The organism is Hymenobacter psychrotolerans DSM 18569, assembly GCF_900142395.1.
Taxonomy (GTDB): Bacteria; Bacteroidota; Bacteroidia; order Cytophagales; family Hymenobacteraceae; genus Hymenobacter; species Hymenobacter psychrotolerans.
Genome location: NZ_FRAS01000014.1, coordinates 54955 through 110634 on the forward strand (window position 1 = coordinate 54955; position 55680 = coordinate 110634).

At 61.4% G+C, this 55680-nt stretch carries 55 protein-coding genes and 1 tRNA gene (2 of these 56 cut by a window edge); 31 read left to right on the forward strand and 25 right to left on the reverse strand.

Annotated elements, in window-relative coordinates; genetic code table 11:
- On the reverse strand, positions 1 to 210 hold the 5' end (the start) of the coding sequence (locus tag BUE15_RS13370; protein ID WP_073285887.1) for an NAD-dependent epimerase/dehydratase family protein. It extends 780 nt beyond the left edge of the window; 210 of the gene's 990 nt are visible here — the first part of the coding sequence; it begins with the start codon at positions 208 to 210; its stop codon lies off the left edge, out of view.
- Positions 211 to 354: 144 nt separating this feature from the next.
- On the opposite strand from BUE15_RS13370, the gene BUE15_RS13375 reads away from it, so the two are divergent.
- Together BUE15_RS13375 and kbl are read left to right on the forward strand one after the other, a co-directional pair.
- The gene (locus BUE15_RS13375) at positions 355 to 1422 is read left to right on the forward strand and encodes a patatin-like phospholipase family protein (RefSeq protein ID WP_073285890.1); all 1068 of its coding nucleotides are present in this window, start codon (positions 355 to 357) and stop codon (positions 1420 to 1422) included.
- A gap of 145 nt (positions 1423 to 1567) precedes the next feature.
- Positions 1568 to 2815: a glycine C-acetyltransferase gene (gene kbl, locus BUE15_RS13380; protein ID WP_073285892.1), complete on the forward strand. Its 1248-nt coding sequence runs from the start codon at positions 1568 to 1570 to the stop codon at positions 2813 to 2815.
- Between the two features lie 99 nt (positions 2816 to 2914).
- Here the strand turns inward: kbl and BUE15_RS13385 are convergent, their stop codons facing one another.
- The 3 genes from BUE15_RS13385 to folP form a co-directional block, all read right to left on the reverse strand.
- A complete protein-coding gene (locus BUE15_RS13385; protein ID WP_073285894.1) occupies positions 2915 to 3973 on the reverse strand; it encodes an aldose epimerase family protein in 1059 nt (352 codons plus the stop codon).
- A gap of 71 nt (positions 3974 to 4044) precedes the next feature.
- A complete protein-coding gene (gene cdaA / locus BUE15_RS13390) occupies positions 4045 to 4890 on the reverse strand; it encodes a diadenylate cyclase CdaA (protein WP_073285896.1) in 846 nt (281 codons plus the stop codon).
- Positions 4887 to 5768, reverse strand: coding sequence for a dihydropteroate synthase (gene folP, locus BUE15_RS13395; RefSeq protein ID WP_073285898.1), 882 nt, complete (start codon positions 5766 to 5768; stop codon positions 4887 to 4889). Before folP ends, cdaA begins: the two co-directional genes overlap by 4 nt.
- A 144-nt stretch (positions 5769 to 5912) precedes the next feature.
- Here folP and BUE15_RS13400 point away from each other — a divergent pair, with 144 nt between their 5' ends.
- The 6 genes from BUE15_RS13400 (at position 5913) to BUE15_RS13430 (ending at position 12257) form a co-directional block, all read left to right on the forward strand.
- On the forward strand, positions 5913 to 6491 hold the full coding sequence (locus tag BUE15_RS13400) for a DUF1599 domain-containing protein (protein ID WP_073285901.1): 579 nt from the start codon (positions 5913 to 5915) through the stop codon (positions 6489 to 6491).
- A 158-nt stretch (positions 6492 to 6649) separates the two neighbouring features.
- Positions 6650 to 7756, forward strand: a complete 1107-nt coding sequence (locus BUE15_RS13405; protein WP_073285904.1) for a BT_3928 family protein — start codon at positions 6650 to 6652, stop codon at positions 7754 to 7756.
- Positions 7757 to 7897: 141 nt separating this feature from the next.
- The gene (locus tag BUE15_RS13410) at positions 7898 to 8953 is read left to right on the forward strand and encodes an ABC transporter permease (RefSeq protein WP_073285907.1); all 1056 of its coding nucleotides are present in this window, start codon (positions 7898 to 7900) and stop codon (positions 8951 to 8953) included.
- Between the two features lie 6 nt (positions 8954 to 8959).
- Positions 8960 to 9502, forward strand: coding sequence for a shikimate kinase (locus BUE15_RS13415; RefSeq protein WP_073285910.1), 543 nt, complete (start codon positions 8960 to 8962; stop codon positions 9500 to 9502).
- A 69-nt stretch (positions 9503 to 9571) separates the two neighbouring features.
- Positions 9572 to 10249 (forward strand): sterol desaturase family protein, encoded by a 678-nt coding sequence (locus BUE15_RS13420; protein WP_084549039.1) that lies wholly within the window; start codon positions 9572 to 9574, stop codon positions 10247 to 10249.
- A gap of 655 nt (positions 10250 to 10904) precedes the next feature.
- The gene (locus BUE15_RS13430; RefSeq protein ID WP_139252286.1) at positions 10905 to 12257 is read left to right on the forward strand and encodes a hypothetical protein; all 1353 of its coding nucleotides are present in this window, start codon (positions 10905 to 10907) and stop codon (positions 12255 to 12257) included.
- On the opposite strand, the gene BUE15_RS13435 is transcribed toward BUE15_RS13430, so the two are convergent.
- A complete protein-coding gene (locus BUE15_RS13435) occupies positions 12254 to 12706 on the reverse strand; it encodes an IS1 family transposase (RefSeq protein ID WP_073285918.1) in 453 nt (150 codons plus the stop codon). The two genes, BUE15_RS13430 and BUE15_RS13435, sit on opposite strands and share 4 nt — an antisense overlap.
- Before the next feature lie 7 nt (positions 12707 to 12713).
- Positions 12714 to 12977, reverse strand: a complete 264-nt coding sequence (locus tag BUE15_RS13440) for a transposase-like zinc-binding domain-containing protein (RefSeq protein WP_139252287.1) — start codon at positions 12975 to 12977, stop codon at positions 12714 to 12716.
- Positions 12978 to 13142: 165 nt separating this feature from the next.
- Between BUE15_RS13440 and BUE15_RS13445 the strand changes: the two genes are divergently transcribed.
- Entirely contained in the window at positions 13143 to 13676 is a 534-nt protein-coding gene (locus BUE15_RS13445) for a T9SS type A sorting domain-containing protein (RefSeq protein ID WP_073285923.1), read from the forward strand.
- Positions 13677 to 13764: 88 nt separating this feature from the next.
- On the opposite strand, the gene BUE15_RS21990 is transcribed toward BUE15_RS13445, so the two are convergent.
- Positions 13765 to 13938 (reverse strand): hypothetical protein, encoded by a 174-nt coding sequence (locus BUE15_RS21990; RefSeq protein ID WP_170865266.1) that lies wholly within the window; start codon positions 13936 to 13938, stop codon positions 13765 to 13767.
- Positions 13939 to 14202: 264 nt separating this feature from the next.
- Here BUE15_RS21990 and BUE15_RS13450 point away from each other — a divergent pair, with 264 nt between their 5' ends.
- Positions 14203 to 15012, forward strand: coding sequence for a universal stress protein (locus BUE15_RS13450; protein ID WP_073285926.1), 810 nt, complete (start codon positions 14203 to 14205; stop codon positions 15010 to 15012).
- Positions 15013 to 15772: 760 nt separating this feature from the next.
- Positions 15773 to 16726 (forward strand): FUSC family protein, encoded by a 954-nt coding sequence (locus tag BUE15_RS13455; protein ID WP_170865267.1) that lies wholly within the window; start codon positions 15773 to 15775, stop codon positions 16724 to 16726.
- Positions 16727 to 16815: 89 nt separating this feature from the next.
- Here the strand turns inward: BUE15_RS13455 and BUE15_RS13460 are convergent, their stop codons facing one another.
- From BUE15_RS13460 to pheS, 4 genes are all read right to left on the reverse strand, one after another.
- Complete coding sequence (locus tag BUE15_RS13460) at positions 16816 to 17643, reverse strand: glutathione peroxidase (RefSeq protein WP_244535950.1); 828 nt, start codon at positions 17641 to 17643, stop codon at positions 16816 to 16818.
- Between the two features lie 49 nt (positions 17644 to 17692).
- Positions 17693 to 17766, reverse strand: a tRNA-Asn gene (locus BUE15_RS13465).
- Positions 17767 to 17861: 95 nt separating this feature from the next.
- Positions 17862 to 18338 carry a Rieske 2Fe-2S domain-containing protein gene (locus tag BUE15_RS13470; RefSeq protein ID WP_084549042.1) on the reverse strand — a complete coding sequence of 159 codons (477 nt, stop codon included), beginning with the start codon at positions 18336 to 18338 and terminating at the stop codon, positions 17862 to 17864.
- 77 nt (positions 18339 to 18415) lie between these two features.
- Positions 18416 to 19453 carry a phenylalanine--tRNA ligase subunit alpha gene (gene pheS / locus BUE15_RS13475; RefSeq protein WP_073285934.1) on the reverse strand — a complete coding sequence of 346 codons (1038 nt, stop codon included), beginning with the start codon at positions 19451 to 19453 and terminating at the stop codon, positions 18416 to 18418.
- A 270-nt stretch (positions 19454 to 19723) separates the two neighbouring features.
- On the opposite strand from pheS, the gene BUE15_RS13480 reads away from it, so the two are divergent.
- The 4 genes from BUE15_RS13480 to BUE15_RS13495 all read left to right on the forward strand — a co-directional run bounded on the left by BUE15_RS13480 (position 19724) and on the right by BUE15_RS13495 (position 21804).
- On the forward strand, positions 19724 to 20188 hold the full coding sequence (locus BUE15_RS13480; RefSeq protein ID WP_073285937.1) for a hypothetical protein: 465 nt from the start codon (positions 19724 to 19726) through the stop codon (positions 20186 to 20188).
- A gap of 61 nt (positions 20189 to 20249) precedes the next feature.
- Complete coding sequence (locus tag BUE15_RS13485; RefSeq protein ID WP_073285940.1) at positions 20250 to 20612, forward strand: hypothetical protein; 363 nt, start codon at positions 20250 to 20252, stop codon at positions 20610 to 20612.
- A 155-nt stretch (positions 20613 to 20767) separates the two neighbouring features.
- The gene (locus BUE15_RS13490) at positions 20768 to 21040 is read left to right on the forward strand and encodes a hypothetical protein (RefSeq protein ID WP_073285943.1); all 273 of its coding nucleotides are present in this window, start codon (positions 20768 to 20770) and stop codon (positions 21038 to 21040) included.
- Between the two features lie 131 nt (positions 21041 to 21171).
- On the forward strand, positions 21172 to 21804 hold the full coding sequence (locus BUE15_RS13495; RefSeq protein WP_073285946.1) for a hypothetical protein: 633 nt from the start codon (positions 21172 to 21174) through the stop codon (positions 21802 to 21804).
- Between the two features lie 91 nt (positions 21805 to 21895).
- Here the strand turns inward: BUE15_RS13495 and BUE15_RS13500 are convergent, their stop codons facing one another.
- From BUE15_RS13500 to BUE15_RS13515, 4 genes are all read right to left on the reverse strand, one after another.
- Complete coding sequence (locus BUE15_RS13500; RefSeq protein ID WP_073285949.1) at positions 21896 to 23185, reverse strand: M16 family metallopeptidase; 1290 nt, start codon at positions 23183 to 23185, stop codon at positions 21896 to 21898.
- 57 nt (positions 23186 to 23242) lie between these two features.
- Positions 23243 to 24745 carry an ArnT family glycosyltransferase gene (locus tag BUE15_RS13505; RefSeq protein WP_073285951.1) on the reverse strand — a complete coding sequence of 501 codons (1503 nt, stop codon included), beginning with the start codon at positions 24743 to 24745 and terminating at the stop codon, positions 23243 to 23245.
- A 108-nt stretch (positions 24746 to 24853) separates the two neighbouring features.
- Complete coding sequence (locus BUE15_RS13510; RefSeq protein WP_139252288.1) at positions 24854 to 25525, reverse strand: hypothetical protein; 672 nt, start codon at positions 25523 to 25525, stop codon at positions 24854 to 24856.
- 435 nt (positions 25526 to 25960) lie between these two features.
- Complete coding sequence (locus BUE15_RS13515; RefSeq protein WP_073285957.1) at positions 25961 to 26608, reverse strand: porin family protein; 648 nt, start codon at positions 26606 to 26608, stop codon at positions 25961 to 25963.
- A gap of 151 nt (positions 26609 to 26759) precedes the next feature.
- Between BUE15_RS13515 and BUE15_RS13520 the strand changes: the two genes are divergently transcribed.
- From BUE15_RS13520 to ytxJ, 4 genes are all read left to right on the forward strand, one after another.
- Positions 26760 to 28823, forward strand: coding sequence for an alpha-ketoacid dehydrogenase subunit alpha/beta (locus tag BUE15_RS13520; RefSeq protein ID WP_073285960.1), 2064 nt, complete (start codon positions 26760 to 26762; stop codon positions 28821 to 28823).
- 139 nt (positions 28824 to 28962) lie between these two features.
- Positions 28963 to 29256, forward strand: a complete 294-nt coding sequence (locus BUE15_RS13525; protein ID WP_073285962.1) for a hypothetical protein — start codon at positions 28963 to 28965, stop codon at positions 29254 to 29256.
- 83 nt (positions 29257 to 29339) lie between these two features.
- The gene (locus tag BUE15_RS13530) at positions 29340 to 29660 is read left to right on the forward strand and encodes a hypothetical protein (RefSeq protein WP_073285965.1); all 321 of its coding nucleotides are present in this window, start codon (positions 29340 to 29342) and stop codon (positions 29658 to 29660) included.
- 13 nt (positions 29661 to 29673) lie between these two features.
- Entirely contained in the window at positions 29674 to 30015 is a 342-nt protein-coding gene (gene ytxJ / locus BUE15_RS13535) for a bacillithiol system redox-active protein YtxJ (RefSeq protein WP_073285968.1), read from the forward strand.
- A gap of 71 nt (positions 30016 to 30086) precedes the next feature.
- Here the strand turns inward: ytxJ and BUE15_RS13540 are convergent, their stop codons facing one another.
- Positions 30087 to 30494, reverse strand: a complete 408-nt coding sequence (locus tag BUE15_RS13540) for an OsmC family protein (RefSeq protein WP_073285971.1) — start codon at positions 30492 to 30494, stop codon at positions 30087 to 30089.
- A gap of 127 nt (positions 30495 to 30621) precedes the next feature.
- On the opposite strand from BUE15_RS13540, the gene BUE15_RS13545 reads away from it, so the two are divergent.
- Both BUE15_RS13545 and lipA read left to right on the forward strand, forming a co-directional pair.
- On the forward strand, positions 30622 to 31407 hold the full coding sequence (locus BUE15_RS13545) for a hypothetical protein (protein WP_139252289.1): 786 nt from the start codon (positions 30622 to 30624) through the stop codon (positions 31405 to 31407).
- 156 nt (positions 31408 to 31563) lie between these two features.
- Positions 31564 to 32457, forward strand: a complete 894-nt coding sequence (gene lipA / locus BUE15_RS13550; RefSeq protein ID WP_073286082.1) for a lipoyl synthase — start codon at positions 31564 to 31566, stop codon at positions 32455 to 32457.
- Positions 32458 to 32541: 84 nt separating this feature from the next.
- Here lipA and BUE15_RS13555 read toward each other — a convergent pair whose 3' ends face one another.
- Positions 32542 to 33147: a DUF4136 domain-containing protein gene (locus tag BUE15_RS13555; protein ID WP_073285974.1), complete on the reverse strand. Its 606-nt coding sequence runs from the start codon at positions 33145 to 33147 to the stop codon at positions 32542 to 32544.
- 209 nt (positions 33148 to 33356) lie between these two features.
- On the opposite strand from BUE15_RS13555, the gene BUE15_RS13560 reads away from it, so the two are divergent.
- Positions 33357 to 33659 carry a hypothetical protein gene (locus BUE15_RS13560; protein WP_139252290.1) on the forward strand — a complete coding sequence of 101 codons (303 nt, stop codon included), beginning with the start codon at positions 33357 to 33359 and terminating at the stop codon, positions 33657 to 33659.
- A gap of 82 nt (positions 33660 to 33741) precedes the next feature.
- On the opposite strand, the gene gcvP is transcribed toward BUE15_RS13560, so the two are convergent.
- Positions 33742 to 36657: an aminomethyl-transferring glycine dehydrogenase gene (gene gcvP / locus BUE15_RS13565; protein ID WP_073285980.1), complete on the reverse strand. Its 2916-nt coding sequence runs from the start codon at positions 36655 to 36657 to the stop codon at positions 33742 to 33744.
- 203 nt (positions 36658 to 36860) lie between these two features.
- On the opposite strand from gcvP, the gene BUE15_RS13570 reads away from it, so the two are divergent.
- Positions 36861 to 38075: an NAD(P)-dependent oxidoreductase gene (locus BUE15_RS13570; protein ID WP_073285983.1), complete on the forward strand. Its 1215-nt coding sequence runs from the start codon at positions 36861 to 36863 to the stop codon at positions 38073 to 38075.
- A 98-nt stretch (positions 38076 to 38173) separates the two neighbouring features.
- Here BUE15_RS13570 and BUE15_RS13575 read toward each other — a convergent pair whose 3' ends face one another.
- The 3 genes from BUE15_RS13575 to BUE15_RS13585 form a co-directional block, all read right to left on the reverse strand.
- On the reverse strand, positions 38174 to 39001 hold the full coding sequence (locus tag BUE15_RS13575; protein WP_073285986.1) for a DUF1206 domain-containing protein: 828 nt from the start codon (positions 38999 to 39001) through the stop codon (positions 38174 to 38176).
- 69 nt (positions 39002 to 39070) lie between these two features.
- A complete protein-coding gene (locus tag BUE15_RS13580; RefSeq protein WP_139252291.1) occupies positions 39071 to 39655 on the reverse strand; it encodes a DNA-binding protein in 585 nt (194 codons plus the stop codon).
- 149 nt (positions 39656 to 39804) lie between these two features.
- Complete coding sequence (locus BUE15_RS13585) at positions 39805 to 40023, reverse strand: CsbD family protein (protein ID WP_073285991.1); 219 nt, start codon at positions 40021 to 40023, stop codon at positions 39805 to 39807.
- Between the two features lie 220 nt (positions 40024 to 40243).
- Between BUE15_RS13585 and BUE15_RS13590 the strand changes: the two genes are divergently transcribed.
- The 3 genes from BUE15_RS13590 to BUE15_RS13600 all read left to right on the forward strand — a co-directional run bounded on the left by BUE15_RS13590 (position 40244) and on the right by BUE15_RS13600 (position 43447).
- Entirely contained in the window at positions 40244 to 41809 is a 1566-nt protein-coding gene (locus tag BUE15_RS13590; protein ID WP_073285994.1) for a hypothetical protein, read from the forward strand.
- Between the two features lie 40 nt (positions 41810 to 41849).
- On the forward strand, positions 41850 to 42251 hold the full coding sequence (locus BUE15_RS13595; RefSeq protein ID WP_073285996.1) for a hypothetical protein: 402 nt from the start codon (positions 41850 to 41852) through the stop codon (positions 42249 to 42251).
- Between the two features lie 176 nt (positions 42252 to 42427).
- A complete protein-coding gene (locus BUE15_RS13600) occupies positions 42428 to 43447 on the forward strand; it encodes a hypothetical protein (RefSeq protein ID WP_084549045.1) in 1020 nt (339 codons plus the stop codon).
- Positions 43448 to 43474: 27 nt separating this feature from the next.
- Here the strand turns inward: BUE15_RS13600 and BUE15_RS13605 are convergent, their stop codons facing one another.
- Positions 43475 to 44002, reverse strand: a complete 528-nt coding sequence (locus tag BUE15_RS13605) for an RlpA-like double-psi beta-barrel domain-containing protein (protein WP_139252292.1) — start codon at positions 44000 to 44002, stop codon at positions 43475 to 43477.
- Between the two features lie 448 nt (positions 44003 to 44450).
- Here BUE15_RS13605 and BUE15_RS13610 point away from each other — a divergent pair, with 448 nt between their 5' ends.
- From BUE15_RS13610 to odhB, 3 genes are all read left to right on the forward strand, one after another.
- Complete coding sequence (locus BUE15_RS13610; RefSeq protein ID WP_084549047.1) at positions 44451 to 45629, forward strand: SMP-30/gluconolactonase/LRE family protein; 1179 nt, start codon at positions 44451 to 44453, stop codon at positions 45627 to 45629.
- Positions 45630 to 45919: 290 nt separating this feature from the next.
- On the forward strand, positions 45920 to 48769 hold the full coding sequence (locus BUE15_RS13615; RefSeq protein ID WP_073285999.1) for a 2-oxoglutarate dehydrogenase E1 component: 2850 nt from the start codon (positions 45920 to 45922) through the stop codon (positions 48767 to 48769).
- 114 nt (positions 48770 to 48883) lie between these two features.
- Positions 48884 to 50536 (forward strand): 2-oxoglutarate dehydrogenase complex dihydrolipoyllysine-residue succinyltransferase, encoded by a 1653-nt coding sequence (gene odhB / locus BUE15_RS13620; protein WP_073286002.1) that lies wholly within the window; start codon positions 48884 to 48886, stop codon positions 50534 to 50536.
- A gap of 99 nt (positions 50537 to 50635) precedes the next feature.
- Here the strand turns inward: odhB and BUE15_RS13625 are convergent, their stop codons facing one another.
- Both BUE15_RS13625 and BUE15_RS13630 read right to left on the reverse strand, forming a co-directional pair.
- Positions 50636 to 51025, reverse strand: a complete 390-nt coding sequence (locus tag BUE15_RS13625; protein WP_073286004.1) for a group III truncated hemoglobin — start codon at positions 51023 to 51025, stop codon at positions 50636 to 50638.
- A gap of 149 nt (positions 51026 to 51174) precedes the next feature.
- A complete protein-coding gene (locus tag BUE15_RS13630) occupies positions 51175 to 52098 on the reverse strand; it encodes an EamA family transporter (protein ID WP_073286007.1) in 924 nt (307 codons plus the stop codon).
- Positions 52099 to 52667: 569 nt separating this feature from the next.
- Between BUE15_RS13630 and BUE15_RS13635 the strand changes: the two genes are divergently transcribed.
- Positions 52668 to 53168, forward strand: a complete 501-nt coding sequence (locus tag BUE15_RS13635; RefSeq protein ID WP_262987463.1) for a Crp/Fnr family transcriptional regulator — start codon at positions 52668 to 52670, stop codon at positions 53166 to 53168.
- 85 nt (positions 53169 to 53253) lie between these two features.
- On the opposite strand, the gene BUE15_RS13640 is transcribed toward BUE15_RS13635, so the two are convergent.
- Positions 53254 to 53661 carry a hypothetical protein gene (locus tag BUE15_RS13640; protein ID WP_073286013.1) on the reverse strand — a complete coding sequence of 136 codons (408 nt, stop codon included), beginning with the start codon at positions 53659 to 53661 and terminating at the stop codon, positions 53254 to 53256.
- Between the two features lie 462 nt (positions 53662 to 54123).
- Here BUE15_RS13640 and BUE15_RS13645 point away from each other — a divergent pair, with 462 nt between their 5' ends.
- A protein-coding gene (locus tag BUE15_RS13645) for a M1 family metallopeptidase (protein ID WP_073286016.1) crosses the window boundary here: on the forward strand, positions 54124 to 55680 show its 5' portion. The gene runs 105 nt beyond the window's last position; 1557 of the gene's 1662 nt are visible here — the first part of the coding sequence; it begins with the start codon at positions 54124 to 54126; the stop codon falls past the right edge of the window.

Sequence of the window (55680 nt, forward strand, 5' to 3'; positions counted from 1 at the left end):
CCGGGGCTTATCCAGCACATCCAGCAGCTCGAAGGGGCCGGCTTCCAGGGTTTCGGCGTCTTTGGGGGCGCGCACGTCGGCGGCTACTACATTGGAGGCGCCGTAGATCCGGCGCAGCTCGTGGGTAAGCTCCAGGCCAAGCTGGCCGCCGGCGCCGATAATGAGAACGGTGTCGCCGGGGGTGGCGGGAGAAGCGCTGGAAGTTGCCATGGGCACAGAAAAAAGGGAAGTAGGTGGTGGGGCCCGCAAAGATACGGGAGCCGCCGCGTTTGGTGACGCTGCTGTTTCTGGCGCCGGGCTCTGCAACCCCGGCGCGGCCTGGTAGTATCTTGGCGCTACCATACCAGTTGCCTTATGCGCGCGCTACTCTCTCTGTTTCTATTGTTTCTGCTGGCGGTGCCGGGTGCCGCGCAGGCGGTGCCGGCCCCGCCGCCCCGCTACCGCAACCTCGTGATGGAAGGCGGCGGCATCCGGGGTATTGCCTACGGCGGCGCGCTGCTGGAGCTGGAGCAGCGGGGCATGCTGGCCGGTATCCGGCGGGTGGGCGGCACGTCGGCCGGGGCTATTCAGGCGGCGCTGCTGGCCGTGGGCTACTCGCCGCAGGAGATTATTGAGGTGATGAACAACACACCGGTGCAGCGCCTCAACGACGGCCGGCTCATCTTTTTCGGGGGCAGCACGCGGCTCATCAAACAGTACGGCTGGTACCGCGGCGACCAGTTCACGAAGTATCTGAGCGAGCTGCTAGACCGCAAAACCCACAACCCCGACCTCACGCTGGGCCAGCTCCACGCGCTGGTCCGGCAGGACTCGCTGCACTTCCGCGACCTGTACACCACCGGCACCAACCTCACGCGCCAGTGCGTGCAGGTGTTCAGCCACGAAACCCACCCCGACATGCGCGTGGCCGATGCCGTGCGCATCAGCATGAGCATCCCGCTGTATTTCCGGGCCGTGCTGCTCGATACGCAGGGCCACGTGGTGCGGCAGCCGCCCAAAGGGCAGGCCGTGGAAGTGCTGGTAGATGGCGGCCTGCTGGCTAATTTCCCCATCGATTTGTTCGACAACGCGCGCTACCTGACTGCCATGGCATCCGACACGCTGCCGGCGGCCGGCCCGGTCACTAACCCCGAAACGCTGGGCCTGCGCCTCGACCGGCCCGAGCAGCTGCCCTACGACACGCAGCCCGGTGGCCGCCGGCAGCTGGCGCCCTACGCCATCCAGGATTTCGGCTCGTATATGGGCGCGCTCTACAATGTGGCCATCGAAAACCTGAACCCCGCCCGGCCCGAGGACTGGGCCCGCACCATCAGCATCAGTACGGCCGGCTTCAACCCCAAAATCAAGCGCATGTCGGCGGAGCAGAAACAGCAGCTCATGGACAGCGGGCAGGCGGGGGTGCAGGCGTTTTTTGCGCGTTGATCCGGCTAGCTGCCCGATATTGGCCGTTTTAACCTGCGCCGCGGCTGAAACCGTAGTAGGCTGAGGCCGTGCGCTGACTCACTCAGCGCCTCACGGCAGATAGTATCTTTGCCCGACTTATTCCCATTCACTCATCAAGTAGCCCATGTACACCACCCTCCAGCCCGACCTTACCCAGCAGCTTCAGGAAATCAAGGATGCCGGCCTCTACAAGAAGGAGCGCGTTATTACAAGCCCCCAGGGGGCCGAAATCGAGACGCAGGAAGCCGGCGAGGTGCTGAACTTCTGCGCCAACAACTACCTGGGCCTGTCGTCGCACCCGGAGGTGGTGAAGGCGGCCAAGGAGGCTATTGATACGCACGGCTACGGCATGTCGTCGGTGCGCTTCATCTGTGGCACCCAGGACATTCATAAGCAGCTCGAAGCCAAGCTGGCCGAGTTCTTGGGCACCGAAGACACCATTCTGTACGCCGCCGCCTTCGACGCCAACGGCGGGGTGTTCGAGCCGCTCTTCAACGAGCAGGACGCCATTATTTCGGATGCCCTGAACCACGCCTCCATCATTGATGGCGTGCGCCTGTGCAAGGCCCAGCGCTACCGCTACACCCACAACGACATGGCCGACCTGGAGCAGCAGCTGCAGGATGCCGTGGCCAAGGGCACGCGCCACCGCATCATCGTCACGGACGGCTCGTTCAGCATGGACGGCACCATCGCGCAGCTCGACAAAATCTGCGACCTGGCCGACAAGTACGAGGCGCTGGTGATGATTGACGAGTGCCACTCGATGGGCTTCCTGGGCAAAACCGGCCGCGGCACCCACGAGTACCGCAACGTGCTCGGCCGCGTGGATATCATCACGGGCACGCTGGGCAAGGCGCTGGGCGGCGCCATGGGCGGCTTCACCTCGGGCCGCAAGGAAATCATCGACATGCTGCGCCAGCGCAGCCGCCCCTACCTGTTCTCGAACACGCTGGCCCCGGCCATTGTGGGCGCGAGCCTGCGGGTGCTGGAGCTGCTCACGGAAAGCACCGAGCTGCGCGACCGGCTGGAGGAAAACACGAAATACTTCCGTGAGAAGATGACGGCCGCCGGCTTCGACATCAAGCCCGGCGAGCACCCCATTGTGCCCGTGATGCTCTATGACGCCAAGCTGAGCCAGGATTTCGCGGCCAAAATGCTGGAAAAAGGCATCTATGTGGTGGGCTTCTACTTCCCGGTAGTGCCCAAAGGCCAGGCCCGCATCCGGGTGCAGCTCTCAGCGGCCCACACCCGCGCCCATCTCGACAAGGCCATTGCGGCCTTCATTGAGGTCGGCAAGGAGATGGGGACGCTCAAAGACCCCTCGGCCCAGCAGCCGGAAGCCGGCCAGATTGTGACCAACACGCCCTAAGGCAGCCGAATTTCGAGTAGCTCAGATACCGCAAGGCCCGGCCGGATGCAGTTCCGGCCGGGCCTTGCTATGCCTGGTGGCACGGGCTGGCGGCCGGCTTCAGGGCCGCACGCCAAAGCGGTACTCGGTGGTGGAGTGGAACGTGTCGCCGGGCCGGAGGATGGTGCCGGGGAAGCGGGGCTGGTTGGGCGAGTCGGGGAAGTGCTGGGTTTCGAGGCAGAAGCCATAGTGCGGGCCATACACAGTGCCGCCCTTGCCTTGCAGGCTGCCATCCAGAAAGTTGCCGGAATAGAACTGCACGCCCGGCTGGTCGGTGAGCACCTCCAGCGTGCGCCCCGATACAGGCTCGTAGACCGACGCCGCCAGCTGCGGGCGGGGGCGCTGCTGGTCGGCCAGCACCCAGTTGTGGTCGTAGCCGCCCGGCACCTGCGCTATGCGGGCCCCAATGGCGTGCGGCTGGCGGAAATCGAAGGGCGTATCCTGTACGGGCCGTAGCTCGCCGGTCGGAATCAGCGTGTCGTCTACCACGGTGTAGCGGTCGGCGTGCAGCGTCAGCTCGTGGCCCAGCGCGTTGGGAGCGTGGCCGTGGTTCAGGTTGAAGTAGCTGTGGTTGGTGAGGTTGAGGGGCGTGGCCTGGTCGGTGGTGGCGGTATAGTCGAGGCGCAGCGCATTGTCCGGCGTGAGCGTGTACACGACCTGCACGGTCAGGTTGCCGGGGTATCCTTCCTCGCCATCCGGACTGAGGTAGGTCAGCGTCAGGGTCTGGCCGTCGGGGCCGGTACCGGGTTCCGCGGCCCATATCACCTTGTCGAAGCCGCGCTGGCCGCCGTGCAGGCTGTTGGGCCCGTTATTGCGGGCCAGCGTATACGTCCGTCCATCCAGCGAGAAGCGCCCCTGTCCGATGCGGTTGCCGTAGCGCCCAATCAGGGCCCCGAAATACGGGCCGGCTTTAAGGTACTGCGGGCTGGTATAGCCTTCCACACTGTCGAAGCCCAGCACCACGTCGCCGGGCTGGCCGTTTCTGTCGGGGGTGAGCAGGCTAGTAAGCGTGCCGCCGTAGGTGCAGATGGTGGCCCGCAGGCCGTGGGCGTTGGTGAGCGTATACAGCCGCACCTCGGTGCCATCGGGAGCGTGGCCGAACGTAGTGGAGAGAGACATAGAACGCAGTACGTAGAGAGCGGGCCACGCGGCCAGCCACCTACCTGACGACAAAAGCAGCCTGCCCGTTGCTACGCCGCTACTTCCGCCGCCGATGAGGCCGAAGCCGGCGCGGCTGGCCTAGGGGCGGCATCAAACAGAAACTCGTTGAGGCGGGCGCGCAGGTCAGAGGCGGCCAGGTTGCGGTATACTTCGCCGCCGCGCACCAGCGAAATCTGGCCGGTTTCCTCGCTTACCACCAGCACCACAGCATCGGTCACCTCGCTCAGCCCGATGGCGGCGCGGTGGCGCAGCCCCAGGGCGGCAGGCACGTCGGGGTTTTCACTTACGGGCAGAATGCAGCGCGCCGCCTTGATGCGGCCCCGGCTGATAATAACGGCCCCATCGTGCAGCGGCGAAGTCTTGTTGAAAATGCTCAGCAGCAGCCGCTTGCTTACGGCTGCGTCAATCAGGTCGCCGGTGTCGCCGAAGGGCTTGAGGTCGGAGGCCAGGCTGAAGGCGATGAGCGCGCCGGTCTGCTTGCCGGCCAGGCTCTTGGCGGCCTCCACGAAAGGTGTTACGCTGAGCCGCTCGGCCGCCCCGTTGTCGCGGCGCCACGGAAACACGCGCATCCGCTCAAAAGCGGTGGCCTTGCCGATGTTGAGCAGAAACCGCCGGATTTCCTGCTGAAACAGGATGATGCCGGCCAGCACGCCCACGCTCATAAACTGCCCCAGAATGCTGGTCAGCAGCTCCATGCCGGCGGCCTTCACTACCAGATAAAACAGGTAGATGGACATGAAGCCCAGAAAAATCTTCAGCGCCACGCTTCCCGTCAGCAGCTTGTAGAGCTGATAAAACAGCACCGTGACCAGCAGAACGTCCACGACGTCTATCCAGCCGATGCGCAGGAAGCCGATGGAGAAGGAGCCAATCACGACGAGAGCTGCGGGTAAGTGGTAGAAACGAGCTGTACGGTTTGCACGGCTTCCGCTACATCGTGTACGCGCAGCAGCCGGGCCCCGTTGAGCAGCGCCAGCGCATTGACGGCAATAGTACCCGTGAGGGCTGCATCGGGGGCCAGGCCGAGCGGCTTATACACAAGGGCTTTTCGGGAGAGGCCCGCCAAAATGGGCAGGCCCAGCACCCGCAGCTCGGGCAGCCGGCGCAGCAGCTCGTGGCTCTGGGCCGGCGTTTTGGCAAACCCGAAGCCGGGGTCCAGCACGACATCCGTAACGCCGGCGGCCCGCAGCACGGCCAGCTTGTCGCGGAAGTAGCGCACCATTTCCAGCACAATGTCGCCTTCGTAGTGCGTTTGCTGGGCCATGGTCTGGGGCGTGCCGCGCATGTGCATCAGAATGTAGGGCACACCCAGGCGCCCCGCCGTGGGCAGCATGTCCGCGTCCAGCTCGCCGCCGCTGATGTCGTTGAGGATGTCGGCGCCGGCAGCTACGGCGTCGGCAGCTACGCCGGCCCGGAACGTATCGACGGAGAGAATGGCTTCCGGAAAGGCACGGCGCACGGCCTCTACGGCGGGCAGCAGGCGGCGCTTTTCCTCGTCTTCCGAAATGTCCTCGGCGCCGGGGCGGGAGGAGTAGCCGCCCAGGTCGAGCACGGCGGCCCCGGCCTGCAGCATGGCCTCGGCGCGGCGCAGCAGCTCATCAGGGGAGCCGATGCGGTTGCCTTCAAAAAACGAGTCGGGGGTCAGATTCAGGATGCCCATCACCTGCGGGCGGCGCAGATCGAGCACTCGTCCGTTGGGGCAGCGCAGGGTTTGCGCCGCCGGGAAACATGTATCTTGCAGGGCCTGGAGCATGGATTTGGGTGTCTGAGCTGTCGTCCTGAGCGGCGCGAAGAATCTTCTCCTGCCTGGACTGGTTGGGCTACCGTGACAAGGTCCTTCGCGCCGCTCAGCACGACAGGCAATACGGGCGAATTGCAACAAAATAGGCTGAAAAACTTGGAGAATCAAACCCAGCACGACTACGACCGGATAATAGCGCAGTGCCGCCGCCTGTTTCTGGCGAAGGCCCACGACTACGGCACGGCCTGGCGAATTATGCGCCTGCCCAGCATCACCGACCAGATTTACATCAAGGCCCAGCGCATCCGCAGCATTCAGGAAAAGGGCACGCAGCTGGTAGCCGACGACGTAGACGGCGAGTTCGTGGCCATCATCAACTACTGCGTTATTGCCCTGATGCAGCTGCGCCTGCCGGCCGAGGCCCCGCTGGACCTGGCCCCGGAGGAAGTAGCCACTGCCTACGACGAGGAAACGGCCGAAAACCGCCGCCTGCTGTTCGCCAAAAACCACGACTACGGCGAAGCCTGGCGGCAGATGCGCATCGAAAGCATCACCGACATTATTCTGATGAAGCTGCACCGCACCAAGCAGATTGAGGACCTGGCCGGCGCCACCCGCGTGTCGGAAGGGGTGGAGGCCAACTACCGCGACATGCTCAACTACGCCGTGTTTGTGCTCATCAAGCGCGGCTGGGCCAGCTCCGTGGCCGAGGCACCAGCCGGAAGCAGCCACTAGCCCCGAAGCTGCGTATTTGGGGCACTGCCGGAAACTCACCCTGTTCTGCACTGTTTCCTGCCCGGTTTAGAGTTTCTTTGTTTTCCTTATTCGGCAACCGCCTGCTACAGAGCTGCGCCCGAGCCACCCGTTCGTTACCCCGTCACCTCACACCGTCCATGAAACTATTCACGAAAGTCTGCTGGCTGCTGCTGGGGGCGCTGTTTATCTTCTCCGGCCTGATTAAGCTGAACGACCCGGTGGGCACGGCCCTGAAGCTGGAAGAGTATTTCGAAGTATTTGCCGTGGATTTCGGCCGCTTTTTCCTGATTTTCAAGGACTACGCCCGCACCATCAGCATTTTCCTCAGCTCGCTGGAAGTCGTGCTGGGCGTGGCGCTGCTGCTGCGCTGGATGCTGCGCCAGACCATGTGGGTGCTGCTGGGGCTGCTCATCTTCTTCGCCTTCCTGACCTTCTACTCGGCTGCCTTCAACAAGGTGACGGACTGCGGCTGCTTCGGCGACTTTATCAAGCTCACGCCCTGGCAGTCGTTTGGCAAGGATATGTTGCTGCTGGGCATGTGGCTGGTGGTGTTCCTCAACTACCGCTACCTGCGCTACAGCTTCGCCAAAGGCCAGCTGGGCGTGGTGTACATCACGCTGGCCTGGGCCGTGGCCATTGGCATTGGGGTGCGGGCGCTGGGCCACTTGCCCTACTTCGATTTCCTGCCCTACAAAGTCGGCAACGACATTGGCAAGCTGATGAAGCCGCTGGAGCAGGCCCGCTACCAGTACGTGATGGAGCGCAACGGCGAAACCAAAATCTTCGATCAGTATCCCACCGACTCGACGTGGAAGTACAAGAGCATGGAGGTGCTGAATCCCGAAACGTCCAAGCCGGTTATCACCGATTTTGAGGTGTCGGACGTGGAGGGCAACTCGTTTACGAAGGAGTTGCTGACCGGTAACAAGCTGGTGCTCATCGTGCAGAATACCAACAAGACCGACCGGGAACGGTTCAAGGCCATCAACGCCCTGCTGGAAGAGGCGACCAAGTCGCGCCGCAAGATTCAGTCCGTCACCATCACCAGCACCAGCCCCGCCAAGTTCGATACGTTCCGCCACGACGTGAACCTGGCCACGCCCTACTACTTCGCCGACGCCACCGTGCTGAAGTCCATGATTCGCTCGAACCCCGGTCTGATGGTGCTGCAGGACGGTAAAGTGCTGGCCAAATACCACTACCACGACATTCCGGCCCTGTTCAACGTCGAGAAGCTGTTTTAATTTTTAGTGACGGGGAGACAACGTGAATAAGTGAATGGTAAAAAGTGACAGGTAAATGGTAACGGGTCTTGTTGCCACTTATCGGTCACGCGTAGCCTGTCGCTGTTCACCTCATCTCCCCGTTACTAGCTACTTCTGCCAATGCTCACTTTTATCCTACGGCGGCTTGGGCACGGCCTGCTGATTCTGGCAGGGGTGGCCCTCACAGTGTTTTTCCTGTTTCAGGTGCTGCCCGGCGACCCGGTGGCACTGCTGGCCGGCCAGCGCTCCGACGCGGCTACCCGCGCCGCCATTGCCGCCGACCTCGGCCTCGACCAGCCCATGCCCGCGCAGCTGCTTGGCTACCTCAACGACGTGTCGCCGCTGGGCGTGCACCCGCGAGACTCCGCCGGCACGGCTAAGTACGGCGGCCTCACGCTGCTCCCGCTCGGCGGCAACGCCGTGGTGCTGAAAACGCCTTACCTGCGCCGCTCTTTCCAGAGCAATAAGGAGGTATTGACCATTCTGCTCGACCATTTCACGGGCACGCTGTGGCTGGCGCTGGCGGCCATGCTGCTGGCGGCGGTGCTCGGTATTACGTTCGGGATAGTAGCGGCGCTCAAGCCGCACTCCTGGCTCGACCGGGCGCTGATTACCACGTCGGTGCTGGGCATTTCGGTGCCTTCGTTCGTGGCCGGCATCCTGATTGCTATTACGTTCGGGTTCTACTGGAGCCACTGGACGGGCCTTAATCTGACGGGGCAACTGTTTGAGAATGACGCCTTCACGGGGCGTCACCTGGTACTGCGCAACCTGCTGCTGCCGGCCTTTGCGCTGGGCATCCGGCCGCTGGCCGTCATCACGCAGCTTACCCGCTCGTCCATGCTCGATGTGCTAAGCCAGGACTACATCCGGACGGCGCGCGCCAAGGGGCTTTCCAGCTACCGCACCGTGGTGGGCCACGCCCTCAAAAACGCGCTGAACCCCGTCGTGACGGCCGTATCGGGCTGGCTGGCTTCCCTGATGGCGGGGGCGTTTTTCATCGAGTACATCTTCAACTGGAAGGGCTTGGGTACGGTCACGCTGCGGGCCGTCGAGAACCTCGATTTTCCGGTTGTGATGGGCGCTACCATCTTTATTGCGGCGCTGTTTGTGGTCGTCAATATTGCCGTAGACGTGCTTTATGCCGTGCTCGACCCGCGCGTCCGGCTTTCCTGATTGCACATGAGCCCTGTTCCTCCTTTTCGCCAGCTGCACCTGGTTGGGATGCCCGGCGCAGGCAAAACCACGCTGGGCCGGGCATTGGCCGTGGCCTACCAGGTGCCGTTTCTGGATCTTGACGAAGAAATCACGCGGCGCGAGCAGCGGAGCATAGCCGCTATTTTCGCGGCCGAAGGCGAAGCCTATTTCCGGGGACGGGAAGCGGCTGTACTCCGCGAGGTGCTGCAGCGGCCGGGCGCCTTCGTGCTGGCTACGGGCGGCGGCACACCCTGCTTTCACCACAACCTGGAGGCGCTGCAGCAAACCGGCTTGGTGCTGTATCTGGAAGTGCCCGTGCCCGAGTTAGTGCGGCGGGTGCTGGCTTCGGCTGCTACCCGGCCGCTGCTGGCGGCTGCGCCTACTGCCGAGGCCTTGCGGGAGCGGCTGGATGAAACCTTGCGGGCTAGAACGCAGTTTTACGCCCGTGCATCGTTGTGCTGCACGGCGCCGGCCTGCACCGTAGAAGACGTGCAGCGCCTGCTCGGCGCCTATTACACCACGGGCTGATTTACCTCCGGCACCGCTTCTTTACGCAATGCTGCGTACTTTTGGGCCTTGAATCAGATACTTGCTTCCATGAACCAGACTGCTTCTGCTACCCCCGCTCCCGACGTGAAACCCCGGCCAACTACCGCCTCAAACCCCGTGAAACCAAAGCACAAAGGGTCGGCGCAACTGTTTGAGAATCCGATGCTGGAGCGGCTTACGCACACACATATTGCGGCCCCGCTCAGCATCTTTTTTGCCGTAGCCGCCGTGAGCCTGTACTACAGCCTGAGCCAAGGCCTGCTCAATGGCCTGTCGGCTTTCGGGCTGTTTCTGGCCGGCTGGTTTCTCTTTACGCTGGCCGAATACCTGATGCATCGCTACGTGTATCACATCAAGGCCGATACGCCGCGCAAAGCCAAGTTTCAGTACACCATGCACGGCGTGCACCACGAGTACCCGAAAGACAAGACCCGCCTGGCCATGCCGCCCATCCTGACGGTGTTTGTCACGTCGCTGCTGTTCTTCATCTTCCGGTTTACGTTCGGTAATGCGGGCTTCGGGCTGCTGGCGGGCTTCGTGTTCGGCTACGCGCTGTACCTGTTTGTGCACTACGCCATCCACGTCTACGCGCCCCCGAAAAACTTCCTGAAAGTGTGGTGGCACCACCACGCCCAGCACCACTACCGCCAGGACGAAATTGCCTTCGGCGTGAGCACTACCCTATGGGACCACATTGTAGGGACCATGCCCGACAAAAAGCAATAGAGGCACTCTCTGTATAGCTACAAAAAAAGCCTGCCGGTTTCGGCAGGCTTTTTTTGTAATCAGCGAATAGTACATTCAGAAAAAGGAATTTTAATTATTACAGTGGAATATTCAATTTAAGCATGAAAATACTTTGTTTCAGCTGCTTATGCCTTGTGTTGAGTTGATAGCCACTTAGACTATTCGTAGCTTTCGGACTTATAAGCAGCTAAGCTGGCTTGGACTTTTCATTCACGAAATCGTTAGAGCGTCACGTCCCCTTTATGAAAAAAAACTACAGTATCCTTGCTGGCCTTCTGGCTAGTGTAGGCACACTGCCGGCCACCGCCCAGCATGAGTTTACAAACGCGAATATGGGAGCGTATACCCAGGATTTTAACACATTAAGCGGGAGCTCCTTTTCTAACAACAACACCATTAAGGGGGTATATGCTCAGGCGGAGTTCGGTACTACGCCCTTTACTCCAACCGTAATTGCCTCTAACGACGGCTCAAACATAGCAGCCAACTACTACTACCACTTTGGGGATGTAGGTAGTACAGACCGTTCCTTTGGCGGAATAGCATCTACCACTACGATGGAACCGGGCATGTGGGGCTGCGGCTGAAGAACAGCAGCACCTCCATCATCCGTAGCCTGGACATTGTGTATGCTATGGAGCACTGGTACAACTCGGGGAAAGTAGATAGAGCGCGTGTTGACGTATCGTATCAGAAGCGGGCTGCCGGTTCTACAATTACTAGCCTGCTCAGCGGCTCAGGCACTTGGACGGCAATTCCGAATCTGGGCGTCGATGCGCCCTCTACTGCAACAGTTATTGCCAGCCGCGACGGAAACTCCATTTCTAATCGTCGGGTGAAGCAGGCTACGCTCAGTGACATCAATCTGGCCCCCGGCGAAGAAATTATGATTCGATGGAGCTACCTGCTGAACAACACCACCAACGGTAACGGCCTTTCTATCGACGACGTCACTATTTCGGCCTTCACAAACGTCTTCTACTCCAAAACAGCAGGTAATATTGAGCTTGCTACGAATTGGAGTTCAACTCCGGATGGTACTGGGGCACTGCCAGGCAACTTCAGCTTCTCGCTGCCTAACGCAACGTATTACGTTCAGGGGAATACAATAACTTCAGGTAGCAATGCATCCAGTCGCATCAACGGTACCAACGCTGGAGTTTGGACGGTAAATGGTGCAAACTCGCGTGTGGTAATTGGCCTGCCTGGCGCCACGACTCCTACCCGCTTGTACCTGTTCAATGATGACAATATCGTCGGCAAAGTAGATGTAAGCAGCAATGCGGCCCTAGCAATCCAGCAGCCTAATTATTCTTTCACACTTGGGCAGCTTGACAATACCAGCACAGTTGAATACTATACCTCGTCGAGTGCGATGAATATAGCGCCGTTGGCATACGGGAACCTCAAGCTGACTGCTGCCGGAAATAAGGTGCTTACAGGCAATACCCTGGTAAACGGAACGCTTACTTTCGCCACAGGACCTGACTTGTTCCTGGGTGATTATAACCTGACTATCCAGCGCGGTGGCGGCATATCTGGCACCACTTCGTCTTCCTACATTGTAACGAATGGCATAGGCCGCCTGAGCCAGACTGTATCCAACAGCGGTGCTGACGTGCTGTTCCCGATTGGCTCCTCAGCCACCAGCTACACTCCGGCCCTGCTACAGCAGCCTAACAGCACCACTGCCCGCAACGAGGACGTGTTTTCTGTGCGTGTGATTGATGGCCTCTTCCGCCGCTACGATGCCGATGGGAATGGAGTAGCCGGTACGGAAGTATTGGCCGCCAACGTGAAGAAAACCTGGCTGGTAGACGAAGAGGTGACCGGCAACTCGGATGTGAAGATGACCCTGCAGTGGAATACTGCGGACGAAGTAAGCACGGGAGATGACCAAACCCGGTTTGATCGTACAAAAGCCTATATCGGGCACTTCATCAACCGACCTAACCTGCCGCCCACTTACGATAAGGCGGTGGTCTAAGTCAGAGTGAGGTTGTGATTGTCAATGACAATTTTAATTCGGGCTGCGTGCATCGTCAGGGATTTACTGAACGAGCAGGTTTTGCGCACGAGGACCGCACAGCGTTGACGCAAGGAGCAATTGAGGGCTTCCACGATGCTGGTCTGACCCTCTGCTTTGGGGCATGGGCGGTGCGGGCCAGTGGGCAGGGCTTCCGCGTAGGCCGGAAACAGGTCGGTGAAATACCAGCAGTGCCGCCGGTAGCGGCGCGGTAGCGCGGCCCACAAGCGGCGGGCCGTGGCCGCATCGCGGCGGCCCAGCACCCAGGCCACCACGCGCCGGCTGGCGCGCTCGACGGCCAACCAGAGCCATACCTTGCGCCGTTTGCGGCCCACAAACGTCCACATCTCATCAAGTTCGAGGGCCTCCCACTGCCGGCGCTGGGCCTTTTTCGGCCGCCGCCGGGGCAAGGGTGGGCTAGGTTGCTGCGCTTTTTTTTGCCAGTTTGGCCACGGTCATGCGCGAGACGCCCGTCACGCGCACGATGCTGCGCTGAGAGTTGCGCTCGGCCAGCAGCTTTTCCACCTGGGCGTAGCGCGCCGCCCGCGCGGGGCCAGCCGGCTGCAGCGTGCCTTGGAAACCGCAGGCTTTGCACTGGTATTTGGCCCGCCCGCCGGTGCTGCCGTTTTTGCGCACTTGCTCGCTCGAGCAACGCCCGCACAGTTGAGTCGTGACTATCATAAGCCCAATACGTCAATCACTTGTGTTTAGACCACCGCCTACGATAAAACGGCCCCACTTGCAGCATATCAGGGCTTTCCTAACACCAGTTTCAGAGTAAACCGCTCTGGTATCACCAGCTTCTCGCCCTTCGCTGTTTCCTCACGGGCTGATGCGCCTCTGCCTGTGACGCTGGTTGCCTTTGGAGCGGTGCGGGATGGCGCCGTGGTGCGCTGCGACTGGAAGACGGCTTCCGAGCAGAACAACCGCCGGTTTGTGGTGGAGCGTAGCGCCAACGGCCAGGATTTCACGGCCCTCGGCACTGTAGCCGGCAGCGGCACTACTTCTACCGCCCGCAGCTATTCTTATACCGATGTAGCGCCGCTGGCCGGCACGGCTTACTACCGCCTGCGCCAGGAAGACACCGACGGTACGGCTGCCTACTCGCCGGTAGTGGCCGTGCAGGGCTGCGCTGGCTGCGGCGTTGGGCGCCTGGCGCTGGCTGTAGCACCTAACCCGGGCACCGGCCTGTTCCGCCTCCTCGACCAGCACAACGCGCCGCTTGCCATTACGGGCACGGTGAGTAACCTGATGGGGCAGACCGTACGCGAACTGCACGCGGAAGCCACCCTTGACCTGAGCACTCAGCCTGCCGGGGTGTACCTGCTGCGCGTCAGCACGGCCCAGGGCCCCCAGGTGCTGCGGGTTGTGAAGGAATAGTAGCCCACTACCCACCGAACAAAAAAGGCCGCTCCCAGGAGCGGCCTTTTTTGTTCGGTGGGTAGTGTAGCAAAGACTCGGGTAGCGGCTAGCGCCGGATGCGGCTGATAACGAGCCAGAGCAGGAACACTACCAGAAACACGCCGATGATGCCCGTCCAGGCTCCGGCTTTGAAAATGGTGCCAATGGCGTCGCAGCCGCTCAGCGAGAAAGTCAGCAGCACCAGCAGGGCCGCGAGAAACGGAAAACGTAGGCTATTCATGGCGGGCGGAGAGAAGTGAACAAACAGCCGCCCTACGCAGCGGGCGGCTTTGCATAGGCATACTAGGCTACTCGCAAAAAGGTTAGCCGGCCCCGGCCCAGGCAAAACGGCCGCCCTGCCAGCGCCCCGACGTACGCTCCGTACCGACGGACGGCAGCGCCTGTCTGCTATGCGTCATGCCGGAAGATGATTTTGCTCATTCCGCTGCCACCCCCGATTCTGTAGATTGCCTGCCTTTTCCAGCCTTCCTTCCTTCTCTGTCCTATGGCCACGTCGCTGCTCATTCTCACCGACTTTTTTCAGGCTGCAAACCGCGCCCTCGACTACGCCACCAACCTGGCCGAGCCGCTTAAAGCGCGCCTCGTACTGCTGCACGTGCGCCGCAACTCCGTTATCGACCCGGAAATGTTCACCGGCGAACTGTCGAATCTGAGCAAGGAGGCCATTGCGCTGGCCCTGCACAGTGTGGCCGGCAATCTGTCGGTGCCGGTAGTGGCGGAGGTTGGGCACGGGCGGGTGGCGTCGGCCGTTGCCGATGCCGTAAGCCGGCACCATCCGGCCCTGATTGTGCTGGGCCGCCCCAACTACGATGGCACCCCCGACGAGTTGGTGCAGACTACTTCGCTTGATATTCTGCGCACCACACCGTACCCTATGCTGGTGGTGCCGCACGCCGTAGCCTCTACGGCACCGCCGCGCCGGATATTGCTGGCCGTTGATGGCGAGCCATTTACGCTGGGAGAATACACCGGTGCCGCCCGCCAGCTGCTCACCGACCTGGGCGCCGAGCTGACGGTGCTGCACGTGGCCAACGATACCGCCGAAACCGAGGCGCTTGATACTGTGCTGCGTACCGGCCTCGCCACCGATTTGCAGGCTATGGTGCGCGTCCGCACCGTGGCAGCCAGCACGCCGGCGGAGGGCATTCTGGCAACCGCGCAGCCCACCGACTTCGACTTGGTGGTTGTTATAGCCCGGCAGCATAGCTTCTTGGGCAAGCTTTTCCATCGGAGCGTAACGGCGCAGGTGCTGGTGCATAGCACGGTTCCGGTGCTGGTCCTGACGGCTAAGTAGCAGCGGCAACTAACACACTAGGCAGCCGCTGCCAGCCAGGCAGGAGGGGGGGCTGGTGTAGGAGTGGTTTGTTGTCAGTTGGAAATGTGCCTGATTGCTGGTGCCCCCTGTCTGGCCGAAATGCCCGCATCCAGGCGCTTTATGAGAGGGTAGACTATGGTAAAGTGGCCTTCGTGATGATTTCGCTGGATCAGCAGCCCGCAAAAGCCACGGCGCTATTTCGCCGCTATAGCCTGCCGCTCTACTTGCCGGCTGGCGCGCGGCTACTCCTCTCGATTCTCGGGCCATTCCGGCCACCATCATTCTGGCCCCGACGGACAGGTTGCTGCCCGCCACGAGGGCATAGCCGACTATAACACCCCCGAATTTCGGGCGGCCCTCAAAAATCTGGCTGCCGGCGCCGCCGCCAACTAAAACAGCAGTGTCTAGCGGTATCTGCCACGCCCGGGCTACCCCGGTCGTAGCGGCGCCGTTATATTCCGCCGCCATTTGCGTATCCCGAAACCACCTGTTCGTGCGAAATTCCCTGCGTTTTGGGTAGGGCCGTGGAGTGAGCCGCACGCGGCAGTATCCTTGGGTGGCTAACCCAGCGTAAGCAGGCGTACTGGTGGCCACTTACATAACGCCTATGAAAGCCCGCATGAGCCGTTACATGCCCCGGACACGGCGCGCTATGCGGAGTCTGGTACAACTCCATGATGCGCCCTGGCGCTGGAAGGTGGGCCTGCAGGCTGGGCTGGCGGTTGGTTTGCTAGTCGGCTTGTTTACACTCGCTGGCCATCAAAACCTGGGGCTACAGGCGGCATTGGGCAGTTTTACGGCGTTGTACGGCGCCGGCTTCAGCCGCCCCGACCGGGCCCGGCTGTTACCGTTGGTAGCAGCCGGCCTGCTGCTGGCAGCGGCGCTGGGGGTGGTCTGTGCCGGCAATGAATGGCTGACCAGTGCCTGCCTGATACTGGTTAGTGGGCTGGCTAGTGTACTGGTGCTGGGCTTTCGGCTGGGGCCGCCCGGCCCACTGATGTTTGTGCTGGTAGCAGCCGTAAGCGGGCATATAGCCGCGCCGGCCGCATTAGGAGGCGCTGCCCAGCCCGGCTTGCGGCTGCTGGCTCTGCTGGCTTCCGGTGCCGCGCTGGCCTACCTGGTAGTAGTAGCACCACTAGCGCTACCAGGCAGGAGCCGTAGCCCGGCAGTAGGCTTGGGCGTGTTGTTTCCCCGCTTCCTCCTCGACGCCGGAGCCCGGGCCGTTGCGCTGCGGGTGGTAGCAGCCGTGCTACTTGACAGTCTGATAAGCCAGCCGCTGGGTGCGCACCGTACCTATTGGGTTATCATAGCCACTATGGCCGTGTTGCAATCCAGCCAGTCGCGGCGCCTGACCAGTATCCGGGCAGTGCATCGGGTGGCTGGCACCCTGCTGGGAATAGGAGTATTCGAGGTACTGCTTCTGGCTCGTCCGGCCGGTATCTGGCTGGTAGGGCTGCTCATGTTGCTGCAGGGCATCACGGAAATGGTGGTAGCGCGCAACTATGCTTTGGCGCTGCTTTTCATCACGCCTATGGCCCTGATGAACTCTACCGCCGGCCACGCAACCGAAACGCTGGTACAAGTCACCGTGCAGGGCCGTATCCTCGACTCTCTACTGGGAGCGGGCATTGCTATGGGGGTGTTCTGGCTCGGTGAAGGCGTGCTGTACCTGCGCGCCGCCAAGAATAGATAGCAGTGCGTCAGGCTATTTTGGGTGGCGCACCCGGCGGCTCCTGTCGGCCGCTTCTCCGGGGCAGGAGCCCGACACACGGCCCCAATGGCTTAGCGTCGCGCGAGCTGGTTGGTTACGGCTTCGCTGAGCGGTGAAACGGCTGGCCCGAAATAGTGCGTCAGGCGCCCATCTTCACTAATGAGATACTTCGAGAAGTTCCAGTCCGGGGCCTGCTCGTTCCAGCCGTTGCGGCGCGCATCGCTCAGCCACTGGTACACCGGATGCTGCTGCGGCTGCTTTACTACCACGCTTTTCTTCATCAGCGGAAACGAAACCCCGAAGTTCACTTGGCAAAACTGCTCAATGGTCTTGTCGTCGGCCTTTTCCTGCTCGGCAAAGTCGTTGGCAGGAAATCCTAGTACCACCAGCTGATCGGCATATTGCTCCGAAAGCTGCTGCAGTTCCTCATACTGGTTGGTATAGCCGCAGTTGGAGGCCGTATTGACCAGCAGCACCTTTTTTCCCTTCAACGCCTCGAAGGAAAACGCCTGTCCATTGTTAAGTTGGCTATCGAGCTGATAGAACGGCACCGGCGCTGCGGCCGGCTTGGGGCTTTCCAGCACTTTGCCCCGGCTGCCCGACTTGGACAACCGCATAATCAGCGGATACAACAGTTTCAGGAGTTTCTGGCGGAAAGAAGCCATAAGCTTAGAACGAGAAAAAACGGCAAATAGAACAAGCCACCGCGGCTGCCAGAATAAAATCCGGGCGACATACTCACGAGTGAACTCAAGATACAGCCAGCAGGCAAAAAGGTTCTGCAACCAATGATGCGCGTACCCAGGGGCTGATATGAAATAGAAGAGTACCACCACTGCGGCGCAATTCGGTTGCAAAGGCGTGTATGGTAGCAACCAGGCGGGCAGGGAAGCCGGCAAAGAAAAAGCCCGGTATAAAACTGATGTGCAGTTTCGTACCGGGCTCGTGCGCTCCCTCCTGGGCTCGAACCAGGGACCCTCTGATTAACAGTCAGATGCTCTAACCGGCTGAGCTAAGGAAGCGGTTATGGCGGCGTATTTTGCCGTTGCTGGTGCAATATTAGAGCAAAGTTTCGGAAGCTCCAAATATGTATTCCGAAAAAACTACGTCGCTTTTTTTAATTCGTGATTGTCAGGATGTTCCCGGAGAGAGAAGTGCTGTATTGGCGCAAACTTCTGTTGGCAGGGCCCTGTTGCACGCGGCCCTGCAGGTCGAATTGGGAGCCACAGCACGGGTCTTTCAGGAACAGCCGCGACGCGTCAATCCGCACCCGGGCGCAGGTATCGTTGGCGCGGTAAGGGCAGTTGCGCTCGAAAGCATAGTAGGTGCTGGCGTTCTGGCGCACTACAATCAGCCCCCTGACGCCGCCCGGAGCATAGGCCGCGCCGTTGTCTGAGCGCAGCGTCACGTATTCCTGGTTGGTCAGGTACACGGGGGTGTTGAAGGCGACAATAGGAATTTGCGGCTCCACGGCGCCTGGCTCCGAGCCGCAGCCGGAAAAAGCCATCTGCACGCCAAACAACAGCACGCTACCTATAGCGCGGCCGAAAGCTGGCAGGGCTGCTGCAGGAGTTATAGTGGCTGCTTTGTGCATGGAGCGGGCAAGTTGGCGGATATAGGTCAGGCTGCTTTAACGTTGCGGCGCAGGCTTGTGGTATGAACTGCTACCTGCTATTGTACGCTCTCGAACTGCCGCAGAAAACGCATGTCGTTTTCCGTGAACAGGCGCAGGTCCTTGATCTGGTATTTGAGCATGGCAATCCGCTCGATGCCCATGCCCCAGGCGTAGCCGGAGTACCGCTCGGGGTCGATGCCGGATTGCTCCAGCACGGCCGGGTCTACCATACCGCAGCCCCCGATTTCTACCCAGCCACTGCCTTTGCAGATGTTGCAGCCCTTGCCTTTGCAGATGAGGCAGGTAATGTCGATTTCGGCGCTGGGCTCCGTGAACGGGAAGAACGAAGGACGGAAACGCACCTGCACATCAGCACCGAACAACTCCTGCACGAAGTAATACACCGTCTGCTTCAGGTCGGCGAAGCTCACGTTTTCGTCCACGAAAAGCGCCTCTACCTGATGAAACATCATGTGGGCCCGAGCAGAAATGGCTTCGTTGCGGTACACGCGGCCCGGCATAATGCTGCGGATAGGCGGTTTCTGCGTCTGCATCACGCGCACCTGTACGGGGCTGGTGTGCGTGCGCAACACCCACTCCGGCTCGCCCGGAGTGCGGCGCACGAAAAACGTGTCCTGCATGTCGCGGGCCGGGTGGTTTTCGGGGAAGTTCAGGGCCGTGAAATTGTGCCAGTCGTCCTCTATTTCGGGGCCTTCCGCCACATTGAACCCAATGCGGGCCAGCACCCGCACAATTTCCTCGCGCACGATGCTCAGCGGGTGGCGCGTGCCCAGCGCATTCGGAACGGTGGGCAGTGTGTAGTCGAAGGTGGGGTCGGCGAGGGTGTTGGCCGCAGAAGCCTCCAGTTCCTGCCGACGCTCATCGAACCGGGACTGGGCCAACTGCTTGAGCTGGTTCAGCTCCTGGCCTACAGCGCGCCGCTGCTCCTGCGGCACCGTTTTCAACTGGTCGAACAAGTCGGCCAGCTGGCCTTTGCGGCCGGTGTAGGCAATGCGGAACTGGTCGAGCTGCTCAGGGGTGCTCAGGTCGTAGGCTTCGATTTCGGCGCGCAGCCGGCTGATATTTTCCTGCATAGTACTGCAAAGGTAAGTTGATTGGCGCTTGCAGGATATGGATTGTTGGTGATTGAAAATTATTGCCTGACTAACAGCTGATTAAGAAGAATGCGTGTGCTTCTGGGGGAACGAATTTTCAAGGGGCACTGCGTTTTGCAAAAGTTGGTACGGTTGCTGCAAAACGGCTTCCTACCAACGGCCAGCAGCCGGAACGCGGGGCGCCACCCGTTCTGTAGCAGGGGCTTATGGGCTAACGCCCGCTTCCTTTTACTTCGACTTTTCACTGCTATGAAATCGTTCTTCCTCTCCGCCTTCCTGCTGGTTGTTTCGGCCAGCGCCTCTTTTGCCCAAACCCAGTATTCGGTAGCTGCCGACTCGTGGCTGGAGGAGCCCGCCGCTGCCGACGAAGCGCCCCGCTACAACATGGGCTGGAACACGGCCCCCGGCCAGAGCCTAAGCCTGCACGACCGGCCGAGCACCGACTACTGGGGCCGGCCGCTAAAGAAAAAATCGGCCAACCTCACTACTGCCGCTACCAAAGTCGTGGCCTACGTTGAGGAGGAAAGCACCGATCCGATGATGAAATCGTCGGGGGTGATGGTGGCGCCTGGCATGAGTTCTTCGCCTTACCGGCGCGTCAGCACCGATTACTGGGGCCGCCCCCTGAAGCAAAAATCAAAAACGTCTTCCTCGCTGGCTAAAACGGTAGAGCAGTCGGAGCCAGTGGCTTCCACCACTGCCAGCAACTGGTAAAGCGACCAAAGCCGCAAGGATTCCGTAGGAGGAAGATCCGCTCACCCAATTGCTCTTCATCATGCGTACTTCTGCACTACTCGTTGCGGCGCTGACCATAGCCGGCTCACTGTTGGCTACTTCCGCCCACGCTCAGGCCGTAACGCGGCCCGCCGGCACCAAAAAGGCCGCCAACGGCTACCACCGGACCAGCAATACCAAATCCAAGGCGCGGGCCGGGGCCTACGCCCGCTACGACCGGTCGAACCGCCGCGACGAAGAGAACCTGAAGCTGGCACCGGGCCTACGGCTGAACATGCCCAGCCCGCCCACTACCGACTATATGGGCCGCCCGCTCAAAAAGAAAACGCCCAAGCCCGCTACCAGTGGAGCCAGCTCCATTTCTTCGGAAAAGCAGGCTGCTCCGGCCGCCAAGCGCAAATAAGACCTGAAGGCTGGCCCTGCCAGTTCAGACTAAAAAGCCCCCGCCCGGTTGCACCACAGCCGGGCGGAGGCTTTTTGGTGTTGCCAGAGGCGGAAAGAGAGTTGTGCTGATTTATGTGTAACTTATTGTATGTCAAACCATCCAATTGTTCTGCTATGGCACGTTCCGCCCTTGTACTCGCCCTGGCCGGTAGCCTACTGGCCCTGACGGCCCAGGCCCAATCCGCTACTAAAGCTAAGCCCGCCCCGGCGGCTCCGGCAGTGCAGCCCTTTGCGCCTGCCGCCTCCGACGCCGCCGCCGAAATGCCGCCCGCGCAAGCCAGTCCGGCAGCTGCCACACCTGGCAGCCAACCCCCGGCCAAGCCAGCGGAGGAGACCCTGCCGGCTGCTCCGGCGCAGGAGAAGGCCCGGCCCGGCAAACAGCGCTAACCACAATTCGGTGTAATTGTCGCCCCGACAGGAACTTCTGCCGGGGCGTTGCGTTTGCGAAAAGCGCGCAACGGGTTTCTCAACCAGCGTGCGGAGCCGTATCTTGCAGAACTTTTTTAACTCTTTTTCAGATGACCCGTTTTGCTTTTCCGTTGCTGCTGGCCGGCACATTTCTGACGCTTGCGCCCGCCCAGGCGCAATCCAAAAAATCCAACGACGGATGGGGCTCATCCGACGGCTGGGGCACGCCGGCGCCGGCACCTGCTAAAAAAGCAGCTGCTCCGGCCAAGAAAGCCACGGGTGCTGCCGCTACGCCGGCCGCTGCCCCGGTTGAGGAAACGGCTCCGGCTGCTGCTCCCGTAGAGCAGGTTTCCAGCAAAGCCGGTTTTGGCGGTGGCGGAGCCGTTGATGCAGGGGGAGGCTCGTCGGCGCAGCCGGGGGGCTCGGTGGTAGCCCCTGGCTTCACTGCCGCTCCTTCGCACCGCGTCACGACCGACTACCGGGGCCGGCCGCTGGCTCCTTACGTGAAGCGCAACGTCCGCCGCCCCGACCCGGTGGTGGTAGCGCCCGCTCCTGAGCCCGAACCCGAGCCGATTGCCGTGGAGCCTACTCCGGCCCCGGCTCCGGCAGCTTCCGCTACTGCTACCAAAGCCTCGGCTGGTGCCGCAGCGGCCCCTAAGAAGGCTGCCGCTCCCGTGAAGAAAGCCGCGGCTCCGGCCAAGAAGAAAGATGATGGCTGGGGCTCCGGCGGTAGCGGCTGGTAAGCCATTCGCCGTTTCCGGCACTCTAGCAGCGCCCCATCAAAAAGCCCACCCGACACGCGTCGGGTGGGCTTTTTGATGGGGCGCTGCGTGGTTACTGGGCGCTGTCGGCTACGGCTTCATCGGCCAGGGCAGGAGCGGCTTCGCGGGGCTGGGCGCGGTAGTAGAGCGTGCTGCAGTTGTCGGGGCGCAGCACCTCGCGGGCGGCGGCCAGCACGGCAGTGGGGGTCACGGCCTGCAGGCGGGCGCTTTCCTCGTTCACGAGGTTGGCGTCGCCCATCAGCTTGCTGTAGGCCAGGTTCATGGCCCGGTTCAGCAACTCAATTTCCCCGAACACGATACTGGCTTCGGCCTGGTTCTTTACTTTCTCCAGCTCCTCGGCAGGTACTTCGGTGTCGCGCAGGGAGGCCAGCACAGCTTCCACGGCAGCATCGGCGGCTTCCAGCGTCACGCCGGCATTTAGCTTGCCGCTCACCACCAGCAGGCCCGGCTCCAACGACCCCATCACGGACGCCGAAATGGAGTTGAACAAGGCCTGCTCCTTCACCAGCTGCTGGTAAAGCCGGCTCGACTTGCCCCGGCCCAGCAGGTCGCTGAGCAGATCCACGGCATAGTAGTCATCGGCGCTGCGGGCGGGCATGTGGTACACTTTGTAGAGCGCGCTCAGGGGCACGTCGGCGGCTACTTCCAGGAAGCGGGCCTCGGTCTGGCGCGGCTCCTGCGGCAGCTGCCGCTCGTAGGCGGGGCCGCCCGCAATGGGCTCAAACCACTTCTCGGCCAGGCGCCGGGCCTCGGCCACCGTCACGGCGCCGGCTACTACCAGAATAGCGTTCTGCGGCGCGTAGTGCTTCTTGAAAAAGGCCCGCACGTCGTCCATCACCGCGTTTTCGATGTGGCTGACTTCCTTGCCGATGGTGGCCCACTGGTAGGGATGCTGCTGGTAGGCCAGGGGCCGCAGCTTCAGCCACACGTCGCCGTAGGGCTGGTTGAGGTAGTTCTGCTTGAACTCTTCCACCACCACCTTGCGCTGCACTTCCAGCCCGTTTTCCGAAAACGCCAGGTTCAGCATCCGGTCCGATTCCAGCCAGAAGGCGGTTTCGATGTTGGCGGCCGGCAGCGTCAGGTAGTAGTTGGTGATGTCGGGGGAGGTGAAGGCGTTGTTTTCGCCGCCCACCCGCTGCAGGGGCTCATCGTAGCTCGGAATATTGACTGAGCCCGAGAACATGAGGTGCTCGAACAGGTGCGCGAAGCCGGTGTGCGAGGCTTCCTCATCGCGCGAGCCCACGTTGTAGAGCACGTTGAGCACCGCCAGGGGCGTGGTATGGTCTTCGTGTACGATGCAGCGCAGGCCATTCGCCAGCGTAAATTCTTCGAAATGAATCATAGGAGCAAGAGTTACAAACTAAGATGCCGGCCCCGGCCGGCCCGGGGCCCGGCGCCGCTACCGGCGGGTTTCCAGCCGAAGCGTTACGCACGAATCGGTCTGGAGGATGAGGGTGGTGCGGTACCACCGCTCCCACTCGCGGCGGGGCTTGGCTCCACAGATAACCACTAACCGCCCCGCGGAGGTTTCGTTTACTTTCCAGGGCGGCACCCGCTCGATGCGGTGGCCGTGCTGCATCTCCATGATGGTGCGGTAGAAGATAGGGCTGTCGTTGAACTGCCCGTCGTCGCCGTGGTAGTACTCCCGGATGCCGGGCTCCAGCTCCAGCTGGTGGCGCAGGTGGGCCCCCAGCCGCAACGACGGCACCCGGTACCGGTCGTCGTAGATGCGGGCAATGGCCCGGCACTGCGCCCAGTACGGCAGGCACACCAGCACCAGCAAACCGCCGAGGCGGGCCAGCGGGCTCAGGTGCCACTGCTGCTGCGCGGCCACGGCCCGGCCCATCTGGAGCAGCCCGCTGGCCGCCAGCAGCGCCAGCAGCGGAAACATGGGCGCACTGTACCAGTGCAGCTTGGTTTGGGTGAGCGCCAGCACCAGCATAAACATGCCCACCACGCACAGCACGAACCGCACCAGCCACCAGCCCTGGCTGCCTTTCGGCAGCCGCCAGCCCAGCAGGCCGCCCAGCAGCGCCGGCACCAGCCAGTAGATAAAGCCCGACTCCATCAGGTTGGTCAGGTACCAGTAGGCCTCGTGGTGGTGGCCTTCCAGCTCGCTGCCGGCCGGCCCGCCCAGCTCGTACTGCCATACCGCCGCCAGATAGCCCGGCGCGGCCTGCTCGCGCACCAGATACCACGTGGCCATGCCCGCCGCCAGCCCCGCCAGCGCCAGCCACGGAGCCGGGCGGCGCAGCCGCTGCGTCTGGCCCAGTACCAGCGTGGCCAGCACCAGCCCCGGGCCGAAGAGCAGCCCGGCCACGCCCTTCGTGAAGGCCGCCAGGAAAAAGAACAGCCCCGTGAGGGCCGCCGCCCGGGCCTGCCCCCGCTGCAGGTAGCTCAGCCAGCTCAGGGCCCCCAGCGTAGTCCAGAGCGTGAGCAGGGCATCGAAGTCGCCGGTGCGCGTGGTGTGCAGGCCGATGTAGCCGCCGGAAGTCAGCAGGATAAGGGCCGCCAGCAGGCCGCCTTCCCAGCTGCCCAGCCAGCGCCGCCCGGCAGCATACACCACCAGCGTAGTGGCCAGCGCGGCCAGCGCCGCCGGCAGCCGCAGCCCCAGCTCCGACAGCCCCACCACCCGAAAACTCAGCGACAGCAGCCATGGCCAGAGCGGCGGCTTGCAGTTCCAGAGGTCGGGCTTCAGCTCCCCGTCGCGCAGCACCAGCCACTCGTTGTGGCGCACGATGTTCAGGCCATTGAGGCCGGTGCGGGCCTCGTCGTATTGTTGCACCGGGTGGCTGTCGAGCAGCCAGAACAGCGGCAGAAAAGCCAGCAGCAGCAGTAGGAGCAGCGGCCCCAGCCGGGACCAGCGGATACGGGAGGAAAGCGGACGGGCAGGCGTAGGCACGAGCGAAAGCGGCAGGGAGACTATAAAAACAGAAGCACCCGGCCACCGGGTGCTTCTGGTAAGCAAGGTAGAAAGAAGCAGCCCGCGCCGCAACCCGGCCAGGGCCGGCTATTGCTTCGGCGCGGGCACCTTGTCGTAGATGACGTACTGCTCGTGCTTCGTGACGTCGGTTTGCACGTAGAGGGCCTTGCCCACTTCGCTCAGGTAGCTCAGCTCTTCATACAGCGCGTTGGCGGCGCGCAGGCGGGTCTGGGTGGTGCTGTAGCTCTCGTTTTCGGCATCCTGCTGCTCGTGCAGCGCATCCAGAAACTGCTCGTTCAGGTCGGCCAGCGCGGCCAGCTCCGCCTCCGTCACGCCCTGCTCCTTGTAGTCGGAGAGGGTGCGGCGGCCCACCCGCACGGCCTGCCGGATGCCGGTATACAGCTCGGCTTCGCGGGCGCTGTTCAGCCCGCTCGTCCCGAAGGCCTTGTAGGCGGGCGTCCGGTCGTTGTGCTTCAGGCCCACCTTGCCCATCAGGGCCTGCATGGCACTCAGCAGCTGCACCCGCAGCGCGTCCTTGGCCTGCGTCAGCACGGCCGCCGACTGCACCATTTCCTCTTCGGTGGGCATATCAGCGAATTGCTGGATAAGCGTATCGAAGCCGTCGAGGCGGGCCGGTTTTACGCCCCGGCCCGCGAAATCGGCCGCGTCGCGGCGCATATAGCCTAGCTTGGTGGAGGCCATGAGCAGCAGCTCGGCCTGGGGCATGTTAAACGATGGTTCGAGTGGTTTTTGCTTCATGGGATACAAATGGGTATAAGGAAGTTAGGAGCCGCCGCACCCGCGCCGGCACGGCCCTAAGCTCCACAACTGCGGCCACATCTGCAAGGGCCGCGCCGTGCCCGTTGGCCGGGTGCCCGCGAGGTGTTGCCGGCGCGTGGCGGGCTCTTGCCGGCGCGCCGGGGCATCTGGCCGGCTCACGGCGTGCTGTTGCCAGCCCGCCCCGAGGGTTTGCCACGCCACCGCGAGAGTTTGCTAGGTCGTTGCGAGGGTTTGCCACGTCGTCGCGTCCATTTTTGGGACATGGATAGGACTTTGGCGGGTGCCGGAGGGAATTTGTTGTATTTAAACATGACCCGGCATCCTATGCCAACGGCGCGGGTCCCTGCCCTACCTGCGCCCCGCCCTCCCGGTCCGACGCGGCAGGCGTCCGACCGGGAGGGCGGGAGTGGCAGCCTAGCGGTACCATACAGGCATCAGGCCCAGGCCCACCAGCACGAGCCGGGGGGCGGTGCTGCTGTAGCGGGTGCCGCTGCCGGCCAGCCGGGTTTCCTCGTAGGCCGCCGATACGCCGTAGCGCACCCAGCCGCTCAGGGCCAGGGTGCGGCGGTGCCGGTGGCGCACATCCGCCTCCAGGCCCAGCAGCACGAAACTGTCGTGGGAGCGGAAAACCAGCGGGTCGGAGAAGGGGGGCTGGCCCGGGACCGGGCCCAGGCGCCACGCCCGGCCGCCGCCCAGCAGCACGTGCAGCGTGGTAGTGGGGAGGCCGGTGCGCAGATACAGGGGCAGGGCCAGATAGGAACTGTTCTGGCTGGCGGCCGGCAGGCGGCGCTGCTCATACGAGGGCTCGGCCACCAGCCATACCCGCGGGCCATGGTTGGGAGCGAGGTAGTAGCCCACCCGCAGGCCCGCGGCTGGCCCCAGGCGCATACCGGGGGCCGGGTCCGGCGCCGGGTCGGCCCGATACCAGGAAGCGGCCACGCCCAGGCGCGCGCCCAGCAGCCAGCGCGGCCGTACCAACGCCAGGCTGTCGGCCAGGGGAAGCTGCGCGGCGGCCCCCAGGGAAGCCAGCAGCAGCGGAGCGGTCAGCAGAAGGCGGCGCATGCGTGGAGGCAGGAGGGCGTGTACAGAATAATTGGATAGCCTGAATATAGAGTTTGGGCCGGACTTGTGCGCGGCGCGGAGCTACACCGTGTGGCCCTTCGGCCCAAACCCGTACTTTTGGCCCCGACATTCTCCCACCCGCTTCTGCCCCATGAACTTCGACCGGAAAGATTACTCCAACGACACCCTGCTCCATCTGTATCAGCACCTGCTGAAACCACGCATGATAGAGGAGAAAATGCTGATTCTGCTGCGCCAGGGCAAGGTCAGCAAGTGGTTTTCGGGGATAGGGCAGGAGGCCATTTCGGTGGGCAGCACGCTGGCCCTGGAGCCCGACGAGTACATTCTGCCGCTGCACCGCAACCTGGGCGTGTTTACGGGCCGCGACATTCCGCTGGACCGGCTGTTTGCGCAGTGGCAGGGCAAAACCACCGGCTACACCAAAGGCCGCGACCGAAGCTTCCACTTCGGCACCAACGAGCACCACATCGTGGGCATGATTTCGCACCTGGGGCCGCAGCTGGCCGTGGCCGGCGGCATTGCCCTGGCCGATAAGCTCGACGACCGGCCCAAAGTCACCATCACGTACAGCGGCGACGGCGGCGCCTCCGAGGGCGACTTCCACGAGGCCCTGAATGTGGCCGCCGTGTGGCAGCTGCCGGTCATCTTCATCATCGAAAACAACGGCTACGGCCTGAGCACACCCAGCCGGGAGCAGTTCCGCTTCAACTATTTCATCGATAAAGGCCCCGCCTACGGCATGGACGCCGTGCAGGTAGACGGCAACAACGTGCTGGAAGTGTACGACACCGTGCGCCGCCTCGCCGAAGACCTGCGCCAGAACCCGCGCCCCGTGCTGCTGGAGGCCCTCACGTTCCGGATGCGCGGCCACGAGGAAGCCAGCGGCACCAAGTACGTGCCGCAGGAGCTGTTTGAGGAGTGGGCCCAGAAAGACCCGGTGGAAAACTACGAGAAGTGGCTGCTGCAGGAAGGCATTCTGGACGAGGAAGCCCGCATGCGCTTCCGCGAAACCATCAAGCGCGAGATAGAAGAGGGCCTGAAAGTAGCCGACGCCGTGCCCATGCCCACCGCCAGCCTCGAAGAGGAAATCGGGGACATGTACGCTTCTGTAGAAGCTAGTAGTGAGAACTTAGAAGTTAGAAGAAATGCCGCTGCATCAGCTGAAACAGCTGTTTCCCCGCTGCATTCGGAGTTTCCGGCTCTTAGCTCTCAGCTCTCAGCTCTAAGTTCTACAACCGATAAGCGCTACGTAGACGCCATTTCGGACGGGCTGCGCCTGAGCATGGAGCGCCACCCCGAGCTGGTGCTCATGGGCCAGGACATTGCCGACTACGGCGGGGTGTTCAAGATTACGGACGGCTTCGTGGGGCAGTTCGGCAAGGGCCGGGTGCGCAACACGCCGCTCTGCGAGTCGGCTATTGTGGGCGCGGGGCTGGGGCTGAGCATCAAGGGCAAGAAGGCCATGGTGGAAATGCAGTTCGCCGATTTCGTGAGCTGCGGCTTCAACCAGATTGTAAACAACCTCGCCAAAAGCCACTACCGCTGGGGCCAGAACGCCGACGTGGTGGTGCGCATGCCTACGGGCGCGGGCACGGCCGCCGGTCCGTTTCACTCGCAGAGCAACGAGGCCTGGTTTACGCACACGCCCGGCCTGAAAGTGGTGTACCCCAGCAACCCCGTAGACGCCAAGGGCCTGCTCTGCGCCGCCTTCGAGGACCCCAACCCGGTAATGTACTTCGAGCACAAGCTGCTGTACCGGAGCATTTCGGCGCCGGTGCCGGATGCCTACTACACCACGCCCATCGGGAAGGCGGCGCTGGTGCGCGAGGGCGAAACGCTCAGCATCATCACCTACGGGGCGGGCGTGCACTGGGCGCTGGCGCTGGCCGAAGAGCTGAACCTCGACGCCGACATTCTGGACCTGCGCACCCTACTGCCCTGGGATGAGGAAGCCGTGCGCAAAACGGTAGAGAAAAACGGCCGCGTGCTGCTGCTCCACGAAGACACGCTCACGGGCGGCCTGGGCGGCGAAATCGGAGCCTGGATTGCCGAGCACTGCTTCCAGCACCTCGATGCGCCCATTCAGCGCGTCGGCTCCCTGGATACGGCCGTGCCGTTTGCGCCCAGCCTGGAAAAGCAGTTTCTGCCCCAGCACCGCCTGCGGCTGGCCGTAGAGAAGCTGCTGAATTATTAGGGAATCGGACGTCGTTCGGGAACGTCATTCCGAGCGTAGTCGAGGAATCTCGCTAGTGTAGTAAATTCAGTACCAGCGTAACGTCAGCACGCGAGATTCCTCGACTACGCTCGGAATGACGTTCTATTTTCGTAACTCCATGAAACCACTCATTATGCTGTGTCTGCTGACGCTGCTGGCGGGCTCCGGCTGCCACCGCTACGCCCTGCCCAGCCCCAAAGGCCCGCCGCAGCCCAAGGTGAAAAAAGCCGCCAAAGGCTCGGCCGATGCCAACGCCGACGGCACGGCCGCCAGCAGTGAGCCGGTGGAGGTGAAAATCCAGAAGAACAGCTACACCAAAAACGGCCTGCTGAAAAAGCCCAAATACGAACGGCGCAAGCTGAAAAAGAAAGTTGGCCAGCGCAGGTTCCTGGGCTTCACGCTGCCCTTCTAGCCCCGGCCGCGTCGCCTGGAGTGATTCTTGCGTACGCTCTTTATCTAGTGTCCTGTTTGTGTACTACCGTTGCTGTGTATCCGATGCGTGTTCTGCTCCTGTTTCTCGGCCTGTTCTGCTTCTCGGCCACTGCCGCTTCGGCGCAGATTGTGAAAACCAACCAGAAAGCCCAGAACCGCCGGGCCCTGCGCGACGCCCGCAAGTATCCGGCTCCCTACAAGGACTCGCATCTGGCCGTAGGCAAAGACGACCTGAAACGGGAAGGCGGCGGCCGCTCCGCCGAGGCCGACGACGACCGGGACAGCTACAAGTTCGACAACACCGGCGCGGCCCGCGTAAGCGAACCTACCTACCCGGTTTTACGTCTGCGAAAGAAGAAAAAGGACAACGCAGCCTCCAACTAACTCACCCTTCCTTATGACTCCCTGGCTCCCCCTCACCGAATCCGACCAGCTCCTGGACATCGTCCGCGAGTCGCAGGAACGGCCGGTCATCATCTTCAAGCATAGCACTTCCTGCTCCATCAGCGCCGCTGCCAAAGGCAAGCTGGAGCGCCAGTGGCCCGATGCCGGCCTGGAAGAGGCCAAGTTCTACTACCTGGATTTGCTGCGCTACCGGCCTATCTCCAACGAAATAGCCCAGAAGTTCGGGGTGCAGCACGAGTCGCCGCAGCTGCTGCTCATTCAGGACGGAGAGTGCCGCTACGACGCTTCCCACATGGGCATCCGGCTCAGCGACGTGAAACAAGCCGTGAAGTAGCCGGTTACAAACTGAAAAAGAACGCCCTGCAGCTGCAGGGCGTTCTTTTTCAGTTTCTTTAGGTGGCTGGATTACCCCACGTAGTCGAACTGAACCTCCTGCCGGATTTCCGGGTTGAGGCTAAGAGCTACCGGGCAGGTGCGGGCGGCGTTTTCGAGCAGAGTGCGCTCCTTTTCGGTGAGCGAGGCCGGCATCCGGAACTGCACGTCAATTTGCCGGATGCGGCGCGGCTCGGCGGCCATGTGTTTGGTTACGTCGAAGCTCACGCCCGTCAGATCGAGGCTGTGGCGGTCGGCCACAATGCCCATAATGGTCATCATGCAGGAGCCCAGCGCGGCGCTTACCAGATCAGTAGGCGAAAACGCTTCGCCCCGGCCGTGGTTATCCACAGGAGCATCGGTCAGGATGGTGTTGCCGGAGGCTACGTGCGTAGCTTCAGTGCGAAGTTGGCCGGCGTACCGGATGGTGGCAGTGCTCATAGTTGAAACAGGTAGAAAGTAAGCTCGCAACAAAATGATGCCCGCAAATTTACGTACTTTCGATAGGCTACCTGCCGGGCAATCCGGCCAGTTCGTTATTCCCTCCGCCCTAGCCCCTTCGCGTCCCGTGCGACACTTCTTCTCCCTCGCTGGCCTGCTGGCATTGCTGAGCCCGCTGGCCGCACAGGCGCAAAGCGCCGGCAGCGCCCCCAACGATGACCCTTCGTACCGCAAGGAGTTCGTGTACGGCCTCAATTTCAATACGCGGGGCGGGCTGATTGGCGGTGTCTCGGTGCGCTCATCCAAGGTGCTCAACGAGAAATGGTCACGGTACTGGAGCATTGAGGGCGTGGAAGTGAAGCACCCCAAGGAGCGGCGCCTGCCCAGCTACAACGGTAGCTCGTTCGTGCGCGACAAAGCCAACTACATGTTTGTGCTGCGGCCCACCTTCGGAGCGCAGCGTGTGATTTTCCGCAAGGCTCCCGAGTCGGGCGTGCAGATCAACGGCTTGTTCGGAGCCGGGCCGTCCATTGGCCTGCTGATGCCCTACTATGTCTACTACGACTACACCCCGCGCGACTCCAACTACAACGCTCTGGGCCCCGAGGACATCCGCAGCGAAGCCTACGACCCACAGAAGCACTCTAATCTGAACCTGATTTTTGATCGGGCGCCGCTGTTTTCGGGTATCAACGAGCTGAAACCCCGCGTGGGTGCGCACGTGCGGGGCGCGCTCAGCTTCGAGTACGGCCGCTACCGCGACGCGGTGGCCGGCATCGAAACAGGCTTTCTGCTGGAGCTCTACACCAAACGGCCCATCATCATCCGCTCCCTCAACGTCGACGAAAATTCTATCAATAACCGTTTCTATCCTTCCGTTTACCTCACCGTTTACTTAGGATCGAGAAGCTGATTTGGTGGCGCCGAGCGTCTGAAGCGCAGAAGTGAGACTTGGTTGGCCCGGCCCGTGGTGGCAGCGCCGAACAAAGTCTCATTTTTTGTGTCTCAACAGCAGGCACGCCGCCCGCATTCCTACTTACCCCTTACCTTTGTTAGCATGGAAGATTTGCTGCTGACTTTGCCCATCATACAGCCCGAACCCGCCGCGCCCGCCAAGGCGCGCAAGCCAGACTGGCTGCGGGTGAAACTGCCGGTGGGCCCCGAATACGCCGCCGTCCGCCGCCTCGTGGACGAGCATAAGCTGCACACCATTTGTGAAAGCGGCAACTGCCCGAACATGGGCGAGTGCTGGGGTGCCGGCACCGCTACGTTCATGATTCTGGGCAACATCTGCACCCGTTCCTGCTCGTTCTGCGCTGTGGCTACCGGCCGCCCCACCGAGTATGACCTCGACGAGCCCCGCCGCGTGGCCGAAGCCATTCAGCTGATGGGCGTGAAGCACGCCGTGCTCACCTCTGTAAACCGCGACGAGCTGAAGGACCGGGGCGCCAGCGTGTGGTACGAAACCGTAGTGCAAACCAAGCGCCTCTCGCCCGAAACCACCATCGAAACGCTGATTCCGGATGTGAAAGCCAACTGGGAAGCGCTGGACACCATGATTGCCGGTGGCCAGGAAGTGGTGTCGCACAACATGGAAACCGTGGGCAGCCTCTACCGCCTCGTGCGCCCGCAGGCCAAGTACGACCGTAGCCTGGAGCAGATCCGGCGCACGAAGCAGGCCGGCAAGCGCACCAAGTCCGGCATCATGCTGGGCCTGGGCGAAACCAAAGAGGAGATGTATCAGGCTATGGACGACCTGGTGGCTAACGGCCTCGACATTCTGACACTGGGCCAGTACCTGCAGCCCACCAAGCGCCACGTAGAAGTAGCCGAGTTCATCCACCCCGACCTGTTTGCGCACTACCGCGAAGAGGGCCTGGCCCGCGGCCTGAAGTACGTAGAAAGTGGCCCGCTGGTGCGCAGCTCCTACCACGCCGAGCGCCACGTAAACGTCCCGATTTAGCAGCGCGGCACATCGAATATCCATAAAAAAAGCCCCTTCCGGACGGAAGGGGCTTTTTTTATGTGCCTTGCGGCCGGACCGCAGTTAGCGGCGCACGTTTTCGGCTTGTGGCGGGAAAGTGCCCAGAATGCTGTTGACGATGCGGTACACCTCGGTTTCCGAAATGGTCTGCTTATCGACTTGGGCCTGGCCCTGGCCGCGCCACGCCAGTTCCTTCCGATTAGCATCCACGAAGTCGATGATGACGGTACCGGCTTTGTAGTTCGTGATGTAGCCGCTGTTATAGAGCCCACCATAGCCGTAGCGGTAGCCGTACGGATAGCCATAGGGGCCGTAGCCGCCATAGCTGGCCTGCTGCTTGTCCTCTACCTTGGCCGAGTACGCTACGTACAAGTCAGGCGACTTTTCGGTGTAGGTGAGGCCTTTGGCGGTCATCTCGCGCTCTACAGCCGTGCGGATACGCTTGTCCAGGAACGACTGATAGCCCTGCGCCGGCCCGCCTTCGGTGTCGTTGGGCTGGGTCGGAAACCAGGACCAGGTTTTATAGGTCCGGAAATTAACGGAATGGTCGAAGTCGGAGGTGACGCCGACCCGGGAAGAACTGGCGCAGCTGCTCACGCCGAGCAGCAGGGCCGCGCTCAGTGTGAGCAGCGTGGCAGAGCGCCCAAAGAAACGAGTGAAACGAGTCATAAGTAGAAAACGAAAGGAAGAAATAAGGCATTTGCGAAAGCCAACTGTAAGACTACGCAAAGCATTTTAGTTTGTATTATCTCAACATCGGGCTTTGGGCCATCGTTCCACCAAATCTAGCCACAGCCATAAGGGGAAAGAAAATTATTCAAGTTGATTTTCAATTGACTTAGGAATATATCTATCTTCCGAGACAATAACCCTTTGCTATGAACAGAACTCTACTCTCCCTTTTCAGCCTGATGAGTTTCACCGTTGCCGCGTGTACTACCGCCAAGGATGACACCGGCGGCGCGCGCGCAGCCCGTACGCCTGTGGCCTACAACACTGTTGTTGAGTGTATTCTCTACGACGGCATGAAAAAAGACTCGCCCCAGATTCTGGCCCTGACCTCCGGCACCGAAGTGCAGGTGACGGACACTGTAGACTACTACTTCATGAAAGCCCGCGTGACCAAGGACGGCCAGACCTACGATGGGTATGTGCAGCGCCAGTGCTTCGGCAGCAACTAATACTCGCAGCCTGCTACTTCACACAAAAGCCCCCGCAACTCTCGCTGCGGGGGCTTTTGCTTGGAATAAGGGAGCCTGGATGCTAGTAAGAAGGGCCCTTGTCGGTTTCTACCAGCTTCTCCTCGGCATCGGCATACTGCTCGATGGGCGTGCAGGCGCAGATCAGGTTCCGGTCGCCGTAGGCGGAGTCGATGCGCGATACGGCGGGCCAGAACTTGTAGGCGCGAGCGTACTCGGTGGGGTACACGGCCTGCTCGCGGGTGTAAGGGCGGGTCCAGTCGTGTACCAGCACGGTGGCGGCGGTGTGGGGCGCGTGCTTGAGCACGTTTTCCTTAGCGTCGGCGCGGCCGGCTTCTACCTCCGCAATTTCCTTCCGGATGCTGATCATGGCCTCAATGAAGCGGTCCAGCTCTTCCTTGCTCTCCGACTCGGTGGGCTCAATCATGAGCGTGCCGGCTACCGGGAACGATACGGTGGGAGCATGGAAGCCGTAGTCCATCAGGCGCTTGGCAATGTCTTCTACCTCAATGCCGGCCTTTTTGAAGTGGCGGCATTCCAGAATCATTTCGTGGGCGCAGCGGCCGTTGGCACCCGTGTACAGCACCGGATAGTGCTCTTCCAGGCGGGCTTTGATGTAGTTGGCGTTCAGGATAGCCGTTTGGGTGGCCGCCAGCAACCCTTCACCGCCCATCATGTTGATGTAGGCATAGCTGATGGGCAGAATGCTGGCCGAACCCCACGGGGCCGACGTAACGGCGCCGCCCGTGCGGCCATCGGCATCCACTAATACATGGCCGGATAGGTAAGGCGCCAGGTCGGCTACTACGCCAATGGGGCCTACGCCGGGTCCGCCGCCGCCGTGCGGAATGCAGAACGTCTTGTGCAGGTTCAGGTGGCACACGTCGGCCCCGATGGTGGCGGGCGAGGTGAGGCCCACCTGGGCGTTCATGTTGGCCCCATCCATGTACACGCGGCCGCCGTGCTGATGAATGGTCGCGCAGATGTCGATGATGGTTTCCTCGTACACGCCGTGCGTGCTCGGGTAGGTCACCATCAGGCAGCTCAGCTTGTCGGCGTATTGCGCGGCTTTAGCCTTCAGGTCCTCTACATCGATATTGCCTTCTTCGGTGCTTTTCACCACCACTACCTGCATGCCGGCCATTACGGCCGAAGCGGGGTTGGTGCCGTGAGCCGAAGCCGGAATCAGGGCCACGTTGCGATGCTGGTCGCCGCGGGCATCGTGGTAGCCTTTGATGGCCAGCAGACCGGCGTATTCGCCCTGAGCGCCGGAGTTGGGCTGCAGGCTCACGGCGTCGAAGCCCGTCACCTCACACAGCCACTTCTCCAGGTCCTGGAAGATTTCGGTGTAGCCGGCCGCCTGCTCACGCGGCGCAAACGGATGCAGACCGCCAATTTCCGGCCACGTCACCGGAATCATTTCGGCGGTGGCGTTCAGCTTCATGGTGCACGAGCCGAGCGAAATCATGGAATGCGCCAGGCTCAGGTCCTTGTTTTCGAGCTGCTTCATGTAGCGCAGCATCTCGTGCTCGGAGTGGTGCGAGTTGAAGATGGGGTGCGTCAGGTACTCGCTTTTGCGGATCAGGGCATCAGCCCAGTTCACCGACACCTCCTCCGGCAGCTCCACCGAAGGCGCGTCTTTGCCCAGCACCTTGCTGAACACGGCCACAATGTCGCGCACGTCCTCAATTTCGGTGTTCTGGTGGAGCGAGATGCCCACCTGGCTTTCGCCGAAATAGCGGAAGTTGATACCGGCCGCTTCGGCCTCTTGCTTGATGGCCTGCTGTAGCTCGGCGCTTTCCAGCTGAAGGTTCAGCGTATCGAAGTAGAACTCGTTGGTCTGCTCCAGCCCGAGGCCGGTGAGGGCACCGCTCAGCGTTTGGGTGAGGGCGTGAATGTTGCTGGCAAACTGCCGGATGCGCTGCGGGCCGTGGTATACGGCATACATGCCGGCCAGCACGCTCAGCAGCACCTGCGCGGTGCAGATGTTGGAGGTGGCTTTTTCGCGGCGGATGTGCTGCTCGCGGGTCTGCAGGGCCATGCGGTAGGCCTTGTTGCCAGCAGCATCAATGCTCTGCCCGATGATGCGGCCCGGAATTACGCGCTTGAACGCGTCTTTGGTGGCCAGGAAGCCGGCGTGCGGGCCGCCATAGCCCATGGGCACCCCAAAGCGCTGCGAGTTGCCCACCACGGCATCGGCACCCATTTCGCCGGGAGGCGTGAGCAGCGCCAGCGACATGAGGTCGGCAGCCACGGTCACGAACAGGTTGTTGTCGTGGGCCTGCGAGATGAAGTCGGTGTAGTCGTACACGGCACCGTCGGCGGCCGGATACTGCAGAATGGCGCCGAACAGCCTTTCGTCGGTGAGGTCGGCGGTGCGGTGGTCCCCGATTACCAGCTCAATGCCGAGAGGCGTGGCGCGGGTGCGCAGCACGTCGATGGTCTGGGGCAGCACCTGCTCCGACACGAAGTAGCGCGTGGCGTTCTTCTTCTTGCTGAGCGAGTAAAACATGTGCAGCGTTTCGGCGGCGGCAGTGCCTTCGTCGAGCAGGCTGGCGTTGGCAATTTCGAGGCCCGTCAGGTCAATTACCATCGTCTGGTAGTTGATGAGGGCTTCGAGGCGGCCCTGCGCAATTTCGGCCTGGTAGGGCGTGTAGGCCGTGTACCAGCCCGGATTTTCCAGAATGTTGCGCTGGATGACGGCCGGCAGCTGGGTGTCGTGGTAGCCCAGGCCGATGTAGTTTTTGAAGAGCTTGTTCTTGCCGGCAATGCCTTTGAACTTCGCCAAAAAAGCCCGCTCCGTGAGGGCAGCGGGCAGGTTCAGCGGCTTTTTGAGGCGGATGGCGGCCGGCACGGTTTCGTCGATGAGCTGGTCAATCGACTCCACACCGATGGTGCGCAGCATGTCGGCCACGGCCGCAGTATCGGGGCCATTGTGACGGTCCACGAATACATCGGCGGGCTTGGGGTGAAGCAACATAAAAGCAGGAGTGAAGGTGGCAACAGAGCAGGCCCTTGGCGGAACCCTTACAAAGGTAGCGCGAAATGGCTTCATGCTTAAGCCTGCAAACTGTCAAAAGTTTAGCGTGGTTCCGGCGTGGCGGGGCCGGCAAGCCGGGAAGGCTGCCAGCTTAATTATTTTGCTCAGCTTTAAGGCCGAATTCCATCCAACTCCGTCCCTGCATGCGTCCTATTACCATTGGCCTGATTCGCGAAGGCAAAACTCCCCCCGATAAACGCGTCCCGCTCACCCCCAAAAAGTGCGCCGAAGCCGAGGCCCGCTTCCCCGGCCTGAAAATAGTAGCGCAGGAAAGCCCCATCCGCTGCTTCTCCGACCAGGAATACCGCGACCTGGGCCTGGAAGTGCGCCCCGATGTGGCCGACTGCGACATTCTGATGGGCGTGAAGGAAGTGCCCGTCGCACAGCTGATTGCCAACAAAACCTACCTGTTTTTCTCGCATACCGTGAAAAAACAGCCCGCCAACCGGGAGCTGCTGCGGCAGGTGCTGCAGAAGAATATCACGCTCATCGACTACGAGATGCTCACCAACGAAAACGGGGAGCGGATTGTGGCTTTCGGGCGCTGGGCCGGTATTGTGGGCGCCTACAACGGCCTGCTGACGTACGGCCGCAAGCACCGCCTTTTCGAGCTGAAGCCCGCCTACCAGTGCGTGGACATGGAGGATATGCAGGAAGAGTTTTTCAAGGTAAAGAAGCTGCCGCCCATCAAAATTGCGGTTACGGGCTCGGGCCGCGTGGCGCAGGGCGCCGTGGAGGTGCTCGACCTGATGGGCATCCGGCGCGTGAGCGTGTACGACTACCTGTACCTGGACTTCAACGAGCCGGTGTACGCGCAGCTGCGCAGCTCCGACTACAACCGCCGCCGCGACGGCCGCGTGTGGGATACGCCCGATTTTCACCGCAATCCGCAGGAGTATGAGTCTACGTTCGGCAATTTCCTGCCCGTAACCAACCTGCTGATTGCCTGCGCTTACTGGCACCCGTCTGCGCCGCGCCTGTTCACGGAAGAAGACACCTGCCGGGCCCACTTTCGCATCGATACCATTGCCGACGTTACCTGCGACGTGGACGGCTCTATCCCGACTACCAAGCGCAGCAGCAGTATTGCGGAGCCGGCCTTCGACTACAATTGCCAGACGGGCGAGCTGGAGCCGGCCTACTCGCGCCCCGGCAACATCACCGTCATGGCCGTAGACAACCTGCCCTGTGAGCTGCCGCGCAATGCCAGCCGGGACTTCGGGCGGCAGCTCATCGACAATGTGCTGCCGCACCTGGTGCACGAGGGCAGCGACGAGGTGATAGAGCGCGCCACCATTGCCCGCAACGGCCAGCTCACCGCCCGGTACCAGTATCTGGCCGATTACGTAGCCGACTGATCCGGCATTGCTATTGGCTCACTGCATGTAAAAACCCGTTAGCCGGCTCCTGGAGCCGGATAACGGGTTTTTTAAGGTATGCGGACGTTGGGGGCTTCTCAGATACGGAGCACGGGGTAGCGCGCCTGCACCAGCATATAGAGCCCGTAGGCCATCAGGCCCAGAGCCACGATACCCAGCACGGCGGGGCCCATGCTGGCCAGTAGGTCGAAGGCCTCGTCGGTGGTGCCGACTTCGGAAGCGCGTGACTGGCGGCCCGCCTGCACAAAGAAGTAGCCAATGATGCCCATGACGATGCCACGGGCCGTGTAGCCAACCTGGCCGGTGCGGTACACAATGTTCTGCTGACTGGCTGGCAGGCCGCTGGCGTTTACGTGCTTATGGAATTTGCCGGAATACGCCCGATAGATCTGGTAGATGCCGCCCCCGATGATGAACACGCCCACAATCATGATAATCCATTCGCCACCGGGCCAGCCCAATACTTTAGCCGTAAGCGTCTGCTGCCCGTTGGAGCCGCCATCTGCCGAGCCGCTCCAGGCCAGCTGGGCCGCAAACCAGGCCAGGCTGGCATACAGCAAGCCGCTGCCGGCATAGCCTAAGCGGCGGCCCAGGCCTTTGGCGTCGGAGCCTTTGTCTTCAGTATCTACTACCGCCTGCGTAAAACGCCAGACAATGTAGCCCAGCAGCCCGAAGGCAATCAGCCCGAGCAGCACAGAGCCGCCGGGTAGGCCCTGCAACGTCTGTACGGCCTGCTTTTTGTCGGCCGTTTGCCCACCTTGCTGGCCGGTGGCTGCCAGCAGGGCCAGCAGGCCCAGCAATACGTATACTACGCCTTTGGCGGCAAATCCGAAGCGGGCCAGCGTTCTGATGCCGGAGGAGGGGGAGGAGGGAAGTGCTGAAATCAGGTTGTTGGTTGCGGACATGGCGTAGAGCGTGCAGTGAACTACTGGGCGTCTACGCAAAAACCGGCGCCGTGGCTGCCATACCGCCCCTTAGTGCCGCGCCGAAGGCGGCCTGCCCTGGCGGCCCAGCATGCCCATTGGCACCCAGGGGTGGGCTCCGCGTTTCAGCAGCAGGCGGTTCTGGGGAATGTTGAGCGTGTAAACCGGCTTGCCTTTCGCAATAGGATGAGCCAGCAGCGCGTCCAGGTTGCCGCCTGGCTGCAGATAAGGAATAAAAAACTCATCGGCGAGGTCGGCGATGAGCAGGTTGCGGATGTCGGCAGTTTCGGCGGTAATGGTGCGCACCGCCGCTTCAAACGGCGACAGAAACAGCAGGCTCCCGGCCGTAATTTCCGGTCCGTATTCCAGGCGCACGTTGGTTTGCAGGCCGCGGCCCAGCACGTAGATGATGGGCTGCCGGCTGCCCTGCAGCAGATAGCGGAAGATGCTTTGCTCCAGCCGCGAGTGAAAGCCCGACATAATGCAGCGCTGCATATAGCGCTGCTCCAGCGCCCACAGGCAGGCCAGCCGCTCAACTTCTGGTGGGGACTCCCGCGAGCAGAAAAAAGCAGTTTTGCGCTGCTGCAGCAAGCTCAGGTTGCCTAATGAGCGAAGTTCCTCCGGTGCAATTCGCATAAGATCAAGCAAGGCATTGCGCCTTTTTGAAAGATAGTAAATTTGTTTTAATTAATATAAATATTCTTAACGCGGCAGATTTTGGAAAAAGCAAAAGCGCCCCAGCTATAGCTAGCCGGGACGCTTTGCCTATAGGAGCCAACGGACTGCTAGAAAGTGCGTTGGAACCAGTTTTTGATGTCGTCAATGGTTTCGCCGGTTTTGTGCTGCAGGCGGCCGAACCACTCATCCTGTTTGCCTTCTTCGTAGTGCAGGTCGTCGTCGGTCAGGTTGCCCCATTTCTGCTTGGCCTGGCCCTTGATTTCGTTCCAGTTGCCGCGGGCCCGCAGTTCCGTGCTGTCGTTGATGCCGTTGTTATTAGCGTCCATGTTGGTAGTACGTTAAGTGAGGAATGATGGGAAACTATACGCCCGATTATAGCTGAGGTTCAGGGAAGCCCGAATTTTGCGCCCTGCCGTTTCGGCCTTTCCGCTAACCCCGCCGGAATAGTTGGTTGCTGCGGCAAAACATGCGTCCTTTAAGTGAGAAAATGCAGGCTGCCAGCGGCCTGCTGCTTATACCGCCTATTGCTGTTGCCTTATTCCCGTCATGGACGACCTGCGTACTACCCTGGCCACTTTCTCTCCCGACGACCGGAAGGAGTTTGTTCAATTCATTCAGCGCCAGAAGCGGAAAACCAAAGGCCGGATGGATGTGCAGCTGTGCGAGCTGCTGCTGCACACCCGCGAATACACGACGCCGCAGCTGCTCCGCAAGCTCTATCCTGAAGAGCCCAACCCAGTGGCGTACTATGCGCTGCGTAAGCGGCTGCTGCGCCACATCACCGACTACCTGCTCCTGCGCCAGCACCAGCAGGACCCTACGGCCGCTTCTTCGGTGCGTGGGCTGCTCACGCTGGCGCAGTATCTGTTTGAGGCCGGCGTGCCCCGGCTGGCCTGGTCGATGCTGCACAAAGCAGAAAAGCTCGCCCGCAACAACGAGCAGTATGAGCTGTTGAACACGGTCTATAACCTGCAGATTGCGCAGGCCGGCAGCGAATATGCCGACGAGCTGGAAGACATAATCCGGCGGCGCCACCTCAACAAGAAAGCCGCCGATGAAGAGGAACGGGCCGGTATTGCCGACAGCCTGATCCGGCAGCGGCTGCGGCAGGCCCGCGTGAAAGGGCGCGCCGGCGAGGCCTTCGATGGGATTTTGCAGGAAGTGCTGCGCGAATACGACCTGCAGGAGGCTTTTGCCCGCCGGCCTTCGGTGCTCTACCGCCTCATGTCCATTGCCCGCAGCGCCATGCTCGTGCGCCGCGACTTCGTGTCGTTTGCGCCGTTTGTGCAGCGCTGCTACCACCTTATGGAGAAGCGCCACGGCTTTCTGCCGGCTCACCGCTACTATCAGCTGGGCCTGCTGTACATGGTGGCGCACGCGCAGTATCGCACGCGCCGCTTCCAGGAGTCGGTGCAGTATCTGGGGCAGCTGCGGGCGCTGCTGGCCGAAACCTCTGCGCAGGGCTACCACAACGAATGGCTGCCGCGCTATACCTTTCTGCTGGCCGCCAACTATGCCTTTCTGCGCCGCAACTCGGAAAGCATTCAGCTGCTGGAGCAGGTGCTGCAGCAAAGCAGCGCCGTGCTTTCCACCCGCGACCAACTGACGGCGCGCCTGGGCCTGGCCTTCCACTATTTTGCCGAGGGGCAGTTTGCCAAAACCAATCAGACGCTCATCAGCATCGGCCGCTCCGACCACTGGTGCGAGCAGGAAATGGGCCTGGAGTGGATGCTGAACAAGAATATGGGCGAAATGCTGGTGCAGTTCGAGCTGGGCAACCCCGACCTGGCCCTCAACCGGCTGCGCGCCATCGAGCGGGTGCTACGGGAGCGGTTTCCGGCGGAGGACGGGGGCTACGCGGCCATTCTCGGCTACCTCAGCCTGGTGCGCGAGATAATGGAAGATCCGGCGGCGGCCCGGAGCCCGGAATTTGCGAAGCGCCTGAGCCAGCTGCCGGCCTTTGCGCCGCTGGAGCAGGAAGACCTGCAGGCGCTGAGCTTCTATGGCTGGGTCCACGCCCGCACGAAAGGCCGGCCCTACTACGAAGTGCTGCTGGAGCTGGCGGGCGGTGCGCCTCCGGCCGGGGCGCTCAACTTTTCCGGCACTGCCTGAGTATAGAGAAGCACCTTCTTTCGCTTACAACTCTTGCTCTATGGATTCCACGGCCTCCACTCCCCAGACCCCCCCAACCCCCACCGTTCCGCTCAGCGTAACCGACCAGCAGAATACGGCGCTGCTCGAAGATACGCTCACGCTGCTCAACGCCGGCATTCCCGATAGTCCTGATGGCCACGGCCTGAACGAAATTGAGCGGTGGCAGGAAGTGCTGCGTGCTACCGAGCGTACCGGCCTGGCCAAAATCATTCAGGAGCTGAATACGCTGCAGGAGCAGCTTACGGCCTCCGATACCAAGCCCCATGCCCTGGCCGAAACCCTGGCCACCCTGGGAGCCGAAACCACCAAAGTAGCCGACGAAGTCAGCGACGATTACTCGGGGCCGCTCACCCAACTCGGGAAGCTGCTCATCAAAATGGGGTCTTCTCTGTCGCGCTAGCCGCGCCCGAACGCAACACAGCCGCCCCCGGCAACTGGTCATTTCTGACCGGCTGCCGGGGGCGGCTGTGTTGTAAGAGGTTGATGGAAAGAAGTATACTGGCAAGTCAGCACGGGCGCTGCGGAAACCTGCAAAACTGCGGGTTACTTTTGCACTTCTTCGCGGTTTGCCTAGCTATGTCAGATTTCTCTTCTTCCTCCGTGCCCGACCTCACCCTCTACGACCCGTTTGGCGGCATGCGCTTCGGGCCGCAGCATTGCTTTCTGTGCGGCACGTCCATCACGCCTCACCTCGATTCGGTGCCCGTATTCGCGGACTGGCTGATGACGCGCTACCACCTGCACGAGCGGCAGATAAAGCTGCTCGATATGAGCATCGTGGCGTATAAGGATCTGCGCATTGCCTGCTGCTCTACCTGCCGCAGTCAGCACGTAGAGCCGCTCGAGAAGCAGGTAGCAGCCACCGCCGCACAAGGGCTGGCCGGCTGGCGCACACTCGATGAGAAAACGCTGTTTCTGTGGCTGGGCAAGATGTTCTACGGCGTACTCGTCACGGAGCTGCTCAACGAACTGAACCCGCTGGCGCGGCCTCAGTATCCGCTGGCCGAAAATGCCCAGATGCTCCGCCGCTTTCAGGCGTTCTTCCAGACCTTCCAGGCTTTGCGGGTGCCTATCGAGTTCGACGATTTTGTGCCGGCCTCGGTGTTTGTGCTGGAAGCTGCCCCGGCGCAGGACGATATTGCCTTCGAATACGACGACGACCTGACCACCCTCGTGTTCAGCATCAAGCTAAACGAAACCGTGCTGACTACCTGCCTGGTAGATAATGGCATTATCCGGCAGGCGATGCGCCGCGTGTATGAGGATGCCCAGCGCCCCCTGCATCCGGCGCAGATTGCCGAATTCAAGGCGCGGGTGTACTACGCTGCGTATTTGCTGAACGTGGTGCCCGACTATTACGCGCGCACCGTTCATCCCGGCGACGACCATCTGGTCTACGACTCGGTTATCGATGACGTAACCGGCGACATTTTCAATCCATGGGAAAACAGCGCCTACGGCCAATCGTTGCTGGAAATGTGGAAGCGTTGGCAGATTCCGACCGAGGAAATCATGCGCGACCCGCAGCAGCCACTCAGCCTGCTCTACGATGCAGAAGGGCAGCCCCAGGAGCTGGAGCACTATCCGGCGGAATAAGCGAAAGGGGGAAGCAGATAGGCGGGCTTAGCTGGCCTGCCAGGAAGGCTCAAACTGAAACTTGGTCAGCTTGATATTAGTCCAGCGGCCTTCGAGGCCGCTTTTGCACTCTTTTTCGTTCACCAGCACGTCCACGCAGTGGCGGTGGCGACGATTCATGGTGTCGTGGATGATGTAGACGCCATCCAATGCGTCAGAAATACCGCTCACCCGGACTTTGTCGCCGTAGTTGAACGGGCCGCCCCACCGGGACAGCAGGTCGCGGGATACCGCGAGCCAGCGGGTTTTGCTGGAATGACGCTCCGGGATGATGGAACCGTCGGCGGTTTCCATGGGAGCTTCATCGGTCTGGTCCACTTCGGGCCAGTAGGTAGTAGCCGTAACGGTATAAGCTAGCGTTTTGGGCGGCAGAATACGCTTTATAGGCGTCACCGGTACCACTAAGGAAACCGGACGGGGGCTGATGCTGGCAACAGTGGAGGGCAGAGCAAGAGCCGAAACAGGGAAGGTGCGGGGGGGGAAGAGGAAGGTCAGTAGGAATAGCGCAATGGACATGACATTTGGGTTCGTGGACTCTCACTTTCGTCCGGAGAGGTTGGACTGCCGGCCCGACTCGGCTATGGGAAGCGCGCCATCTACATTAGCAGAAGAAAAACGGCTTATGTGTTATGATAAGCGGCATATTCAACCGCAAACATGCAAGGTTAGGCGTGTAAAGGAGGATAAATATAGATAATTGTTATAATAATTTGCACTTACAAAACGATGTCATTTTGAAGGGTACAAAGATACACTAAATTTTTGAACCGTTCAGAAACGGCAATGCTAATGAAATTGGCAGTTGGTCTGACTAAGTCCGGCAATAGTGCCGCCCAATACGCGCAGCTGCCGCCTAAGGTTGTGGAGCCTGTACCAACCTGTCCTGCTCAGCGACGTATGCAGGAGCGAGCCACCGTCAGGGTGTGGCTGTAACCTCCTGAACTTCGCAATCCTTCGCGTCACTATGCAAATTTCATCTGTACTAAAGCCCTGGACAGCTGGTGCTGGCTTGTGCCTGCTTGCGGCCTGTTCGTCGCCTTCTACACCGGCTGCCACTGAGGCAGGCTCCGGCTCTGCCGCCGATACTACCGCCGCTGCGCCAGCGGCCCCCGCCAACTCGCCGTTGCAGGTGGTGGCTCAGTTCCGGGAGCCGCAGATGGTGGGGGTGGCCGTGCTTCCCGATGGCCGCATCTTCGCGGACTTTCCCCGCTGGGACAACAATCCGGTGACCCCAGTGGCGGAGGTGCTGCCCGACGGCTCCGTGAAGCCCTACCCTGATGCCAACTGGTGCGCCTGGAACGAAACTACCCGCCAGGAGCCGCAGAAGCACTGGATCTGCCCGCAAAGCGTGCACGCCGATAACACCGGTATGCTGTGGGTGCTCGACCCGGCTTCTCCCGGTATAAAAGGCACAGTGCCCGGCGGGCCTAAGCTGGTCAAGATTGACCCCGCCACCAATAAGGTGACACAGAATATCAGTATCCCGGACAATGTAGCGCCCCGCAAGTCCTACCTCAACGATGTGCGCATTGATACGCAGAACCGCTACGCCTACATCACGGAGTCGGGAGTGGGCAGCCTGGTAGTGGTAGACCTCAGTTCGGGAAAGGCGCGCCGGCTGCTGGCCGGGCATAGCTCTATGATGGGTGACACCACGCTGAACATCAAGGCGGACGGCAAGGAACTGATTGACGCCAGCGGCAAGCGGGCCCGTTTCAATGCGGACGGTATTGCGCTGAGCCGGGATATGCAGTACCTGTACTGGAAGCCGCTGACCAGCTACAAGCTCTTCCGCATCAAGACGGAAGCTCTGCGCAACCCGGCTCTCACCGATGCCCAGCTCGCGCAGCAGATCGAGGACCTGGGTAACGTGCCGGCGTCTGACGGAATGGAAATAGACGCGGCGAACAACGTATACCTGACGGCTTTCGAGGACCATTCCATCAAGCGGCGCACTCCGGCCGGCAAGATTGAAACTGTAGTGCAGGACCCTCGTCTGGAGTGGCCCGATACGTTTGCCTTCTCCGGCGACGGCAAAACGCTGTACGTGACCACTTCAGCCATCCACAAAACGCCTACCTGGAACAAAGGCTTGGGCAAGCAGGACCAGCCCTACTACATCTTCAAGATGGCATTGAAGTAGCACCGCAGGTAGTAGCGCGAACTTTGCAGCTCGCGTCCCCGCGCCGTAACAACGGTAGTCGTTCGGGGGCGCGAACTGCAAAGTTCGCGCTACTGCTTTGCCGAAAGCCGTTCCCGCACAATGGAAGCGGCTTTTGTATTTATTTGATAGATTGGACATCGGTACCTGTGTAAGAAACGCATGATGAATTATATGATTGATTAACAGGTTTATTTGTACATGCGCATATCAGTTTTTACTTCCTGATCAGGCTATTTACCTTTACCCCTGACATCACCAGCTCCCACCGCATGGACGCCAATTCTTATATCGCCAACGCTCACGGCGAATACCTCGACAACCTGTACCAGTCTTACAAAGCTGACCCACAGTCGGTGGATGCAAGCTGGCAGAAATTCTTTGAAGGCTTTGATTTCGCGCAGCAGTACCCGGAAGATGGTGCCGCTCAGGCCGATGGCGAAGGTGTGCTGACCACGCCCGCCAGCACCAACCAGGCCGGCGCCGTCCGGGCCGTGGATACGGTAGCGGCCGACAAGGAAACGCAGGTGCGCAACCTCATTCACGCCTACCGCAGCCGCGGCCACCTGATAGCCAAGACCAACCCGGTGCGTGAGCGGAAGGACCGTAAGGCCCGCCTCAACATTGCCGATTTCGGCCTGAGAGACGCCGACCTCGATACCAAGTTCAAGAACGGCGAAGTGCTGGGCCTGGGCTCGGAAGCCACGCTGCGCGAGATTGTGGCCGCTTTGCAGAAGGTGTACACCCGCACCATCGGCTTCGAGTACATGTACATCCGCGACCCGCAGGTGCTGGACTGGTTTCGCGAAAAGGTGGAGAAGGACTCGCTGAGCTTCAACCCCAGCATCGACTACAAAAAGCGCATTCTCAGCAAGCTGAATGAGGCGGTTGTTTTCGAAAACTTCCTGCATACTAAGTTTCTGGGCCAGAAGCGCTTCTCGCTGGAAGGCGGCGAAACCACCATCCCGGCCCTCGACGCTATTATTAATAAGTCGGCTGAGCTGGGGGTGAAGGAAGTGATGATTGGTATGGCCCACCGCGGGCGTCTGAACGTGCTGGCCAACATCATGGGCAAAACCTACGAGCAGATCTTCTCGGAATTCGAGGGCACTGCCGTACCGGACCTGACCATGGGCGACGGCGACGTGAAGTACCACATGGGCTACTCGTCGGAAGTGGAAACCAGCGGCGGCCAGAAGGTGAACCTGAAGCTGGCCCCCAACCCCTCCCACCTGGAGGCGGTGAACCCGGTGGTGGAAGGCTTCGTGCGTGCCAAGATTGAGCACCAGTACGGCGGCGACTACCACCAGATTCTGCCCATCCTCATCCACGGCGACGCGGCGCTGGCCGGTCAGGGCATCGGCTACGAGGTAACGCAGATGTCGCAGCTGGAAGGCTACAAGACGGGCGGCACCATCCACTTCGTGATTAACAACCAGGTAGGTTTTACCACCGATTTCGAGGACGCCCGTTCTTCCATCTACAGCACCGACCTCGCCAAAATCATCGACGCGCCGGTGCTGCACGTGAACGGCGACGACCCCGAGGCCGTGGTGTTTGCTGTGCGCCTTGCCACCGAGTACCGCCAGCAGTTCCACGCCGATATCTTCATTGATATGGTGTGCTACCGTCGCCACGGCCACAACGAGTCGGACGAGCCCAAGTTCACGCAGCCCACGCTCTACAACCTCATCAGCAAGCACCAGAACCCGCGCGAGGTGTACAACGCCATGCTGGTACAGCGCGGCGACGTGGACGCGCAGCTGGCCCAGCAGATGGACAAGGAGTTCCGCGACACCCTGCAGGCCCGCCTGGACATGGTGAAGCAGAAGCCGCTGCCCTACAACTACCAGGCCCTCGAAAACGAGTGGCGCAGCCTGCGCCGCAGCCGCCCCGAGGACTTCGACAAGTCGCCGGAAACGGGCATTAGCGAGGAAGTGGTGGCCAAAGTAGGCAAGGCCCTGACCACGCTGCCCGAAGGTTTCCGCCCCCTGAAGCAGATTGAGAAACTCATCGAGGAGCGCAAAAAGATGTTCTTCGAAACGCGCGTGCTGAACTGGGCCGCCGGCGAGCTGCTGGCCTACGGTTCGCTGCTGGATGAGAAGCACATTGTGCGCGTGAGCGGCCAGGACGTGCAGCGCGGCACGTTCTCGCACCGCCACGCCGTACTGCACGATGCCGAAACCTCGGCCCCGTACAACTCGCTCAACTACATCGGCGAAGGCCAGGAGAAGCTGAGCATCTACAACTCGCTGCTGAGCGAGTACGCGGTGCTGGGCTTTGAATTCGGCTACGCCATGGCCAACCCTACGGCCCTGGTGATTTGGGAAGCCCAGTTCGGCGACTTCGCCAACGGTGCCCAGACCATGATTGACCAGTTCATCGTATCGTCGGAAAGCAAGTGGCAGCGCATGAACGGCGTGGTGCTGCAGCTGCCCCACGGCTATGAAGGCCAGGGCCCGGAGCACTCCAACGCCCGCCCCGAGCGGTTCCTGCAGCTGGCCGCCGAAAACAACATCATCGTGGCCAACATGACTACGCCGGCAAACTTCTTCCACGCGCTGCGCCGCCAGCTGACCTGGGAGTTCCGCAAGCCGTTGGTGGTAATGTCACCGAAGTCGATGCTGCGCCACCCGCTGTGCGTGTCGCCGGTGGAGGAGTTCACCTCCGGCCACTTCCGCGAGGTGCTCGGCGACGTGTACGCCGATGCCAAGAAGGTGAAGCGCGTGCTGCTGTGCTCGGGCAAAGTGTACTTCGATTTGCTGGACGAGCAGCAGCAGTCGGGCCGCACCGACGTGGCTATTGTGCGCCTGGAGCAGCTGCACCCCTTCCCCAAAAAGCAGCTCGATGCCGAGCTGGCCAAGTACCCCAAAGCCAAGGTGTACTGGGTGCAGGAAGAGCCCGAGAACATGGGCTACTGGAACTACCTGCTGCGCTTCATGCGCCGCGAGCTGGAAGACGTGATTTCGCGCAAGCCCTCGGCCTCGCCGGCTACCGGCTACAACAAGGTGCACGTGAAGGAGCAGAAGGACCTCGTGGCCCGCGCCTTCGACAAGCCCAAGGAAGCCGTGGCCGACGACAACATCAAAGCCACCGCCGAAGTAGCCAAGAAGCAGGACTAGCCTTTAGGTAGCTGTTAGCTAATGGCTGTTGGCTATTAGCTTCACGCAACGAAAAGCTAACAGCCAGTAGCCAGTAGCCATCAGCTTAAGAACCACCCTTCAAAACTCCCACTTATGGGTCTGGAAATTAAAATCCCCGCCGTTGGCGAGTCCATCACCGAAGTAACCATTGCCAAGTGGCTCAAAGCCGACGGTGACACCGTGAAGCGCGACGAGATTCTGGCCGAGCTGGAATCCGACAAAGCCACGTTTGAGCTGCCCGCCGAGGCCGACGGCGTGCTGAAAATCCGCGTTGCCGAGGGTGAAACCATCGGCATCGGCACCACCATCGCCGAAATCGACGGTGCAGGTGCGCCGGCCGCTGCTGCTCCTGCCGCCAGCTCCCCCGCCGCTCCCGCTGCCGATCCGGTAAGCCAGGGCGAGCAGAACCCCACCGCCAGCGACCAGGCCGGCTACGGCGGTCAGCCCGCCGGTGGTGCCGCCGCTCCGGCTGCGGCCCCCGCCAGCAACGGCGGCGGTGCTACCGTGGAAATGACGATTCCGGCCGTGGGCGAATCCATCACGGAAGTAACCGTGGCCAAGTGGCTGAAGGAAGACGGCGCCCAGGTGCAGCGCGACGAAATTATTGCCGAGCTGGAATCAGACAAGGCCACGTTTGAGCTGCCCGCCGAAGGCACCGGCACGCTACGCCATGCCGCCAAGGAAGGCGAAACCATCGGCATCGGTGCTACCATTGCCCGTATCGAAGGCGGCAGCGGTGCCGCCGCTCCGGCTGCGGCTCCCGCCGCTGCTCCGGCTGCTGCCCAGGCGGCTCCGGCCGCTGCTGCTCCGGCTGCTTCGGCAACCACCAGCTACGCTACCGGCACGCCTTCGCCGGCCGCCGGCAAAATCCTTGGTGAGAAAGGCATCAACCCCGCCAACGTGCAGGGCTCGGGCCGGGATGGTCGCATCACCAAAGAAGATGCCCAGAACGCCCAGGCCAAGCCTGCTGCTCCGGCTCCGGCCGCTGCTCCCGCTGCCGCCAAACCGGCTGCGGCACCCCAGGCAGCTCCGGCTGCCAGCGGCAACCGCAATGTGCGCCGTGAGCGGATGAGCAACCTGCGCAAGACTGTCGCCCGTCGCCTGGTGTCGGTAAAGAATGAAACGGCCATGCTTACCACCTTCAACGAGGTGAACATGCAGCCCATCATGGACCTACGCAACAAGTTCAAGGACAAGTTTAAGGAGAAGCACAGCGTGGGCCTCGGCTTCATGTCGTTCTTCACCAAGGCCGTGTGCGTGGCCCTGAAAGAATGGCCCGCCGTGAATGCCCAGATTGATGGCACCGACATCGTGTACAACGACTTCTGCGACATCAGCATTGCCGTATCGGCCCCCAAAGGGCTGGTGGTACCGGTAATACGCAACGCCGAGGAGCTGTCGTTTGATGGCATCGAGAAGGAAATCGTGCGCCTCGCCACGCTAGCCCGCGACAACAAGCTCACCATCGAGCAGATGACCGGCGGTACGTTCACCATCACCAACGGCGGCGTGTTCGGCTCCATGATGAGCACCCCGATCATCAACGCGCCGCAGTCGGCCATCCTGGGCATGCACAACATCGTGCAGCGCCCGATTGCCGAAAACGGCCAGGTGGTGATTCGCCCGATGATGTACCTCGCCCTGAGCTACGACCACCGCATCATCGACGGCCGCGAGTCGGTGTCGTTCCTGGTGCGTGTGAAGGAGCTGCTCGAAGACCCGACCCGTCTGCTGCTGGGCGTGTAATCGGAAAAAAGGACATAAAAAAGGCTCCCCGCACAATGCGGGGAGCCTTTTTTATGTCCGGGAATAGCGTCGCCCGGCAGGCTATGAGTTTATCGGAGATTAGTCTACGGGCAGCTCCCGGGCGCGCGATGCACTCAGGCGCGTAGCCAGCTGCCGGGCGACCTGCTTGGCCTGCTCGGCGCGCGAGCCGGTGAAATGCTCTTCCACAGTCGACGAAAACAAGTCCAGCCAATGCTCTACGTGGGCTCCGCTACGTGGCAGCGCCACCTGCTCGGGCAATGGTTCCCCTTCGGCAACACCCTGGCCCAGCAGCGTGCTGCTCCAGTAGCGGTACTGCGACGTGAGGTAGTGCGGCCAGTGAATACGGGCTGCAGCGCCAAAACTGGCACCCAACAGCGTGTCGTGCGTAGCCTTCTGACACAGGTTATCGACCAGGGTTTTGATGTCACCCTCGGTCTGGATGTCGTGGCGGGTAGCGGAAGAGTGCATAGTCGGGAAGTAGAAAGGGTGGGCTACCGATTACGCAGCGAATTTACGCAGGTTACAGTCAATTCGCTATTGCTGTATCACTTTTTTATTGATTTGTTTTACTATTCATTTAAAATGCCGCTTTAGGCTATAGGAACAGGCTTTATTATTCAGGAAGCATTCTTGCGGCGGCCGCCCAGCACTACCAGCGCCACCGCCACTACAATCAGGGCGGCTCCTCCCAGCATGCCGGCGTTCAGGGTTTCGCCTGCGAAAACCCAGCCCAGAAGCACCGCCACCACCGGATTCACGAAAGCATACGTGCCCGCCAGTGCTGGCTCTACCATCCGCAGCAGCCAGATATACGCCGAAAATGCTATAAACGAGCCGAATACCACGAGGTAGGCAAAGGCGCCCCACGCCGAAAGCGGGACTTTGCTTATCTGGAAAGTAGCCGCTTCGCCGTGCAGCAGGCCGGCCACCAGCAGAAAAGAGCCTCCGAAGAGCATTTGCATGCCCACGCCCAGAAAAGGCGAGCCACCAATCGGCTTCTGACGGGAATAAAGCGACCCTACCGACCACACCAGCGAGGCCAGCAATACGGCGGCCATTCCCAGTAGCGAATGGCCCGGCACCAGCACCGGCGCGGCGCTCCGGGTGCTCATCAGCAGGCCCAGGCCGCCCATGCCCAGAGTGAGCCCCAGTAATACCCAGGCGTTGGGGCGCGGGGTGAGGCCGGCCGCCCAACCCAGCAACGCCAGAAACATAGGTACGGTGGCCACCAGCAGCGCCGCCATTCCCGATGGAATGTATTGTTGCGCGAACGTAGTGCCGCCATTGCCAAACAGCGGCAAACACAGCCCCACCACGGCAGCTCGTTGCCAGTCCTGCCGCGTAGGGGCAGGGGTGCCGCTCAGCCGCAGCGTGCCATACAGCAAAGTGCCCGCCAGCAGAAAGCGCATGGCCGAAAGCAAAAACGGCGGCCAGACTTCCAGCGCTACCCGCGTAGCAAGATAAGTTGAGCCCCATATGAGGTAAAGAGCCAATAAGGCCAGCCCAACGAGAAAACGCGGAGCGGTAGAGGGTGCAGACATAGTGCGGCGAATACGTGCGCAAACCTACGGGCGTTTCCCGCAACGATTTTCACGCCCCCATAACCTGCTGGCACCGTCGGTAGGAATCTACTCTGAGGCCCCGTTTAGATCAATATAGGAAAGTTATATTTACTGTAACCCTTAAAGATGACGTATGGCTGAGCTATATTTTGTATTTTGTATAGTAAATATAATTTGTCTCAAAATGAGAGGATGGCTATGGGAGACTGTAATGACGTCTGGGTTGATTGTGTGATTGGCTAGATACGAATAAAATGTAAAATATAGGGAAGATAAGGTTTTGGTTTTTAGTATTTTTGCACGGTAATGAAATTTAGTTTAAAAGTAGTTTGTCTGGGAATACTATAATAACTGCCTGGCGCCTCAACTATTGCCCACTCACTGAACATCGACATCCATATGCGCATGGCTACCGTCCCGTTGTTGCTCCTGCAAGCTGCCAGAGCTGCCCTCACCTGAGCAAGTCGCTGATGGGCACGTGCCAGCTGAGTGAGCTGGCCCTGATTTCCGGCAGCAAAGTGTCGCAGCGCTACAAGCGGGGGTAGATTATTTTTCAGGAAGGGACCCGGCCCAGCGGTATGCACTGCGTTTTTGAGGGCCGCCTGAAAGTATCGAAGGTGAGCAGCGATGGCAAGGAGCAGATTCTGGCGCTGCGCAAGGAAGGCGACGCGCTGGGCTCCCAGGCCCTGGCAGATAGCGGCCACTACGCCTACTCGGCCGTAGCGCTCAGCGACTGTGTGGTGTGCATGGTGCCGCGCCCGGATTTCCACAGCCTACTGGAGCAGAATCCGCAGTTTTCGCACGCTATTCTGAAGCTGCTGGCGCAAACGCTGGGCGAAACGCAGAAACGGATGCTGCATACCGCCTATAAGCCCGTGCGCGAGCGGCTGGCCGAGGCGCTGCTGCTGCTCTACCGCTTCTTTCAGCCCGAAACTGCCAGCCGTCTGCTTTCCGAATTCCGCGACGAAGGGCTGGTGGCCACGCAGGGCAGCCGCATCATTGTACTCGACCTAAAAGGGCTGCAAAAAATATCGGCGCTGCACGCCTGAGCGCCTCTCCAGTACACGGGTGCTCAGCGTGAAAATGCCTCTGCGCTGCAGCCAGATTCCCATAATGATTCCCACGTCGGCGCGCCTAGGAGGCGCCCAGGCGCAGGCTGTCGGTGGCCGCCAGCCAGAGGGTGCCGTCGGGGGCAGTCCATATGTCGCCCACGTTGCTGCCCGCTTTCAACAGTGGCGGGGCCGGCCGACCGGCCCGGGTGTAGGCGCGCACGCCGGTGCCCTGCTGGCCCACCCACACCCGCTGCCCGTCGGCGGCCAGGGCCAGCGCGGTGATGAAGCGGCTGCTACCGGCCGCGCTGGGCAGCGGCAGGGATTCGAGCACGCCGTCGGGCCGAAAGCGGAACAGGCCGGCTTCGGTGCCCAGCCAGAGCTGCCCGTCGGGCAGGGCCAGCAGCTCGTTGCAGGGCACCGGGGGCAAGGGCACGCCGCCCCGGCGCAGGGCGTTGAGGGGCACCAGCTCGGTGCCGTCGTAGCGGTACACGCCCTCATCGGTGCCGGCTCAGAGCAGGCCGTCGGGCGTTTGGGTGAGGGTGCGCAGCATCAGCCGGCTTAGCACCGCATCGGGCAGCCAGCCACTGGCCGGGTCGGCGGCCGAAGCAGCCAAAGCGGTTAGCAGCATTCCCATCATGCAAAGCAACCAGCGGCCGAGCTTCATCACGGCAAAGTAAAGGACTACGGCTTCAATCCTACACTTCGTTGAGTCCCGGTTTCAGCGGTGCAACCCGGTAGCTTGCGTATGTGGTGGCGGAAGCTGCCAGCAGATGGCTACTACAGCCGCATTGGCCTGATTTCTTGCGAAATCTGTTGAGCGGCACGTCGGCCGGCAGAATGTAGTAGCGGGTGACGGCGCCGGCTGGCCGGCTACAGTGCCGCCTGCCGCGCCGGTGGGCGCAACCTGACTGGCCCGTCGGCGTCTATTCGGCTTCTGTATTTTCCTGTTGCCATGCCCCGCGCCCTGATTCTGCTTGCGTTTCTGCTCACCACCTACTGCCCCCCAGCCACGGCCCAACTGCTCCGGCCCCGGCCGGCCTTCACCCGCGCCGACTCGCTGCGCGGTGGCCTCACGCCGCTGCGCACCTGCTACGACATCAACTACTACCACCTCGATGTGAAGCTGGACGTGGCCAACCGGGCGCTCAGCGGCTCCAACCTGTTCCGCTTCACGGCCACCCAGGATTTCACGCGCCTGCAGTTCGACCTGTTTGCCAATCTGAAGGTGGATAAGGTGGAATACAAAGGCCAGCCGGTGCCGTTTACGCGGGAAGCCAATGCGGTTTTCGTGACATTCCCGCAGCCCATCCGGCAGGGCACCCAGGACGAGTTTCGGGTGTACTACTCCGGCCAGCCGACGGTGGCCAAGCGCGCACCCTGGGACGGCGGCCTCGTGTTCACGCAGGATGCCCAGGGCAAGCCGTGGGTAGCCTCGGCGTGCCAGGGCGTGGGCGCCAGCATCTGGTGGCCCACCAAAGACCACCAGGCCGATGAGGTGGACAGCATGCTCATCAGTGTTTCGGTGCCGAAGGGGTTGAAGGACGTGTCGAACGGGCGGCTGCGCAACACCACCAGGCTCAAGGGCGGCTACACCCGCTTCGACTGGTTCGTGGGCAACCCCATCAACAACTACGATGTGGCCCTGAACGTGGGCGACTACCAGCACTTCAGCGGCGGCACCTACGCCGGCGAGAAAGGCCCGCTCACGGTCGACTATTGGGTGCTGCCCGAAAACCTGGCGAAGGCCAAAACCCACTTTTTGGCCAACGTGCCGCCCATGCTCAAGAGCATGGAGCACTGGTTCGGGCCCTACCCGTTCTATGAAGATGGCTACAAGCTGGTGGACGCGCCGCACCTGGGCATGGAGCACCAGAGCGCCGTGGCCTACGGCAATAAGTACCTGAACGGCTACCTCGGCCAGGACCGCTCCAACACTGGCTGGGGCTCGAAATGGGACTTCATCATCATCCATGAAAGCGGCCACGAGTGGTTCGGCAACAACGTCACCAGCAAGGACATTGCCGATATGTGGGTGCATGAGGGTTTCACGTGCTACTCCGAGGCGCTGTTTGTGGAAAGCCAGTACGGCAAGCAGGCCGGGCAGGAGTACATCCACGGGCAGCGGCGCAACATCCAGAACAACGGCCCCATCATCGGGACGTACGGCGTGAACCAGGAAGGCTCCGGCGACATGTACGACAAGGGCAGCAACCTGCTCAACATGGTGCGCACGGCCCTCAACGACGACGAGAAGTGGCGGCAGATTCTGCGCGGCCTGGGCAGCACGTTCTACCACCAGACCGTCACGACGGAGCAGGTGGTCGGCTACATCAATGAGCAGAGCGGCCGCAACTTCACGCCCGTCTTCGACCAATACCTGCGCCACCCCGGCCTGCCGACGCTGGAAATCCGCTTCGAGCAGGACAAAGTTCTGGCCCGCTGGATTGCCGATGTGCCCGCCTTCGACCTGCCCGTGCGCCTGCGCACCAAAGGCGGCGAGTACGTGGCC

Excerpts from the sequence above, each read along its gene's own strand:
- BUE15_RS13630 (WP_073286007.1), bottom strand. The coding sequence starts at position 52,098 with ATGTCTGCACCCTCTACCGCTCCGCGTTTTCTCGTTGGGCTGGCCTTA.
- pheS (WP_073285934.1), bottom strand. The coding sequence starts at position 19,453 with ATGCAGGAAAATATCAGCCGGCTGCGCGCCGAAATCGAAGCCTACGAC.
- BUE15_RS13500 (WP_073285949.1), bottom strand. The coding sequence starts at position 23,185 with ATGATTCATTTCGAAGAATTTACGCTGGCGAATGGCCTGCGCTGCATC.
- BUE15_RS13575 (WP_073285986.1), bottom strand. The coding sequence starts at position 39,001 with ATGTCCGCAACCAACAACCTGATTTCAGCACTTCCCTCCTCCCCCTCC.
- BUE15_RS13600 (WP_084549045.1), top strand. The coding sequence starts at position 42,428 with ATGTCAGATTTCTCTTCTTCCTCCGTGCCCGACCTCACCCTCTACGAC.
- BUE15_RS13515 (WP_073285957.1), bottom strand. The coding sequence starts at position 26,608 with ATGCGCCGCCTTCTGCTGACCGCTCCGCTGCTGCTGGCTTCCCTGGGG.
- kbl (WP_073285892.1), top strand. The coding sequence starts at position 1,568 with ATGTACACCACCCTCCAGCCCGACCTTACCCAGCAGCTTCAGGAAATC.
- BUE15_RS13540 (WP_073285971.1), bottom strand. The coding sequence starts at position 30,494 with ATGAGCACTGCCACCATCCGGTACGCCGGCCAACTTCGCACTGAAGCT.
- BUE15_RS13480 (WP_073285937.1), top strand. The coding sequence starts at position 19,724 with ATGAAATCGTTCTTCCTCTCCGCCTTCCTGCTGGTTGTTTCGGCCAGC.
- odhB (WP_073286002.1), top strand. The coding sequence starts at position 48,884 with ATGGGTCTGGAAATTAAAATCCCCGCCGTTGGCGAGTCCATCACCGAA.
- ytxJ (WP_073285968.1), top strand. The coding sequence starts at position 29,674 with ATGACTCCCTGGCTCCCCCTCACCGAATCCGACCAGCTCCTGGACATC.
- BUE15_RS21990 (WP_170865266.1), bottom strand. The coding sequence starts at position 13,938 with ATGAATAGCCTACGTTTTCCGTTTCTCGCGGCCCTGCTGGTGCTGCTG.
- BUE15_RS13420 (WP_084549039.1), top strand. The coding sequence starts at position 9,572 with ATGAACCAGACTGCTTCTGCTACCCCCGCTCCCGACGTGAAACCCCGG.
- BUE15_RS13485 (WP_073285940.1), top strand. The coding sequence starts at position 20,250 with ATGCGTACTTCTGCACTACTCGTTGCGGCGCTGACCATAGCCGGCTCA.
- BUE15_RS13570 (WP_073285983.1), top strand. The coding sequence starts at position 36,861 with ATGCGTCCTATTACCATTGGCCTGATTCGCGAAGGCAAAACTCCCCCC.
- BUE15_RS13510 (WP_139252288.1), bottom strand. The coding sequence starts at position 25,525 with ATGAAGCAAAAACCACTCGAACCATCGTTTAACATGCCCCAGGCCGAG.
- gcvP (WP_073285980.1), bottom strand. The coding sequence starts at position 36,657 with ATGTTGCTTCACCCCAAGCCCGCCGATGTATTCGTGGACCGTCACAAT.
- BUE15_RS13405 (WP_073285904.1), top strand. The coding sequence starts at position 6,650 with ATGAAACTATTCACGAAAGTCTGCTGGCTGCTGCTGGGGGCGCTGTTT.
- folP (WP_073285898.1), bottom strand. The coding sequence starts at position 5,768 with ATGCTCCAGGCCCTGCAAGATACATGTTTCCCGGCGGCGCAAACCCTG.
- BUE15_RS13585 (WP_073285991.1), bottom strand. The coding sequence starts at position 40,023 with ATGGACGCTAATAACAACGGCATCAACGACAGCACGGAACTGCGGGCC.
- BUE15_RS13430 (WP_139252286.1), top strand. The coding sequence starts at position 10,905 with ATGGAGCACTGGTACAACTCGGGGAAAGTAGATAGAGCGCGTGTTGAC.
- BUE15_RS13490 (WP_073285943.1), top strand. The coding sequence starts at position 20,768 with ATGGCACGTTCCGCCCTTGTACTCGCCCTGGCCGGTAGCCTACTGGCC.
- BUE15_RS13595 (WP_073285996.1), top strand. The coding sequence starts at position 41,850 with ATGGATTCCACGGCCTCCACTCCCCAGACCCCCCCAACCCCCACCGTT.
- BUE15_RS13375 (WP_073285890.1), top strand. The coding sequence starts at position 355 with ATGCGCGCGCTACTCTCTCTGTTTCTATTGTTTCTGCTGGCGGTGCCG.
- BUE15_RS13590 (WP_073285994.1), top strand. The coding sequence starts at position 40,244 with ATGGACGACCTGCGTACTACCCTGGCCACTTTCTCTCCCGACGACCGG.
- BUE15_RS13385 (WP_073285894.1), bottom strand. The coding sequence starts at position 3,973 with ATGTCTCTCTCCACTACGTTCGGCCACGCTCCCGATGGCACCGAGGTG.
- BUE15_RS13470 (WP_084549042.1), bottom strand. The coding sequence starts at position 18,338 with ATGCACAAAGCAGCCACTATAACTCCTGCAGCAGCCCTGCCAGCTTTC.
- BUE15_RS13520 (WP_073285960.1), top strand. The coding sequence starts at position 26,760 with ATGAACTTCGACCGGAAAGATTACTCCAACGACACCCTGCTCCATCTG.
- BUE15_RS13440 (WP_139252287.1), bottom strand. The coding sequence starts at position 12,977 with ATGATAGTCACGACTCAACTGTGCGGGCGTTGCTCGAGCGAGCAAGTG.
- BUE15_RS13615 (WP_073285999.1), top strand. The coding sequence starts at position 45,920 with ATGGACGCCAATTCTTATATCGCCAACGCTCACGGCGAATACCTCGAC.
- BUE15_RS13555 (WP_073285974.1), bottom strand. The coding sequence starts at position 33,147 with ATGACTCGTTTCACTCGTTTCTTTGGGCGCTCTGCCACGCTGCTCACA.
- BUE15_RS13495 (WP_073285946.1), top strand. The coding sequence starts at position 21,172 with ATGACCCGTTTTGCTTTTCCGTTGCTGCTGGCCGGCACATTTCTGACG.
- BUE15_RS13530 (WP_073285965.1), top strand. The coding sequence starts at position 29,340 with ATGCGTGTTCTGCTCCTGTTTCTCGGCCTGTTCTGCTTCTCGGCCACT.
- BUE15_RS13610 (WP_084549047.1), top strand. The coding sequence starts at position 44,451 with ATGCAAATTTCATCTGTACTAAAGCCCTGGACAGCTGGTGCTGGCTTG.
- BUE15_RS13605 (WP_139252292.1), bottom strand. The coding sequence starts at position 44,002 with ATGTCCATTGCGCTATTCCTACTGACCTTCCTCTTCCCCCCCCGCACC.
- BUE15_RS13525 (WP_073285962.1), top strand. The coding sequence starts at position 28,963 with ATGAAACCACTCATTATGCTGTGTCTGCTGACGCTGCTGGCGGGCTCC.
- BUE15_RS13415 (WP_073285910.1), top strand. The coding sequence starts at position 8,960 with ATGAGCCCTGTTCCTCCTTTTCGCCAGCTGCACCTGGTTGGGATGCCC.
- BUE15_RS13625 (WP_073286004.1), bottom strand. The coding sequence starts at position 51,025 with ATGCACTCTTCCGCTACCCGCCACGACATCCAGACCGAGGGTGACATC.
- BUE15_RS13450 (WP_073285926.1), top strand. The coding sequence starts at position 14,203 with ATGGCCACGTCGCTGCTCATTCTCACCGACTTTTTTCAGGCTGCAAAC.
- BUE15_RS13580 (WP_139252291.1), bottom strand. The coding sequence starts at position 39,655 with ATGCGAATTGCACCGGAGGAACTTCGCTCATTAGGCAACCTGAGCTTG.
- BUE15_RS13410 (WP_073285907.1), top strand. The coding sequence starts at position 7,898 with ATGCTCACTTTTATCCTACGGCGGCTTGGGCACGGCCTGCTGATTCTG.
- BUE15_RS13560 (WP_139252290.1), top strand. The coding sequence starts at position 33,357 with ATGAACAGAACTCTACTCTCCCTTTTCAGCCTGATGAGTTTCACCGTT.